Raw genomic sequence first — 57,671 nt, forward strand, 5'->3', positions numbered from 1 at the left:
GCCCACAGATCGACCGGGGTCGGCTGGATGGGCACGATCACGAAATCGGCGGCATCGATCGCCGGTTTGGCGTCGCTGTCGGTCTTGGGCGGCGTATCGATGATGACGTAGCCATGCGACTTGGAGAGCGCACGGGCCTCGCGCCGGGCACCCCAGCCGGAGGCGGTGCGAAATTCAAGGCCCGTTCCCTCCTCGCCCAGACTGTCTTCGCGCGCTTCGAACCAGGTGCCGAGCGAGCCCTGGGGGTCCACATCGAGGATCGCCACCGGTTCGCCGGAATGTTTGGCCAAGGCAACGGCAAGGTGGGCCGCCAGGGTGGTTTTACCTGACCCGCCTTTTTGCTGTGCAACAGTCAATATCCGTCCGGACATGCCAAACCTCCAGAAAATCACCAATATATTGTGCTTCTATTTTTTGCAACGCAACAAATCTCTGACTTTTCCAGATGAAATTCCGGCGTAATGTGCGAATTATGGCTATGATCAACAGTGATAGTTTTTAGAAAGTTGCCGTTGAGGGAGGCAGTGCTGAGGGAATTGCAAGAGCGGAGCTGGGCATTGCGCTGGCGCAATCCTGCGTTCTGCAAACGCCTTTTATACAGTGCTCTGAAACAGTCTCCCTGCATCGCAGCCGGCGGCCGGCCGCTGCAATTCAACCTGGCATGGCTGGAACGCTGGGCCGGGCATTTCGATGCTGCTGCCCGGCTCGCAGACGAAGCATTCCGGATGATGGACCCGAAGTCCGATCCGGAAGGCTGGTCGGAACTGCTCGTCATCAAATCCGTCTGTGTCTACAGCCTCGGCGAGCTTAGCCTTGCGGACGAAATCCTGGGGGAGAGCCTGGAGATCCTGGGCCCGGCCGCGCACAGCAGGGCCGGGATCGAGCCGCTGACGGTGCTCGCCAACATGTGCGCCTATTACCACGACTACGACAAGGCGCGGTCCAAGCTGGACGAGGCGATGGCGATTGCCGACAAGCTGGGGCTGGTCTTCGAGCACTCGCATATCCTACAGACCCTGTCGCGGACAGAACTGCGCTGCGGATCGCTAGACGCTGCCGTCACCGCTGCCCGATCCTGCCTGGAAGACGCACTGAAGCATCGCAACGCCGTCAACCTGCCCTATGCCTATGAAGTGCTCGGCGCTGCGCTGGTCGAGACCGGTGAATTGAAGCAGGCGCGTGACTGCGCCCGGCAGGGCCTCAAGTCAGCTCAATTCAGCCAGGATCACCGCGTTGCCTGCCATCTCTACTACGTTCTCGGTCTCGGCCTTTTTCAGGAGCAGCGTTACGACGAAGCCCGCAAGGAACTGGAGCACGGGCTGTTGAACGCGACCGCTGCTGATTATCACCACTGGACGCGCAACTTCTTCTACAAGCTGTCCCAGACCCATGAAGCTCTCGAAGAGCACCGCAGCGCCCTCGGTTACCTGAAGGCCTATGTGGAACTGCAGAAAAAGATGTTCACCGAGGAAACCGAGCGCCAGAGCAACGATTTCCGCAACCGGCTCGAATTCCGCCTCGCCCGCAGCAAAGCCGCGCACGAAAGGCAAGTCCGGACGAAAACCGAAAGGCTCAACAAGGATCTGAGCGAGGCCAACAGCGCGTTGCGGGACCTCAATGCCCAGATTGAACACAACGCCTTGCACGATGCGCTGACGGGCGTCGGCAACCGGCGCATGATGGCGCGTTTCTTCGAGGACGCCAGAAACGTTTTTCAAGCCGAAACGGAAGTCGCCGCGGTGCTGATCGATCTGGACCGGTTCAAGAGTGTCAATGACCACCTTGGCCATGCGGCCGGCGACCATGTCATCCAGACGGTTGCCAACCGGCTATCCGTTCTGCTGGAAGAGGGCGAAATGCTCATCCGGATGGGCGGCGATGAATTTCTAATCCTGTCGACAGTACGCACGGGCCAGCAAACCCTCTCGGCCCTCGCCGAGAGGATCATCCGCGACATCAACCTGCCCATGGCCATCCTCGACGGTCAGACCAGATCAGTCGGCGCCAGTGTCGGCGCGGCGGTTCGCACCGCAGGGCCGGGCCTCGAAAACGACTTGCTGCGTGCCGCCGACGAGGCCATGTACCGGGCCAAGCATACGGGGCGCAACAAAAGCTGCATGGCTGCGGGCGAGACCGAAGCGCCTGCAAGGGATGTGTCTTAGCCGTCAATCCGGCAAAGACCTCGCCCGTCGGCCTATTTACCGCCAAGAGCCGTATAGACATTCCAGGACGGCCGCCCGGTGACGGGCAGCCCGTATTTTGCTTCCGCCTGGCGGATGCCTTCCCGGGTTGCCGGACCGACCTTGCCGTCCGGTTCGCCGACATTGAAGCCGTTCCGGTTGAGCAATTTCTGCAGTTCCAGCCGCTGGGCGCGCGACAGACCGGGATTATCCGTCGGCCAGGGCGTCTTGAAGGGTTCGCCGCCCGAAACCAGCTCCGACAGAAGCGCGATGGCAAGGCCATAGGACGTGGAGGCGTTGTAAGACCGGAGCGCCTTGAAATTGTGGGTCACCAGGAAGGACGGTCCGCCAGCACCCGCCGGCTGCAACAGCGCGACATCCAGGTTTCCGGAAAGCCCGCCGCCATTGATCTGCGTGAAGCCCCGTTTGGCCCAGGTGGACATGGAGGCATAGCTTTTCAGCCCCGACGGGCCGGTGTAGCCATCCGGCGCTTTCACCTCGTAGCCCCAGGGGCGGCTGTTCTTCCAGCCGGCATTCTTCAGGAAATTCGCAGTCGAGGCGAGAGCATCCGGAACGGAATTGACCAGATCCTTGCGGCCATCGCCGTCGTAATCGACGGCAAGGCTGACAAAGGTGCTCGGCATGAACTGGGTCTGACCGAAGGCACCGGCCCAGGAGCCGACGAAATCCGAGGCCGGTACATCACCGCGCGAGGCGATCTGCAGCGTCTTCATCAATTCGCCCTGGAAGTATTTCTGCCGCCGCTTGCCGGCACAGACGAGGTTTGCCAAGGCGTGCGGCGTATAGAAGTCACCCTTGAATTCGCCGAAATCGCTCTCAATGCCCCAGACCGCGAGGACAACGTGCCTGTCGACACCGTAACGTTTTTCGATCGACGACAGCGTGCTGCCGTATTTTTTCAGATTGGCCTTGCCGTCCTGGATCCGTTCCGCATCGACCAGAAACGCCATGTAGTCCCAGATATCGGTCTTGTATTCGGGCTGCGAGGTGGAAAACCGGATGACCTTTTCGTCATAGGCCGCGCCGGACAGCATGCGCTCGGCAACTTCAGGCTTAACACCTGCCCCGATCGCCTGCTTTTTCAGCGAGGCGACACAGCTTTCGATGGCGAGCGCCGATCCGCTCATCGCCGCCAAAGCCAAACCGGTTCCGGTCACAATGCTCGTCAAATAATTCCGCATGCCTAATCGCACAGCCCCCTCCGCAGCTTCGAAGCACCTGATTCAGGTTGACACGCTAGCGCGACGGAAATGCGGCAGGAAGTGGGTGACGAGACTTATCAAGAAGAACCCGGCACCGTTTCCGGGCCGGGTCTTTCCGATTATGGGGCGATTGGCCTATTTGCCTTCGATCAGCTTGCGGCGCAGCCAGCTCGAGGCCTGGTCCATCGCGATCACCACGACAATCGTCAGGATGATGATGTAGCTGGTGTTTTCCCAATCGCGCGAGGTTTTCATGGTTTCAACCAGCAGAAGCCCGATCCCCCCTGCCCCGAGCGCACCGATGACGGTCGCCGAGCGCGTGTTTGATTCCAGGTAATAAAGCACCTGGGACACGAATACGGGCAGGATCTGCGGGATGACGCCGAAGCGGTAGCGCTGGATCTGGCTGGCACCGGTGGCGCGCACGCCTTCGACCTGACGGTTATCGATGTTTTCGAGCGCCTCGGAGAAGAGTTTGCCGAGCGAGCCCGTGTCGGTGAAAGCGATCGCCAGAGCACCGGTGAGCGGGCCGAGGCCAAAGGCCCGGATGAAGATCAGCGACCAGATCAGCATGTCGATGCCGCGCAGGAAATCGAAGACACGCCGCGTGCCGAACCGCAGCAGGCTGGACGGGGTAAAGTTCCGCGCTGCGAGGAACGCAAGCGGCAGACCGACAAGCGCCGCCGTCAATGTTCCAAGGACCGCCATCATGATGGTCTCGAAGAGGGCGACGAACACATCACCATGCTGCCAGTCCGGGTTGTCCAGGAACTCGTCGATGATGAACCAGAGATTGGTCGTCTCAGGATCCACGCGATCGGCGCTCAGTGCCAGCGCATAGAGTTCGCTGAAGGACATGCCCCAGAGCGGCGAGCGGAACGGGAACCAGAAATTCTCCCAGCCGCCGAAGTAATTATGCACCTCGATCTTGGTCTTGGTGATCTGAAGACGCCGGTCAAGCGTCGGGCGGACGTCAAGCTTGCGTGGATCTATCTTGACCCATTCAGGCGCATCGCCGCCGAGCAGCACCGTTTCGACACCGGTCTCCGTTGCCGTGCCCTTGACCACGCCATAGCCGGGAATGGTGAAGAGGGCCGTGCGGCCGTCGATTTCCACGGTATAGCCGTCCCCGAGGTCAACAAGACCGTTTTCACCGTCAAGCTGAACCCAGTCCGGAACCTTGGCATTGTCGTAGGTGGCAGTCCGCTCGCCTTCGATGGCGACTTCGAATTCGTTGTTCCGGAAACTCTTGGCAACATGGACCTTGTAGGCAACGGAGTCGGTCGCCAGAATGACTGCCCGGTCAGGCTGGGCCTTTGCCAGCAGACCCGGCACCCCGAAGGCGAACCACGTATAGACAAGGTAGGTCAGGATCGCCAGCGGGACGGCGACGGTCAGGAAGGCGCGATGACGTACCTTGTTCCAGACCAGCTCCCGGGTCACGACCGGTTCGAAAACAGCATCAGTCATGGTCGATTCCTCAATGCGCCCGGCCGGAGCCGACAAGCTTGCCGCGCAGATACGACGACAGCTGATCGATGACCATGATGGTTGCGAACAGAAGCACGAAGATCGCTGCGGTCTCGTCCCCTGCACCCTGGCCCCAGCCGATTGTACGGCGCAGCTCCTGGCCGATACCGCCGGCGCCGACGAAGCCGAGGATGGCGGATGCGCGGACGTTGATTTCAAGCCGGAGCAGGAAATAGCTGAGGTAGTTCGGTGCGACCTGCGGCATCACGGCAAAGCGGATCCGCTGCAGCCAGCTTGCCCCACAGGCCGACAACCCTTCGATAGGTTTGCGGTCGATGTTCTCGTTCACTTCCGAAAACAGCTTGCCCAGCGCCCCGGCGGTGTGGAAGGCGACGGCGATCATGGCCGGCACCGGGCTGGAGCCGAGGACGAAGATCAGGAAGAGCGCGATGATCAGCTCCGGAAATGCGCGCATGATGTCCATCATACGGCGCACCAGTGGAATGAGCGGGCCGTAGCTGTCGACATTGCGGGTCGAAGCCATTGCCAGAACGACCGCCATCGCGCCTCCGATGAGAGTTGCAACGGCAGCAATGTTCAGCGTTTCCAGCATGGCCGGAACATATTGCAGGACCAGTGCGAAAAAGCCGGGACCGGCGGCAAAGGCCTCGGCGACGATTTCACCCGGATAATCGAAGAACTTGGACAGGCCCTGCAGAAATCCGCCGGAATTCATCGCATTCGATTTCGAATATCCGGAGACCAGCACCGCGACAACCAGCAGCAGCCCCATCAGCGAATAGAGCTGTCGGCGCTTGCGCATGGACAGGATTTCCTGCTCGAGAGCAGCAACGGCCATTTCATGTTTCCTTGGAAGGATAATTAAGGAAAACGCGGGCCGGAGGCCGGCCCGCGCATCACACAAGAAGGAGAAATTACTCGTTCACGGACTTGCGTGCTTCGATGATCGAATTGTAGGCGTCGTGGGTGATCGGCTCGAAGCCGCGTGCCTCACCGGCCATCACGCCGTAGCCGCATTCCTTGTCTTCCTGGACGAGGTTGGCCATCAGGGCGGTCATCTTTTCCTTGACGTCAGCCGGCAGCTTCTTGGAAAGAACAACCGGGCCTTCCGGGATCACCGGCGAGCGCCAGATTTCCTTGATCTCGGTCATGTCGACGAGACCGGCATCGGTTGCCTTGCGCAGGGCGCCGGAATTGTAACCGTCTTCCCACTCGCCAAGACCGTCGGCCCAGGTCACGCCACCGGCGATGTCGCCATTGAAGACCGCGACGATGGTCTGCTCATGGCCGCCGGTGAAGACGACGTCGGAGAAGTACTCGCCCGGCTTCATGGAATAGCCGAGTTTCGGGATCTCGATCGACGGGATCAGGTAGCCGGAAGTGGAGTTCGGGTCGCCGAAGCCGAAGGTCTTGCCCTTCATGTCGTCGAGATTGTTGATTTCGCTGTCAACGCGCGCAAAACCGATGGAATAGTAGCCGTAGCTGCCGTCGTTGTTGACCTTGACCAGAACCGGCTCAACGGCTTCCGGGTCGGTCAGGAAAACCTTGGCATAGCCGGATGCGCCCAGCCAGGCCATGTCGAGATTGCCGCCGAGCAGACCTTCGATAACGCCGTTATAATCGGCCGGAGCGAAGAGTTTGGTCGGGACACCGAGCGCAGCTTCGGTCATTTCACGCAGGCATTCGTTGGAACGCAGACGGTCGGAGGCGTTCTCACCGCCAAGGATGCCAATGCGGAATTCGGTAATTTCCTGGGCGCCGGCGACGGACGCATTCAGGGCGATCATGCTGACGGCAGCAAGCGCAGCAACTTTAGCAACGATTTTCATTTGGGACACTCCCCGAGAGTTCTCAGTCGTGATGACGGTATGACGTGCGCAGCCGGGTCAGCCCGCTGCTGCCGCCGGGGTCATCGCACCGGCGGATTCTCTTGCGCCGGCACGGCCGGCATCGATAGCGGTGGATGTCGCCGCCTCGTTGAAGCTTTCGTCCGCGCCGTAGATTTCACGGGCGGCCTCGGTCGTCAGTTCCTCGGGCGCGCCGTCGAACACCAGATAGCCGTCGCGCATGCCGATGACGCGGTCGCAGTAGCCGCGAGCCGTATCGAGGGTGTGCAGATTGCAAAGGACGATCTTGTTGTCGCGCTCATGGATTTCGCGCAGGGCGTCCATGACGATCTTGGCGTTCATCGGATCGAGCGAGGCAATCGGCTCGTCCGCCAGGATCATGTGCGGATCCTGCATCAGGGCGCGGGCAATCGCGACGCGCTGCTGCTGGCCGCCGGACAGTTCCTCGGCGCGCTTTACCGCCTCCTGGGCGATGCCCAGGCGATCGAGCGCGGCCAGGGCAGAATTGACGTCGTCCGGGCTGAAGATGTTGAAGAGGCTTTTCAAGGTGCCATGGCCATTGAGGCGGCCAAGCATCACGTTGGTGACCACATCCAGGCGCGGCACGAGATTGAATTGCTGGAACACCATGGCGCAGTCGCGCTGCCAACGGCGCATCATGCCTCCCTTGAGGCTGAGGATGTCCCGGCCCTCGAACAGGATCGCGCCCGACGACGCCGGCGTCAGCCGGTTGATCATGCGCAGGAGCGTCGACTTGCCCGCTCCAGAACGGCCGATGACGCCGATCATCTGCGGTTTGTCGATATTAAAACTGACCTTGTTGACCGCGGTCCGAGACCCGAAGGTCTTGGTGACTTCCTGAAACTGAATCACGCGCCAGCCCTGTTCGTGTTGTTCGTGGTGCTGGGCGACAAGAGCCACCGGACGATTACATTTGGATGACAGTCTCTTGACTGCAACGTCAAAGATTTATGACAAATCAATGACATACGCCTTCGAATACCCCGAGGAACCAAAGGACCTGAAGCAATTTCCGCAGCGTGCTCATAAGCTTCTTTGAACCGCTGAAAGTCAGGGTTGCTCAACCGGCCTGTTTGCACCAGGCCAGGCGTGATCGGAAAAAAGTTCAGGCGGCGCGACTTTTTCAGCCGGCAAAGATCTGAAAAGAATTGAATACAGTCATCAGACCGTCATCAATCCGTCACCGGGCAAGGTGTCGCTCCCTATAGAAGCACGGCTGAGACCACCGACCGGAACTACACAATCGACAGACCATTGATGTCTGCCCGGAGTGCCTTTCGTCGAAACCATGGAGCCTTTATGTCTGCCCCGCACCAGAAGCCCGTCCTGACCGAAGCCCCGAACATTCATCCCGACGCCAGGGTGCTGGACTGCGAGCTCGGCATCTGGACGGAAGTGGGTGCACGCACCGAAATGCGCGAAAGCCGGATGGACGACTATTCCTATATCGTGCAGGACGGCGATGTCGTCTGGTCGACGATCGGCAAGTTCTGTTCCATTGCCCGGCGCGTCCGCATCAATCCGGGCAACCACGCCACCTGGCGGGCCTCGCAGCACCACTTCACCTACCGCGCCGCAGCCTATGACCTGGGCGACGACGATGCCGGCTTCTTCCAGTGGCGCAAGGACGACTGGGTCACCATCGGTCATGACGTCTGGATCGGTCACAATGTGACCGTTCTGGCAGGTGTCACCATCGGCACCGGTGCGATCATTGCTGCCGGTGCCGTCGTTTCCAAGGACGTCGCCCCCTATACGGTTGTCGGCGGCGTTGCCGCGAAGGAGATCAAGCGGCGCTTCACGATTGCGCAGGAACAGGCGCTCATGGACATATCCTGGTGGGACTGGAACCACGCAGAGCTGAAAGAACGCCTGCCGGACTTTCGAAATCTCTCAATCGATGAGTTTATCGAGAAATACCGTTAGGCTTGCTCCGGCAGAGATCTTGCGCCAACAGGTCAAGCTCTACTCGCCTTTTCCGGTGCCAAGGTACAAAGGAAAGGCTAGACTGACCTCATGTCCAAGGAAACCGCCGTCCTACAGACCAGTCTTGGCCCGTCCCTGCGCCGGTGGCGGGTGCTGAACCGCGTCAAGCAGGAGTCTCTTGCGCGGGAATTCGGTGTGTCGCAGACACGGATCTCCCGCTGGGAAAGCGGTGTTACGCAGCCAGACGAGGCAAATAGGCAGAAGATCACACGGCTGTTGCGGGCGTGGCCGGACTGCGCGGCCGACCGGGCATTGCTGGAACTGGTTTCCGGTTCTGCGGTGGCCGTTCATCTCGTCTGCGACCTGACCCACCGCTTGCTCGCCATGTCTCGCCCAAGGGCATCGGAATGGCGTGCACCCGTGAGCGATTTCCTAAACCGTCCACTCTGGCGCTTCGCATCCGAGGGGATCCGGGAAACGGAACGCAGGCTTGAGGAGTTCGGCTGGTTCGAAGTGGATGCGCCGGACATTGTCTACCGGACGGAACGGGCGGACTATCCCGAGATGACGATCCCGGACAGCATGATCCGCATAACGCGTTTGCCACTATCGGACGGGCGCTTTGTCCGTCTCGTGCGCGAGGAGGCGAGAACAGCCGCATAATTTATGCGCCGCATGGTTGGAACTTGCATCGGAGACTAGTTTCTCCACCATGACCGATGCGCGCCCTCTTCCAGACCTCCCCGCCATGGACCCTGGCCGATTGTCCGGCATTCTGTCCTTTCTGCAGGCTTCCGAGCTTCTTAAGGACACGCTGCGGTCAGGTGCCACACGCTCCGGTCGTCCGGAAAGTACTGCCGAACACAGCTGGCGGCTTGCGTTGATGGTCCTCCTATTCGAGAAGGAACTGGAGGACATCAATTTGCCGATGCTTTTGAAGCTGTGCCTCGTGCACGATCTCGGCGAAGCGATTTCAGGTGATGTGCCTGCGCCGTTGCAGACACCGGGAGACGATCGTCAGGACCGCGAGCGGCGGGATTTCCGCACCCTCTGCGCCCCCCTGCCCCGTGACCTATCCGATGAGCTGCTGGCGCTTTGGGACGAATATGCTGCAGCCGCGACACCTGAAGCCCAGATTGCCAAGGCCTTCGACAAGCTGGAGACCATGCTTCAACACGTGCTGATGCCGAAGCAGGATGCTGACTTCTATGCCTTCAATCTTGGTTACGGGAGGGAGAGAACCGAGGTGAGTGCCCTCACCCGGCAAATCAGGGACATCGTCGATAGCTGGACCCGGGACCACATGACGGGCTCCTAGTGGTTCGATTCTGACATTTGCATCCCCCTGCCGCTAGCGCTGGAGCAAATGTCAAATTCGCTCCACTAGGCCAAGTCAGCCTGAACGGAAAGCCCCAGAACCAGCATGCTGCCCGCCTGTACGCACTAACCCTCAAGGAGCAACCTTTGCTTGCTCAACGAGGAAACGTGGGCCTACGATCCTTTTGGTTGCAGATCAGCCGGAGGAGCCTTCATGTACATGATCCTGCCCCGCAGCCGGGGCGCCGTCCTCGGTGTCGAGATTTCCGGGAAAATCGACATCACCCAGGAAAAGGAACTGATCGCAAAGGCGGAAGAGCTGATCGAGGCGCACGGCAAGATCAACGTTCTGGCCGTGCTTGGCAATCATGCCGGCGTTTCGTTCGAGGCCGCCGCCGCTGACATCAAATGGGTGCTCGCCAACATGCAGCACTTAAACAGGATCGCGATCGTCACCGACAGCAAACTTCTGGCGGCGCTGATCGCGGTCGACGCAAAGTTCGCCAAGATGGTCGGCATCGACGAGAAGCATTTCGACAGGAACGAGATCGAGACCGCCTGGCACTGGATCGAGAGTTGAGAGCACCCGGTCAACCAGCCAAGTTCCTCTGGATGAAGAATTACAAACAGAATTGCCTGTATTCAGGCATCTTTCCGCTAACTCACTCAGCAGCCAATTGCTCTTCGCTGTGAAAGGCGACCTGAGTCACCTTGCCGGCCTTCACTTCGATCATCTGGCCCTGCGGCACCTCCATCCAGCAATTGCGAGCCTCGTCGAGAGGCTCGGAGACCACCATCACGCCGTCGTCGTAGACACGGTAGTAAAGCGTTGGAGCCAGATTGTCGGAAGCATAGCGTGCGGCATAAAGCGTCTCGCCGTCGGACCATCCCGCGGCAAAGCGCATATGCGGTGTCGTGCCTGCATACCGGGACAGGGCTTCGGCCTCGAATACCGCCCGGGCCATGGCAGCCCGCGGATGCTGCTTCAGGCCATAGGCCATCGCCACCAGGAACAGGCTCTCGCTGTCGGTGCCGCCTATGCGGCCGCGGTAGAGATCGTCCGGGATCATGTTGTCGAGCCGCCGGCGCACCTTGTCGTAGCCGCCGACCTGGCCGTTATGCATGAAGGTCCAGCGCTCGAAGGTGAAGGGGTGGCAATTGTCGCGGGTCGTCGCCGTCCCGGTAGAGGCACGCACATGCGCAAGGAAATGACCGGAGCGGATATGGGTTGCGATCTGAAGAAGGTTCGGATCCGACCAGGCCGGGCGGACATCCTTGTAGACGCAGGGCGTTTCCCGGTCGCCATACCAGGCCACACCGAAGCCGTCCGCGTTGACGGAGGTCTTGCAGGACAGCGCGTTACGGCTCTGGTCGATCAGCGAATGCGCGGGATCGCAGATGACCTCTTCCAGATATTTCGGAGCCCCGCTCCAGGCAGCCCAGCGGCACATTGGTCGATCGTTTCCTTCAAGCAGCGTTCTGCATGGCCTTGAACCGGGCCGTGGTCTCGTCGCAGGCGTAAATGTCGGCGGCCGGATAAGGATGCAGTGCCAAGTCTTCGACGGCGGCAATGATCTTTTCCGCCTTGTCCTCAGTCATGAGCACCGAAAAATTGAGCCGTGTCCAGCCAGGTTTCTTCAGTTCTTCACCGGAAAGAATGCCCTGCCGCAATGCATCGGACCGGTCCCTGTCAATGCCAAGGAGCCGGTGCGCATAGGGCCCAGCGCAGGCGCAGCCGCCGCGAGCCTGAATGCCGTAGAGATCGGACAGCATGCGCGTCACCAGTTGCTGGTGGATATAACCACCTCTTTCCAGGTCACGCACCCGGAAGGAGAAGACCGGCAGCACATGCCGTGCCCTGGTGTTGCCCAAGATCTCGATGGAGGGAACGGCCTTCCAGATCGCCAGAGCCCTCTCGCGCCAGTCGGCATTGCGCTCGTTCATCACATCCTGGCCGATGGCTTCCTTGACCAGAAACGCGAGGGAAGCACGGATGTCGCCGATGACGTTCGGTGTCCCCGCCTCTTCGCGGGCGGCCAGATTGGCCGTGTAGTCGTGGCCCCAGGGCGAGACAAAACGCACCGTGCCACCACCCGGAAAGACGGGCGTATTCTTCTGGACGGCGTCCTTGCGCAGGATCATGACGCCGGAGGCCGCCGGACCGCCGATGAACTTGTGGGGCGAGACGACGACAGCGTCCTTCTGCAGTGCCGTTCCCGCCTTCACATCGATCGGCAGGTAGGGTCCGGATCCGGCGCAATCCCAGACGCTGAGAGCTCCATGCCGTTTCAGCAACCCGGTCACCGCATCCTCATCCGTCACGATTCCGGTGACGTTGGACATCATCGAGAAGGCACCGACGATCAGCCGTCCGCCTCCCGCCGCCTGCAGCACCCGTGCCAGTTCGCTGAGGTCGGGGCCACCCTCCTCTGCTTCGCCGATCTCGATCACCTCCGCTCCGCTCTCGCGCCAGGGAAGGATGTCGGAATGGTGCTCGTAGGGGCCGAGGATGACGAGCGGGTTCTCACCGCGCTCTGCCGCACCGGAGACGCCCAGAAGATGAACCAGCCGGTTGAGGCCGGCGGTGGCGCCGGAGCCGCAGAAAATGGTGGCGTAATGCTCATCCGCGCCGCAGATCCGGGCGATCTCGCCGCGGGCGGCTTCACGCATGCGGGTCATGGCGCTGCCGCAATAGGAGGCTTCGGTGTGACTGTTGGCGTAGACGGGCAGAATTTCTTCCAGAACAAAGTCCTCGATCTGGCGGAGCGCCCGGCCGGAGGCGACATAATCGGCATAGATCAGCTCACGCTCACCGAAAGGACCGGAAATGGTGGCGCCTTCGCCGATCAAACCGGCACGCAGCCGTTCGATCAGCCTGGGCCCCTCGAGACTGTCGATGAAATGATCGAGGGCCGTGCCGGTTCTATGGGTCATATCCGCTCCGAATCTTGCTTTTCCGGATCATACGACCACTCTGCAGGTGCTTTCCTCACTTCTTTCAATTGTGAAGGAGCTAATTTTGTGTCATTTGATCTGAAATGGACAAGAAATTCGATCAAATCGACCGCGCACTCCTGCGTGCCCTGCAACGGGATGCGCGGTTGTCGCAGCGGGATCTCGCCGAAAAAGTCGGCTTGTCGCAGAATGCCTGCTGGCGGCGGCTGAAGGCGCTGTACGACAGCGGGCTGATCGAGGGGCATACGATCCGGCTCGATCCGGCAAACCTCGGGCTCAATCTCACGGTCTTTGTAATGATCCGCACCCGCCACCATTCCAAGGACTGGCTGGAGCGGTTCCGTGGCGAGGTTGTGGCCATACCGAACGTGATCGATTTCTACCGCATTGCGGGCGATTACGATTACATGCTGAAGGTGGTGGCCGAAGACATGAATGCCTTCGACCGGGTCTATCAACGCCTGATCGAGAAGGTCGATCTGGACACGGTCACCTCCTACATGACCATGGAGGCAATTGCCGACGCCCGCGACCTGCCGATCTGATATCGCCCAAAATAACCTCGTCCCGAGGAGGACCGGAAGGTCCGTCCCGAAGGATGGGCGGCATACTCTGGAACAAGCGGCCCCTCCTTCGAGACAGCGCTCCGCGCTTCCTCAGGATGAGGTGCAATTGTAGCCCACGCCCTTAGAGTTTCTCGCCAAGAGCACCCGCTTATCGCTTCAGTTTCAACGACCGCTTACCGACGCCGGCCACCGCCGCCCCTGCGTGCGCCGCCACCCCCGCCACCACGCCGCTGCGGACTCGCCTGGGGACGAGAACGCTGCACGTTGCGCTGCCGGTTGACCTGCCGGTTGCCGGCATTGCGTGCCTGCCGATCCCGGTTCAGGTGTGCCGGTGCCTGCGGTCGCTGCGCGGGACGCTGCACACTTGGTCTTTGTGGTGCGGCTGGGCGCTGGACATTCGGCCGTTGAACTTCAGGACGTTGTGCGGGCCTTTGCACGTTCGGCCTCTGCCCGGCAGGCAGATTGGCCGGACGCTGCACGTTCGGCCGGTTGCCGGCATTGGGGAGGTTCTGGATCCTGTCACCGGCCGGCCGGTTGGCAAGTGCCGCTCCCGCCCCTGCGCCAAGCGCTCCACCGGCAAGTCCGGCGCCGATCTCACCCATCCGGTCCTGGATCGCATCGCGGGAAGGCGCGGCGACATCACCCCAGCGACCACCTTCGAATTTCTGCCAATTCTCGCCGTCCCGGCGGTAAACCGCGCCATCTCGTCCGGCAAAGACATCGCCGCGCCGGTCGAGATTGGCCACCCGGCCAAGATCTCCATCCTGCTTCCATCGGTTGACGGCACCAGCCTGGAGGTCTCTTGCACGGGACCATTCGGGCCCGGTCACGACCTTGCCGCCCCAGGAGCCATAGATGCCACGGGCCCCTCCGACAATGACGCGATTGCCGGTACGCGGGTTGTAGGCGGAGATAAAGCCGGCACTGCCGCGCGGGCCGCTGATGGCAGCTCCGCGGATGTAACCGCCGGTACGCGGATTGTAGATACCGCCGGCAGCGATTCCGCGCATTGGCCCATAGGCATAGCCGTAACGTCCGTAGGTGCCGCGTATCGGATTGTAGAAGGCGCCAATGCCATAGGAGACCGGCCGAGGATAATAGATTGGTAGCAGGCCTGGCCTGTACCACGGCCGGTAATAATAGCCGGTGCCGTATACGAAAACGCCCCAGGCGAGGAAGCCGGTGAGATAGCCCATCGTATAGCCGTACCAGACAGCATCCGGTTCGCTGTCATAGATGCGCACATAGGTGGTGTTGTAGACCGGTGAGGACGGCGGGATGGTGTAGATCTCCTCGGGCACAGAGGTTGCAACCTGGAAAGGACCTTCCGGGCTGTCGCCGACGAACCAGACTCCATCCTGCAGCACATAGTACTTCGCGCCGACCTGGATGACCTGATCATTGGTGTTGACCGCGTAGGACATCGACGTACCGTCGATCTTTTCGAACTCCGGGTCGCCCGCATAGGAGACCTCGGCGCTGACGGAGCCGACTTCCACGCGAGCGGTTGTCGGAATGCTGGCCTTCAGCCGGGCCTGCTCGGCCTCGGAAGTGCCGGGAATGGACGAGCGGACCGAATAATAGGGTGCGTCTTCCGGAATGTTGAGGAAGTCGGACGGCATGTCCGGGGTGGTGAAGGTCCAGGGCCCATCCAGCGAGGCCGACTTGAACCAGCGGCCGGACACCAGGACGTACCAGGTAGACGTGGATTTCAGGAAGAATACATCGCTGTCGGTATTCGACGCCCATTCCAGATCGGTCCCTTCGACCGGCTCCAGCGCCGGCTCACCGTCAAAGACAATCATTTCGGCCGGCTTGTCCGAATAGATAACCTTGGGCGGGGCATTGTCCGGGAACGCCTCGCCCGGGATCGCCTCGCGGGTTTCCTTCCAGTTGTCGTCGTCCGGCAGAGAGGTAATCAGGCCTGGAAGCTGGGTTACCGGCTGCCAGCCGGTCGCGACGTCCTTGGTGGTCATCCAGGATTTTTCATCACGCAGATAAAGCTCGCCGCTGTCGTCGATCTTCAATACGTCCCAGTTGGTATTGACCACGAATGAGAGACCCTGTTCGCCCTTTACCGGAGCAAAAATCGGCGCACCATCCGTCTGCACGAGAATCGCAGGTTCGTTTGAAACGTAGATCGGCGGCGCATCCGAACCGAGGCCCTGGACGTCGTCCATGCGCTGGTATTCGGCGAGACCGGCCGTAATGCGGTCTTCCTTCACCGTGATGGTGCCGGTCGGCATGATCTTGCCGACCTGTAGGGAAAGATCCGTCAGAGAGGTTCTGTCGAGCGCAGAAAAATCGAGCTGGGTCACCTGGATCTCGCTGACATCGACCTCGCCCTTGTCGGGATCGGCAATCGTCGTGCCGCTGACGCCGATAACGCCGAAGACGGGCTTGGCGTCCTTGTCCTTGACATATTCAGCTGCAACCAGGGCCTTCAGGGTCTTGAAGTTGTCCCATTCGGTGAATTGCGGCTGATATAGTACCAGCGTCGCACCGGCGTCGGTCTGGAAAGAGCGCGGCCAGCCGGTTGTCTGTTCCGGTTCTGTCAGTTGGAGATACTGACCGCTGACGAATCCGTTCTGACCGTTATAACTGACGGAGCACCAGGCACCGGAATCGTCGCAGTTTTCAAGTTCGACCTGGGCACCGTTCGGGACGGTGCCAAAGGAGCCGTAACCGGTGCCCGGCCCCTGGCGAAAATTGACATTCGCGGTCGTTATCGCCGGGGCTGCAAGCACACCATTGACGAGCACCGTCTGCAAAACGAGGGATGAAGAAAGGAGTAATGACAAGGACTTACGCATGGGAGCCTCCGGGAAACGAAACCGGGCCGTGCCGGACCTTCGCTCGATGCACAGGGGCGGTTGCCGCCAAAACCGGCAGCAACCTGAACATCACACCTAGATCCTGCACACGGGCCTGCCGAAATGTCCAGCACATCACAACAGGACTTGCTATCCTTACGTAATTTTACATTCTGACTGCAACATGACACCCAGCGGCATCCGCCCTTGCTTATGGAGATTTTTAAGATGGTTCTCTTGCGCCGGTTCCTGGTGCTCTTTTTTGCTGCCGCGTCGATCTGCGGTTTCCTACCCGGCCTTTCGATTGGAGAGGCCCGCGCCGAAATCTTCTATTGCGAGAGCACGCGTACGCCAAACGGAAGCCAGCCGTTTTGCAATTTCCTTCTGTTCGACAATGCCTTTACGCGGCACACACAGGTGATTGTCGCGCAAGGAGCAAGGCGGGAATTTTCAGTCGACGGCCGCTACGATCTGTTTTGCGTGCTCGTTCAGAACCACAAAGGCGTTCCCGACAACTTCGCCTACCGCAAACAGCAGTGCATAAAGTCGGATACCGGACGCGAATACAAAGTGAAGATCCGCGCCCTGAACATGCGCCGCGGCCGGGACGGCTTCAGCTCCGACACGGTCAATGGCCTGCTACCCAAGGAACGCTGGTGAACAACCACCCGCTTTGCGATCCATGAAGGCTTCGGTGAAAAGCCGCTTGGCCATTCAGGGAAGCACCCGGTGCTGTCAATGGGCCGGTTTTCCCGCATTCTTCAAACGGCACATTCGATTTGGGGCCCATATGACCAAATCCGAGAGGCAGACAGGAAACATTTCTCCAGCAGAAACGGAGGAAACAACCATGTCTCGCCGGATCGACTGGCATTGCCCCAAAACTCGGACAAAGGCCGGTAGCAAACCTGAAGTGGCTCGCCCAAAACTCAAAACGGAAAACCGCAATTGAAACTCAATCGCTTTTCAAAACGGGCTTTGAGAACCTTCAGGCTTTCTTAAAAACTCCGTGAGTTTCATATCTCCACCTTTATGGCAGCCCAAGATCTGGCGGAATTCCGAGGTGCGTCGAGTGAGACTTTTTCTGATCCTTTGCTTTTGTCTGCCACTCGCCTTCGGTGCGCGCGCCGAGCCCCTGACAATCGTCACCGAACAGCTCCCCCCGTTCAACTATCTGGAAGATGGGGAAGCCAAAGGGATGTCAACCGAGGTTCTTCAGGCAACGATGAAGGTGGCTGGCGAGAATGCGGAGATCGATTTTCTGCCATGGGCGCGAAGCTACCAGCTCTCTCTCAGCCGGCCGAACACCTTGATCTATTCCATCATTCGGACGCCGGATCGCGAGGACCAATTCGCATGGGTCGGAGAAATCGCACCCTATGGCGTTTCTCTTTACAAGCGATCCGATAATTCCACGATCAACCTCAAGAGCCTGTCTGACGCCAAGGAGTTGACCGTCGGGGTCTATCTGGGAGACGCAAAGGCAGAAGTTCTTCAGAAACATGGCATAGAGAAGCTTGATGCGGTCGAGGACGACCGCCTGAACTTGCGTAAACTGCTGCTCGGCAGGATCGACCTGATGGTGATCGACGACACGGTGATTAGCCAGCTTCTAAAAGACGAAGGCGTTGACCCGTCGCGGGTAAAACGTGCCCTGCCCATCCAGGAACTCAGCGGCTATTGTTATATGGCTTTCCAGAAAGACAGCGACCCTGCACTCGTCAAGACGTTCCAGAAGGCTTTGGCAGAGATAAAGTCGGACGGCACATATAACGACATCATCGCCAAGTATGTCCTGATCAATTGACCCTCGTGGTCGGCGCAAGCCTGCCGGCAACTTCAAGAGGCTTTGACAAAAACCGGCGCGACGAGGTCGCGCCGGCGAGGTCTGCGGTGGAAAGGTCGTTTCCAAAGCGTGTCGCGTTCATTTGAATTCACATGACCCGCTTTCTCTCCTTTTTGACGCCCGTCTTTTTGCGAAGAACCGGATCCCACTTTTTCGCGACGTGCTCTAACAGGCGACTGAGGAAAGCGCCTGCGCCCTCAAAGAGACGGCCTGACCGGTCCTGGCAGAGAGCTGGGCTGCCAGTCCCATTTCCACGGCCCGGCGGCCGTCTTCCAGCGTGACGTCCGGCAATGCCTTCTCGCCGCGCACGACGGCGACAAAACCCTCGTGTTGGTAGAAGGTCGAGCCGTTGTGATCACCGGCATCGAGGATGGCGGGATCGACTGGAATGTCGATCTGCCGTGGGCCTTTGGGCATGCGCGGCGAGACAACGAGTTGCGGCACCGGCGGCTCGCCCAGGTCCTTCGGCCAGAATCGGCCCGGGCCGGGCACATAGGCTTCGATCTTGCCGTCCGGGCCGACTGCGGAAACCTCTTCCTGGTACCGGGAGCCTTCTGCAAACATGCAGAGTTCCAGCATGGCACGGGCGCCGTTTTCGAAATCGACGATCACATAACCGTTGTCGAGGATGTCCGGCTGCTCGCCGTCATACATCTCGTCCTTGTGGTTGGCGTCCTGGCCGGCAGACGCCATGACCCGCACCGGTTCGCACTTCATGATCAGGCGCATCAGATCGAAGAAGTGGCAGCATTTTTCCACGAACGTACCGCCGGAGTAGCGGTTGAAGCGGTTCCAGGCGCCGACCTTGTCGAGGAACGGAAACCGGTGTTCGCGGATGGTCAGCATCTTGATGCCGCCGGTGGCTTCTTCGGCCTGCTCGATCAGGGCGGCGATCGGCGGCATGTAGCGGTATTCCATCGCCACCCACACAGGCGCCGGATAGGACGCCTTGAAGGCTTCCAGTTCGGCAAGGTCCTTCGGATCGGTGAAAAGCGGCTTTTCGACCAGCAGCGGCAGCGGACGCTTGCGGCGGATTTCCTCCATCTGCGGCACATGGCAGTGATTGGGGCTGGCGATCAGGATGCAGTCCAGCGCCTCGACTTCCAGCAGACCCGCAACGGACCCGACGAATTGCGCCTGTGGCGCAAATTCGGCGGCGGCCCTTGCCATGCCGGCATCCGGCTCGAAGATCACCGTCACTTCGGTGTCTGGCAAAAGGGCGATGTTGCGCAGGTGCTCCTGCCCCATCATGCCGCAGCCAATGACACCGTATCTTACCTTTGCAGGCATCTAGTCCTCCATATGAAGCGGGGCCTTGCCATCCGCCTATTTCAGTCGCTGAACGTAATGCGCCCTGTCCGTGTCGAACCAGGTGCGCGAAAATTCGACGGGCTTGGGCCGGTCGGCCCAGCTGAACCGTTCGATATAGCCAGTGACGATGCCGGGAGACTTCTGGAAGACGGAAGGTGTCCAGTCCGGCAAGGTGCCGATCGTTACCCGGTCCTCGGCCCGCACGATCCAGAAGCCGAGTTGCTTCTGGTAATAGCGGTATAGCGAATCGGACAGGAGGTCGCGGCGAACGGCGCCGGCATCCCCGTCGAGCCAGATTTCTTCGACCGCGATCATCACGTCATTGAGATATCTGAGGCGCCGGATGCGGGTGCCCTCGGCACTGGTGCCGAAGAGCGGCATGCCGTCGGGCTTTGCCATGCGGGTGACGTCCAGAATGTCGGCCCGTGGCAGCCCGCCGCCGGTCAGAAGCTCCAGGCGGAACATGGCATAGACGCTTTCCTGCGTTCCACCCTGGCGTATGTAGTTTCCCGACCCCTGGATCCGCTCCAGTAAGCCCTTTTGCGTAAGGTCCGCGAGCGCCTTGCGCAGCGTGCCGATGGAGATGCCGAGTTCCTCGGCCATGTCCCGTTCCGGCGGCAGGCGCTCGCCCTCGATAAGCCGTCCCGCGGCAATATCCCTGATCAAAAGCTCGCTGATCTGCACATAAAGAGGCAGCGCGGTAGAGGTTTGCGAAGCGGTCGGCATGGCGTTTCTATTGTGCGTCCGGCAAAATTGATACACTATTGATTTACATCAAAACGGGTGATATGCAAGAGGAAATCGAAGGCAAAATGAAGCCAATCGAAAACAAACGAAAATAGCGAAACCCAAACGAGCCCTGAGGGCACGTTTCAGCTTTCGCATTCAAGAAGAGGCCCGAGGGAGGCAATTCATGACCGTAGTCCCAGTCACGTCGCCGGATCTCGACGCGGCGGAGGTATCCTGGTTCGCTGCGCTGTGCTCCGACGACTACCAGTTTCTGGGCGTTCCCGAAGGCCATCTGCGTTCCAGCTGGGAGCATTGCTCCTCTATCGTGAAGACCGCCGAGGAGCAGGGCTTCCGCAACATCCTTTGCCCGTCGTCCTATCAGGTCGGCCAGGACACCCTGTCCTTCGTCGCCGGCTGCGCTCCGATTACCGAGAAGATCAACATGCTGGCCGCGGTTCGCTGCGGCGAGATGCAGCCGATCATGCTGGCGCGCACGATTGCCACCCTCGACCACATGCTGAAGGGCCGCCTCACGGTCAACATCATCTCTTCCGACTTCCCGGGCGAACAGGCCGACAGCGGCTACCGCTACCGCCGATCCCGCGAAGTGGTCGAGATCCTGAAACAGGCCTGGACACAGGACGAGATCAATTACGAAGGCGAGGTCTACACCTTCAAGGGCCTCACCACCGACCCGGCCCGTCCCTACCAGACCGGCGGCCCCCTGCTCTATTTCGGCGGCTATTCACCGGACGCCTTGGACCTCTGCGGCCAGCACTGCGATGTCTACCTGATGTGGCCCGAAAAGATCGAGGAACTGGAAGGCCGCATGAAGGCCGTCAATGCGGTTGCCGAAAAATACGACCGCACGCTCGATTATGGCCTGCGCGTCCACATGATCGTGCGCGACACCGAAAAGGAAGCGCAGGAATATGCCGATTTCATCGTCTCCAAGCTCGATGAAGCCCAGGGCACCGCAATCCGTGAGCGGGCGCTCGATGCGAAGTCGCTCGGCGTCAGCCACCAGGCCAAGAACCGCGAGATTGCCGACGCGTTCGGCTATATCGAGCCCAACCTGTGGACCGGCGTCGGCCGGGCCCGTTCCGGTTGCGGTGCGGCTCTTGTCGGCTCGACCGATCAGGTCATGTCGAAGATCGAGGGCTACCAGAAGATGGGCATCCGCGCCTTCATCTTCTCCGGCTATCCGCACATGCAAGAAGCAAGGCATTTCGGCACACGTGTTTTGCCGAACCTGAAGACCTGCTCCCTGCCGCACGCTTATGGCCGCGTTCCCGCATCCACCCCCGCCACCCCTCTCGGCAACGGAGAGCGCCGCTGATGAACCGCGTCAAGATTTCCGACACTCTGGAATTTTCCCGCCTGATCTACGGCATGTGGCGCCTCGGTGACGATACCGACACCTCGCCGGCCCATGTGGAGCGCAAGATCCAGGCCTGTCTCGACCAGGGCATCACGACCTTCGACCAGGCCGATATCTATGGCGGCTATGCGGCCGAGGCGGTCCTGGGCGGGGCTCTGAAAGCCAACCCGTCCCTGCGCTCGAAAATGGAAATCGTCACCAAATGCGACATCGTCGCACCAGCCGGGCGTTATTCGAGCGCGAAGGTGAAGCATTACGACACGTCCCGCGCTCATATCGAGAAGTCAGTCGACATCTCGCTGACGGAGATGGGCATCGAGACCATCGATCTCCTGCTGATCCACCGTCCGGACCCGCTCATGGATCACCATGAGACCGGTGCCGCGCTCGACGGTCTGGTGAAGAGCGGCAAAGTCAAGGCCGTCGGTGTCTCCAACTTCCGCCCCTGGGACTGGGAGCTGCTGCAGTCGGCCATGACGACAGGGCTGGTGACCAACCAGATCGAGATTTCCCTGAAGGAAATCAGTCCCTTCACCAATGGCGATCTTGCCTTCCACCAGCGTCTCGGAACGAAGCTGATGGCCTGGTCTCCCCTTGGCGGCGGCTCACTGATTTCCGATAGCGGCAAGCTCGGCGTGGTGATGGACGAACTGGCCGCAGAGGCCGGTGTCGACCGCTCCGCCGTTGCGGTTGCATTCCTGCTCGCTCATCCGGCCGGACTGTTGCCGGTGATGGGCACCAACAATATCGACCGGATCTCCAAGATCTCCGATGCCCTGAAAGTCAACCTGGATCGCGAAACCTGGTACCGCCTTTACGAAGCGGCACTTGGAACAGAGGTGCCCTGATGACCATGCAGAACGCCAATCATACTGTGACCTTCGAGCCGGATTCCGACAATACCCGCTTGCTGCGGGACGCGTTCGGCCGTTTTGCCACGGGCGTCACGGTCGTGACCACCGGTTCCAAGGACGGACCCGTCGGCATTACCGCCAACAGCTTCTCCTCCGTTTCGCTCGAACCGGCGCTGGTTCTTTGGATGCCGGACAAGGGCTCGCGCCGGTTCCAGTATTTTGAAGACGCGGAGCACTACGCCATCCATGTGCTCAGCCACGAACAGGCGGCTGTCTGCAACGGCTTCGTGCGCAATGCCCATGCTTTCGATCAGTTGCCCTACCGTATCGACGACAACGGCGTGCCCCTTATCGAAAACTGCCTCGCCCGCTTCGAATGCAAACGCTATGCGGCCTATGAAGGCGGTGACCACCTGATCGTGCTCGGTCAGGTGCTGCAGGCTGAAATGCGCACGGGAGATGCGCTGACGTTTTTCGCAGGCAGGCTCGGACAGATCGCGCCGGAATAAGGCGGAAGACCGGGCAGATTGCCTGGTCGGAGGAGAGTTTTAGGGAGGAGCCCGAATGGGCATATTGCTGGCGGTCCTGAAACCGCTCGACTTCGTCAACTCGCATTTATTGCGCGTGGGGCGCTGGATCGGCATCGTTTCGGTGGCGCTGATGGTCGTCGCCATTCTTGTGCAGGTCGTGTTCCGCTACGTGCTGAACAATGCCCTGCCCTGGCCGGATGAAGCCGCGCGGTTCTGCATGCTCTGGATGACCGGGCTGATGGCACCGACCGCCTTCCGGCGCGGCGGGTTCGTCGCCATCGACATGTTCACCGTCGCCCTGCCCCGCGTCCTCGGCACCCTGATCTCTCTCCTGCTGCTGCTGATCTCGCTGACGGTGCTCTTCGTTGCCTTGCGGATCGGATATGCGGAAGTCACCGGCTTCGGCGGCAAGTTCGCGACCGCCTCGCTTTATGTCCCGGGCGACCTGACGCTTTCCACCTGGATCCGCGTCCCGCGCAGCTGGATGATGGCGTCTATGCTGGTGGGCGTCGCGCTGCTGCTGCTCGTCAATATCGAACTCATCCTGCGCAATGTGATCGCCGCCCTCGGCGGCAAGGACGATCTTCCGGAGATCCCGGATGCAGACATGGCGGGAGCCGACTGATGCTGATCTGGTTCCTTCCCGTCTTCCTGGTGTTCCTGCTGATCGGCCTGCCGGTCTTCTTCGGGCTCCTCGCCGCTCCCGGGCTTCTGCTCTGGCTGAACGGCCAGGACAAGGACATCGTGCTGCTCTACCGTAACGTCTACAACGGCATGGACAGCTTTCCTCTGATGGCGATTCCGTTCTTCATGCTTGCGGGCGAACTGATGAACAAGGGCGGTATCACCCATCGCCTGGTGGAATTCAGCCAGGCGCTGATGGGCCATCTGCGCGGCGGCCTTGCGCATGTGAACATCCTCTCCTCGATGTTGTTCGCCGGTCTTTCCGGCTCCGCGGTCGCCGACACCTCCGCTCTCGGCTCCATGCTGATCCCGGCGATGGAAAAGCAAGGCTACACCCGCCGCTTCGCCGCGGCGATCACGGCGGCAAGTTCCGTCATCGGCCCGATCATCCCGCCCTCCGGCATCATGATCATCTATGCCTATGTGATGGGCGAGAGCGTCGCGGCGCTGTTCCTGGCAGGCATCGTTCCCGGTGTGATGGTGGGCATCGGGCTGATGATCATGGTGAAAGCCATGGCCAACAGATATGACCTGCCGAAAGCCCAGCGGATCGTCAATCCGGGGCAAACCGTTGCGCCGGTGGAATTCTGGTTCTCGTTCGCGCTTCTGCGCATCAACCTTGCCGGTCTCTTCACCTTCATCGTTCTGACGGTTGCAAGCGCGATCGGTCTGGAAAATCTTTCCGGAACGGTTTCCCTAATCGTTTTCGCCGTGTTGCTGGTTCTGTCGCACGTTCTGCTGATCAGCCTCAGGAGCGTCGTCTCCAGTGATTTCCGCGTGGTCTGCAAGAAGGCCGTTGTGCCGCTGCAGACGCCGATCATCATTCTCGGCGGCATCCTGATCGGCGTCTTCACGCCGACGGAAGCAGCCGCGGTTGCGGTCGCCTATGCACTCCTCATCGGCTTCTTTGTCCTGCACACCATCAAGGTGTCGGAAATCCCGGGCGTGCTCAACCGGGCCGGTATCACCTCGGCCGTGGTGCTGCTGCTGGTCGGCGCCGCCATGGCCTTCAAGACCGTGGTCAGCCTCAGCCATGCACCGGAAATCATGGCTGAGTTCGTACTGACCTTGTCAGACAACCCGCTGATCCTGCTGTTCCTGATCAACCTGCTGCTGTTCGTGGTGGGCATGTTCCTGGATGCAGGACCGGCGATCATCATTCTTGGCCCGATCCTCGGCCCGATCTTCGTGAACATGGGCGTCGACCCCATCCACTTCGCCATGATCATGAGCGTCAACCTGACCATCGGTCTGGCGACGCCGCCCATGGGTCTGGTGCTCTTCGTCGCGGCCTCGGTTTCACGGGAAAAGGTTGAAACCATTGCCAAGGCAATTCTGCCGTTTCTAGCGGTGGAGATCGCTGTGATCTTCCTGATCACCTACATACCGGCACTTTCCATGACGATCCCGCGTCTGACCGGATTTGCCAACTGATTTGAGCTTACCCAGGGAGGAACCTCATGCTCAAAACTGCCCTCAAAACGCTCACCGTCGCGGCAATGCTCGCCGGCTCGAGCTTAAGTGCGATTGCCGCGGACTATTCGCTGCGCGCAACAGCCAACTCCAACGAGAACGACGAGGACTATCACGGCCTTGTCGTCTTCAAGAACTATGTCGAGGCCGCTTCCAACGGTGCCATCGAAGTGGAACTCTTCATCGGCACGCAGCTCTGCTCCAACGGCGCCGAGTGCCTGCAGGGCGTCGCTGACGGCGCGATCGACATCTATATCTCCACCTCCGGCGGCGCTGCGGGCATCTTCCCGTATGTCCAGGTCCTCGACCTGCCCTACATGATGAGCGACGATCGCATCGCGGAACACGTTCTGTCGGGCAACTTCACCCGCACCATGCGCGACATGGCGCTTGAGGATTCCGGCGGTGCCATCCGCCTGATGACCATCGGCAACACCGGCGGCTGGCGGAATTTTGCCAACACCAAACACCGCGTCGCAAATCCGTCCGACCTGGAAGGCCTCAAGATCCGTACCGTCGTTGCCGATCTGCCGCAGGAACTGGTCCGGGCTCTGGGCGCTTCGCCGACCCCGATTCCGTGGCCGGAACTGTTCACCTCGCTGCAGACCGGCGTCGTCGAGGGCACCAAGAACGGCATCACCGACATCATGGGCATGAAGTTTCCGGATGCGGGCCTCAAATACGTGACGCTTGACGGCCATGCCTACATGGGCGCGCTGTGGTGGATGAACAACGAGAAGTTCACCTCCATGCCGGAAGACATGCGCCGCGTCGTTGTCGACGGGTTCTATGCCCTGCAGCAGGCGACCTTCGCTTCGCCGAAGCGTGAATCCATCAAGGCCTATGAGGCATTCGTTGCCGACGGCGGCGATCTTTACGTACCGACGCCGGAAGAAAAGGCCGCCTTCAAGGAAGCCGCAGCGCCGGTTTATGACTGGTTCAAGGAGAATGTCGGCCGCGGTGGGGAAATCTTCGGTGCACTTGAAACCGCAGTCGCGGAAGCCGAAGAAGCCGTCAATGCGGACCGCGCCGCGGATCTCAACTGACGCAGAATATGGCAGGGGGCCCGGTAACCGGGCCCTCTTCTACTCCTGCCCAAACACCTTTATCTCGTGGGCAGGTTTCGATCCCGCGAATTGGACAGTTAAGGTCGTTTAGAGGATACCCTTTCAAGCACTCTCTCTGATACCAATTGCCAGAATTCCGGTATTCCTCAGATACCGCAGGGGCCCTGCCCCTCACACGCCCCCGGCATATCCAGGACACGCGCCTGTTCTCCGCATGCCGGCCTGCGGCGTTTGCTGCAAAACAAGGACCTGAAATGGTTGCACCATTGAAAGACCGGGCCAACCGGCTGTTCCCGGGCATCGTGATTGCCGGACTTGTGGCAATAGCCGCGCAGTTCCTGAATGAACATTATGGAGCGCCGACCATGCTGATGGCGATCTTGCTCGGCATGCCACTCAATTTTCTGTCCGACGAACCCCGCACCGGCGAAGGCATCGCCTTTGCCGCACGCACGTTGCTCAGGATCGGCGTTGCCCTGCTTGGCGTCCGCATCAGCGTGGAGATGGTACAGCAGTTGGGCTTTCCTTTCCTCCTGCTGGTGATCCTCGGCGTGCTGGTGACGATCGGCTTTTCCCTGCTGATCGGCGGATTGTTCGGCCGGGACCGGCTGTTCTCGTTCCTCTCCGGCGGTGCCGTCGCGATCTGCGGCGCGTCGGCCGCCATGGCTATCGGTTCGATCCTGCCGAAACGCGAGCATGCCGAGCGCGATCTCGCCTTCACGGTGATCACCGTGACGGTGCTCTCCACCCTGGCGATGATCTTCTACCCCATCCTGACCAGTGCGCTGGGTCTTTCCAGGGACGCAACCGGCGTCTTTCTCGGCGGTACCATCCACGACGTCGCTCAGGTGGTCGGTGCCGGGTTCTCGATCTCCGAGGAGACCGGCGATCTCTCCACCCTTGTCAAGCTCATCCGCGTGACGATGCTGGCCCCGATCGTGCTGGTGGCCGCGCTGATCCTGCGCAAGGGCGTGGAACCGGGGGGCACCCGTCCACCCCTCATCCCCGGTTTCGTGATCGCCTTCCTGGTGCTGGCCGCGATGAACTCGTTCGGCCTGATCCCGGATTTCGCCAAGGAGGCAGCCGGTCATGTTTCCCGCTGGGCGCTGCTGGCAGCGATTGCCGCGGTCGGCATGAAAACGTCGATCCCGAAACTGCTGGAAGTTGGCGGCCCGGCCATCTGGATGGTTTTTACCCAGACGGCATTCCTCGCCCTCTTCGTGCTCGGGGGGATCTGGCTGATCGGCTGATATTTGCCGATAGCCTTCAACACCCCATATATCCCCTTAGAACCCCGGCCCTTTTCAAGCGCCGGGGCTTTTCTTGTGCCAGCGAGTGTGAAATATAGCTCGCACCCCTTTTGGCGGACCGGCAGGCCTGCCGGCCTTAAGTCGGATCCGACTTATCTTCGCCCGGACAATTCGAAAGCGTTTGGATGAAAAGCTACATCACCACCCCGATCTATTACGTCAACGGTTCTCCGCATATCGGCCATGCCTTCACCTCCGTGATGGCCGATATCCTGAAGCGCAACCGCCAGGCACTGGGGTATGAGCTGATGCTGTCCACCGGCGTCGACGAACATGGCCAGAAGAACCAGGAAGCCGCCGCCGCGCTCGACATGCCGGTGGAGGAATTCCTCAACATGCGCTGCGAGGAATTCCGAGGCGTCTTCGATCGCCTGGACGTTGCCTACGACTATTTCGTGCGCACCAGCCGCGAGGGCCACAAGCAGGCCGTTGCCGGCATGGAGCAGTCGATCTTCGACAAGGACCTGATCGTCAAGAAGAACTACACCGGCACCTATTGCAAGGGCTGCGAGGAGTTCAAGAAGGAGACGGACCTCACCGAGGAAGGCCAGTGCCCGCTGCACCCGACGATGAAGGTGGAGCAGACGGAAGAGACCAACTACTTCCTGAAGATGGAGCCCTACCGCGAGCGCCTGCTCAAGCACATTGCCGACAATCCGGACTGGATCCAGCCGGAAGCGTTCAAGAACGAGCTGAAGCAGATGCTGTCCGAGCCGCTGGAGGATCTTTGCATCTCCCGGCCCAAGACCCGCGTGACGCTTGGCGTCGAGCTGCCCTTCGATACCGACTTCGTCACCTATGTCTGGTTCGACGCGCTTGCCAACTACCTCACCAACGTCAACTGGCCGGATGCCGGCTATGCGACCTGGTGGGCCGAGTGCGAACACCTGATCGGCAAGGACATCCTGAAGCCGCATGGCGTCTACTGGCCGATCATGCTGATGGCGGCCGGCCTGCCTCTGCCGAAGAAACTGTCCGTGCACAGCCACTGGGTCGGAGCCGGCGGAGTGAAGATGTCGAAATCCATCGGCAACGTCGTGGATCCGATCGAGGTGATCGAGAAACTCGGCGTCGATGCCCTGCGCTGGTATCTTGCCCGGCACATGCGTGCCGACAGCGACAGCCAGATCTCCGTCGAGTTCATCACCCAGGCCTACAACACGGAACTCGGCAACAAGATCGGCAATCTGCTGTCGCGCGCCGCAAAGTTCTCAAACGCCCGCTTCGACGGCAAGCTGCCCGCTCCGGGTCCGCTCAGCGCAGAGGACGAGGCGATCCGCAAGGCCGTGCTTGAAGCGACCAAGGGCATGGGAGAGTGGGTGAACCTGGCGGATATCCCGCACCGGATGCAGGCGATCATCACCGTTGCCGACGAGATGAACAACTATTTCGCCGAGCAGGCTCCCTGGGATCTCATCAAGCAGGAAGAGACCAAGGAGCGCTGCCAGACGGTGATCTATGTGACACTGGACTGTCTGCGCGTCGTCATGGAAGCCCTCACCCAGGTGATCCCGGCCTCCGCAGGCAAGGCGCTTGCCATGCTGAATGCCCCGGAGATAGCCTGTCCGTGGAAGCCGGAACTCGACCGGCTTCAGGGCGGCGGTGCGCTTGGCGAGATCGAGAACCTTTATCCGCGCGTTCAGTAACCGAGATTGCCCGAAAATACGGACGTCTCTTCAGTCCTTCACAAAGGCTCCGCGGTTGCGCGGAGCCTTTGTCGTATTCGAACTCTTCAAATAACAACTAAAAGCTGCTTTTTAATCAAATACAAATTTACCTAGACTTTCCTGCCCGACCTTGTTTTCATAAACCTATCGGTTGTGGAACCCCAAACCACACCGATGCTCGACTTGCATTCGTTTCAGCCCGTCCTGATTTCGGCCATTCAGCCCGGGAAATTGTATATGTCATTGGTTCGAAACAAATTTTTTGATCTTTCCGTTCCTGACGACTGGATCGACAGATCCGTCCTGGTCTGGTCCGCTCCACCGGGCAGCGGAACGATGCCACCCAATGTTGCCGTCGCCTTCGACACCATGCAGCCGGGGGAACCTCTTGTCGTCTATGTGAACCGCCAGGTCGACAGCCTGAAGGCATCACTTGCGGACTGGCAGCTTGTCACCCAGACGCAGACGGACCTGAAGGGGCGCGAGGCCTACGAGGTGGTGTTCACCTGGAACACGCCGCCCGGAAAGATGCGCCAGCGCCAGATCTATTGCCCGCTCGGCAGCCAGCAGATCGCCAATATCGCCTACACGGCCTCCGACAAGGAATTCGCCGAATTCGACGGCGCCTATTTTCAGAAAGTTTTGCGGTCCTTCGTCTTCAGGGGATAGGACATGTCAGGACACAAGCCCGCCGCGCGGCTTATGGACCAGATTTCCCACACGAGTGCCCTGTCCGGTTTTCTGGGCGGCGCGCTTCTTGGGCTGGCTGCGGGCGTTGCCATTGTGGCGGTCACGGTCGCGACAGGCGGTGCGGCCCTCGCCGTGGTGGCGGCCGCCGGTGCGGCTGCGGCCACGACCGGTGGCGGGGCCCTGGTCGGCGCGGCACTTGGCGCGACCTTCTCCTCGCCCTGCGGCACCATCGCGCCCATTTGCTCGCTCAACGTTCTGATCAACAACCGCCCGGCAGCCCGTGCGATTGTCGATGGCGCCCTCTGCTCCATGCATGCGCCCGGACCGCCAAAGCCCATTGCCACGGGCGTCGAGCACATCCTCATCAATAACTTTCCGGCGGCCCGCGTCGACGAGAAGATCGTCTGCGGGGCCTTCATCTCATCCGGATCGGAGAATGTGAAATATGGCGGCCCCTCCGGCCAGTATCTGGCCGTCGCCTCGGAAGTGCCGGATTGGATGCTGACCACCGCCAAGGTCCTTGCCATCGGCGGAACCATCGTCGCCGTCGGCGCGGGCGCCGCCGCTGCGTATGTCGCGGGCGGGACCTGCGCACTTCTGGGCTTTGGTGCGGAAACCATCGGTGCCTTTGCCTTCGGATATGTCGGTGGGGAAATTGGCGGTTATGTCGGCGAAGCGATTGGCGGCGAGCGCGGCCGGATCATCGGCTCGACCCTCGGCGCCCTCGTCGGCGGGCTCTTCGGCGCGAAGCTGGGCGGCCGTATGGTTCGAGGCCACCCGGTCGACATGGCAACCGGAGAAGTCTTCGCCCAGGAAACGGATTTCGAGCTGCCGGGTCCGATCCCGCTTGCCATGACGCGCACCTGGATGTCCAGTTCAAGCGAAACCGGCGCGACAGGCGGGCTGGGCGCCAAGTGGCATCACAGCCTGGCAATCCGCCTCTGCCGCTGGCGGGAGGGCAATTGCTTTGCGCTGAGGCTGGGCGACGGGCGTCTCGCGCTTTTCTCCCCGCCCCGGCCGGGCAAGCCGTCGCTGAACGCGGTCGAGCGTCTGCTGCTGGAGACCGACGGCCGGAACTACCGAATCCGGGACTATGACGGCCAGTGCTGGTATTTTCAGGCGGCCGCCCGCACTCCGGACACCTGGCTGATTTCCTCAATCATGGACGCCAACGGCCACGCCGTGCGCTTTGCCTACGGAACCGGGGACCAGCTTGCCGGCGTCATCGACAGCGGCGGGCGTGAGCTCACCATTCATTCGGACGACCTGGGACGTCTTTTGCGGATCGACGGACCGCATCCGACCGATTCCACCGCCACTATGCCGCTGGTTACCTACGGCTACTCGGGCGGGGATCTCACGAGCGTCACCGATGCCCGCGGCAACGTCCTGCGCTACCGCTACCAGAACCACCTGATGGTCGAAGAGCGGCGGCGCGCCGGCCTGACCTTCACCTTCGAATGGGACGACCCGGCGCTCGGCGTCGAAGCCAGGTGCACGCGGACCTGGGGCACCTCCGAAAGCGGAGCGGTGACGGGGCTGCATTATGTCGAGATGCGCTACCGGCCGGAATCCTTCGAGACCTTGGCCCGCGACCGGCAGGGCAATGTCACGATCTACCAGAACGACGGCCGCGGTCACATTCTGAAGAAGACCGATGCGGACGGACTGGTCTCGAAGTTCACTTACGACCAGGCGGGCAATCCAACGCTCAAGCAGGACGGGTTCGGCCGCAAGACGTCCGGGTCCTGGGACCAGTTTGGCCGCCAGACCGCAGAGCTGGAAGAAGACGGCACGACAACCCGGTTCAGCTACGCTACGGATTCGGTCTCCGACCCCCGCTTCGGCAAGGCGGCGGTCATTGCAAGGAGCGACGCAGGCGAGCACCGGTTCTCCTTCGATGCCCGCGGCAATGTCCAGATCTACCGGGATGCACTGGGGATCGAGCACAGATATCTGCGCGACGAACGCGGCTACCCGCTTGCCGTCATCGATCCGGAGGGAACCTCCTGGCGCTGGCAATGGTCGCCTGAGGGAAATCTCACCGCGGAAGGCCCGGACGACCTGCGCGCCTCCTACGTTCACGACCGGTTGGGCCGGCTCATTCGCGTGCGCGAGCCCAATGGCCGCGAGGTCGTCATCACGCGGGACCCGAACGGCAATGCGGCGCGGCTGCAATTTGCCGGCGGTGGCTCCGTCTCGATGGACTATGACCCGGACAACAAGATCGTCCGCCATACCGACGAGGCCGGACAGACCGTCGAGTGGACCTATGACGGCCTGCGTTCTCCCCTTAGCCGGACAGAGACCGACGGCTCCAGGACACGGTTCGGCTATGACGACGAAATACGCCCGGCGCTTATCGTCAATGCTTCCGGCGAGGAACACCGCCTTGTCTATGACAGACACGGCAGGTTGAGCCGGGAAACCGGGTTCGACAAGCGCCTGACGGAATTCACCTACGATCCGGCAAGCGGTAACCTTGCCGGGGTGCGAAACGGCGGCGAGCTGACATCGTACAAGCACGACCAATATGGCCGGATCCTGGAAAAGCATTTTGCGGACGGCACAAAACACACGTTCGCCTGGTCATCGAACAACCGCGTGACAAGCGCGAAGACGCCGGATTGTGAGCTGGCCTTTGCCTACGACGCTGCCCAGCGGATCGTTTCGGAAAGCCAGAACGGCACGGAAATCCGCCACAGCTACGATCCGCGCGGCCGCCTCAGCGTCACCACCCTGCCCGACGGCCGCAAGATCAGACACACCTACAACCGGACGGACGACTGCAAGCGGATCGACTTTGACGGCCGGGAAATCGCAACCTATCTGCACGACCATCTGGGTCGGACCATTTCCCGCAAATCGGGCGGTATCGCCTGCGAATTCGAGTTTGATCCGGAAGGACGCCTCGCCCGGCAATCGGCCTATGCGCGCACCCCGGGCGCGGACGAGGAGATCGTCCGCCGGTCCTACGAGTGGCGCAAGGACAACAAGCTGGTGTCGGTGAAAGACAGCCGGCGCGGCGAACGGCAATACAAGTACGACGCCTGCAACCGGTTGACGTCGGCTGAGGGCTGGACGCCTGAAGCGTTCATCTATGATCTGACCGACAATCTTGTCGCCGCGACCCGGAGCGGCCCGCGCACCTCTGCGCAGCCGCCAGGCCAGGCTCCCGGCAACCGGCTGACCGTCTTCGGCGACAAGCATTTCACCTATGATGCCAGGGGCAACATCGTCCGCGAAATCTCAGGTGCCGGCGGCCATACGGAAACGGACTATATCTACGGCGCCAACGGCATGCTGCGCGAAGTGCGCCGGTCGGGCCGCCGCGGCGAAACATTGACCCGCTACGCCTACGATGCCTTCAACCGGCGCGTTTCCAAGACTGTCACGACGGACCTTTATGCCGCCAACAGCCCGGATGACGATCCGTCAGCCATCGAAACCCGGTACCTTTGGAACGGCGATGTGCTGCTGGCGGAATCGGCCAATCCGAAAGACCCGCTCGAAACGGTCTATCTCTTTGAACCGCGCAGCTTCACTCCGCTTGCCATGGTCAGCCGCCATCCGCAGCGCAGCGGTCTCTTCATCTACAACACCGACCATCTCGGCGTGCCGCATGAGCTGATCGCCGAGAATGGAACGGTCGCCTGGGCGGCGACATATCTCGCCTTCGGCGGCGTGCGGGTGGTCACCGGTGGCGACTTTTATCAACCACTTCGCCTGCCCGGACAATATTTCGACGAAGAAAGCGGACTGCACTACAACCGTAATCGCTACTACGATCCGGCCATCGGCCGCTTCACCCAGCCGGACCCGATCTCCCTGCTGGGGGGCCTGAATGCCTATGCCTATGCACAGGACCCGAACGGGTTCATCGATCCCTTTGGGCTCACCCCTCTCGACGCGACCGGATACTCGCTCTATCACATCGTCAACAACAAGACGGGGGAAGTCGTCTATGTCGGCATCACCAACGACGCTGCCACGCGGACTACCGGGCATCAGGGAACCGGCCGGCTCGGGCGCGGTTACTCGCTGAAGGTTCAGAAGACGGACCTGTCCTATGCGCAGGCGCGTGGGTACGAGCAGGCCGATATCAAGCAATACGGTACGCGGGACACCAGCAGGATCGGCCAACCGTTCAAGAAGGGTGAACCGAACAGGGTCTGGTCCTATGATCCTGCCCGGACGGATGACAGGGCCAAGGCCTTCAACGAACATTATGAAGAGCGCATGAAAGCGCATGGAGGGTGTGGGTGAGTATCAAACTAACGATTGAACCGGGCCGCTATTTCATCGCACCGCTTCTGGGTGGCGGCTACGCCTACGGGTATTTCACCTATTTCGACAAGAGCCTGATGGCACTCTGCAATGTCCACGATCTGATCGGCTGGGACGCGGAAGTGCCGGGAGATATCGATAGCCATCCGCTGATCCTCAAGGATCTGCGCATCGGCACGTCCGAATTCAGGTTGAAGCCGAAGGAAGCGGAAGAATATGGCGAGAAATGGCTGTTATCGGCCCGTACGATTGACGGTGCCGCACAGCCGGAGAGCCGGCTTTTCCTGATGGGACCGGACAACGCACCTGATGTCTTCGACATCTACCGGGAAATACCGCAACGGCCGGCAACGCCGGACGAAAAGAAGACGTTGCAGCCGGTCGGCTTCATGTTCCCGCCGACGACGACCAATGCCATCGAAGTCGCCATCCGCCGCATCGACATCGATCCGGACGATTTCTACCCGGAAGATTTTCCAAGGAACTAGACGTCCTGAAGAGGAAAAACGAACGGCCCGGAAATTTCCGGGCCGTTTTTTTGTGACACCTTTTCAGTGCGTCCTCCCGGCCAAGCGAAGCGCGAGCCGGGACCGAGGAGGCACAGAGTTTTAGCGTGTCAGTTCCTCTCACCGCTCGGCATTGGCTCACCGGTCCCGGATCTTCGCTCTGCTCCTCTGGGAAGACGATGGAGAGGTGAATTACCTTGAACGGCCCTCCCCAAAGGCCAACCGCCCGGTGGTGGGGCCGGGCGGTTGCGGCCGTCGGGAGGGGCATCCCGTCCGGCCGGGCGGGCCGCTCGCAGAATGCGGCCCGGTGGGGATTGGTGAGGTTAAGAGGTCTTCGGAGCGCGGTAGTCGTCGGAGGCGCTCGTGCCGGCCTTTTCGTGGGTCCAGTCGGCCTTGCGGTAGGTGAAGGACCACTTGTCGACATCGCCGCGTGAGGCATTGGCTTCGTCGTTGACGTCCGGCAGGATCGTCTTGCCTTCCACCAGCACCGCATCGGTGAACTTGATGGTGAAGTAGTGTTCCTGGACGCCCGAGGTGGCGGTGCGCCAGAAGTGAACTTCGATTTCCAGGCTCTCACCGGTGGCCAGGGCCTGCCACAGCAGCGGGGTGGCCTTGTCGACCGGCTTCATGAAGGTGGTCGGCATGTGGCGGCGGGTGGCGATGATGGAGCCGGACTGCGGGTCGCGGGGGACAACGGCGTTCTGCTCGAAGGCATAGACCAGGGATTCGGCCTCATGGCCTTCCTGCCACAGGTTGCCGACACTGTCGGCGGTGGTTGCGTCGGAGGTGATGTCGCCCTGGGTTGCGCCCTTGACGGTGATGTATGCGATGTTGGACATGGTCTTAACTCCTGGTGACTGTGACTTGACGGACTGTCGTCGTTTCGATTTCCGGGGCACCCGGGTTTGGTCCGGTGCCGATGCTGAGGAAATTGCAACGGCCGTGCCAACTTGGCCTGAACAGGTCAAGATATTGAAAACGCAGCGTTTAAACTTGTTTCCAGGCAAAGGTTAAAATGTGGCACTGTGCAGAAATCTGCACAGTCCACCCGAAGATGCGAACAGACCTGCGCAACACACGTGTGACGAACATCACAAAATGACGATCGGGAGGGTTTGCCAGGGGGACAGAGCCGGTGCGGAAAAGCTGGCTGGAGCCTCGGAAGCAAGCCACAAGGCATGAATCGACCCTTCCCCCGACCTCATCCTGAGGAGGGCTGATAAGCCCGTCTCGAAGGATGGGCGGCAGGCTCCCGAACAAGCGGCCCATCCTTCGAGACGCGCGCAAGCGCGCTCCTCAGGATGAGGTGGGAAGTTGAAGAGGCAGTAGGAAGACCGGGCCCGGGAGACAGGCTGCCCCTAGATCAGCCCGGCGAATTCCATGGCTTCGTCGAGTGCCCGTCTTGTGGCCTCGGTGACGGGCGTCAGCGGCAGGCGGACGTCTTCCTGGCACAGCCCAAGCCGCGACAGGGCGTATTTGGCACAGGCTGCGGGCGGTTCGAAAAACAGGGCCGAGTGTAGCGGCAGCAGCCTGTCCTGGTAGTTGCGGGCAAGCTCCATGTCCTCAGCGAGAGACGCCCTTTGAAACTCGGCGCAAAGTCGAGGTGCCACATTGGCTGTCACGGATATGCAGCCGCGGCCGCCATGTGCGTTGAACCCGAGCGCGGCGGCATCCTCGGCGCTGAATTGCAGGAAGTCGCGGCCGCAGAGCGCGCGCTGCTTGCTGACACGTTCCATGCTGCCGGTCGCATCCTTGACGCCGATGATGCGCGGCCAGCGCGCCATCTGGGCCATGGTCTCCGGCAGGATGTCGATCACGCAGCGGCCCGGAATGTTGTAGAGGATGATGGGGATCGAGCTGCTGTCATGCAGCACCTGATAGTGGCACAGAAGCCCGGCCTGGTTCGGCTTGTTGTAATAGGGCGTCACAACCAGCGCCGCATCCGCGCCGACCTTTTCCGCATGCTGCAGCATGTCGAGCGACTGGGCTGTCGCGTTGGAGCCGGTTCCGGCAATGACAGGGATGCGGCCGGCGGCAAGGTCCACCACCCTTTTGATGACGTCCTTGTGCTCGTCCTTGGATACCGTCGGACTTTCGCCGGTGGTGCCGACGGCAACGAGCGCGTCGCTGCCCTCGGCAATATGCCATTCGACGAGACGCTCCAGCGCCTCGATATCCACGCGGCCGTCCTTGAAGGGGGTGACCAGGGCGGGAATCGATCCCTTGATATCGAGCATGCGGCGTCCTCCGAGAGCTTCGCCGCTTTCTTGCGCCGCTCTGTGTCGAATGTTTGTCTACCACAACCGGTGTGCCATCAATCCATGCCGACTTGCAACCGCACCCGCCTTCGTCTCCCGTCGCCGGGAGGCTTCAGGCAGCCAGAAACGTCAACCGGTCGTCCAATCTTGCGGGCGTGACCTCAAGGATTTCTGCCGTCACCACGCCTTCGGCAACGAACGGATCCGCCGCAACAAAGTTTTCGACAGCATCGCGGTCCGCACCGTGAGCGAAAATGCAGCCGCCACGATTAGGCTGCAGACTACCGACCATCAGGAAGAGGCCCTTTTCAAAGCCCTCGGCAATCCAGGCCTTGTGACCGGCCATGAACTGCCCTGCCCGGTCCCTGTTTTCGGCAAAAGTCAGCGTCACGATGAACATCTATTTCTCCTGTTTCGTCTGATGAAAATCGAAGCAAGCAGGTTCAGGCCTGGCAGGCTTCAGACCCGCCTTGCCTTTGCGTCTCCGGCAACGCTTCCAAGCCATTCAAGAATGTCTTCGACCTCGCGCCGGACATAGGCTTCGTCCTTGAAGGCCTGGGCGAGCGTCGCCACACCCTGGCTCCAGCAGAGAACACGCAGCGCGTGGTCTTCCGACCTGTCGCCGCAGCCGAGCTCTTCGAACTGGCGGATCAGCCAGTCGCGGAAGAGCGCCATGATCCGGTTGGCCTTGTCCTTCGAGGCATGGTCCAGTTTGGCGAGTTCGCTCGTCAGCGTGCCGACCGGACAGCCATAGGCCATGATCTTCGCCTGGTTGACGATGACGATCCGGATGAAACAGGCAATGCGCCTAGCCGGGTCCGCAGCCGTTTCATCCCAGCGGGCCAATAGCTCTTCGCGATCGGCAAGGCGTTTGTCGATGACCGCATCGAGGATCTCGTCCTTGGTCCTGAAATGATAGTAGAAATTACCGCGCGAAATCTTCACCGCAGCGGCAATGTCGGCAAAGGACGTCTGTCCAAAGCCCTGGCCATAAAAGAGCGCATCCGCCGCCTCGACGATCTGCTGGCGCGTTTCCTTCGCTGACATCCTCTTTCCCCCGGACCCTGCATGGCGCTGCAACCGACACCTGATTGCGGCTGGCTGTCATCGCATTCAATCTGATTAGGACATTTGACCTATCTCAGCAAATAGGACAAATGTCCAAATACGTCAAGCCGTCGATGCTGAAGGAGTGACTGGACCCGCCCTGAGAGCTTTGGAGGGAATACCTTCGTTCCGAAATTGGCTGCCAGCTTCTGCTCACGTGGATGTGAAGAGGCGACCTGATCAATCCTGACAGCCAGCTGTCAGGAGGAGTTTTCTAAGGTCCCGGGCGAATGCCGGTTAAAGCCACACGGCTGGCCGGCGCAAATAGGTATTTCAGGTCAATGACTTGTTGACTTAAAACACACAAATCCGCCAATTGGGAATTAAATAAACCAATGTTTCTTTTATTCAACAAACTCCGTTCGACGTCTGATCCGGTGCAACCTTGCACGGGACCGGTGCATTTACCGGCATTGGAAACCGGCGATTGCCACCTACGTTCACACTGCCTGGCGGCAAAGACACGACCGGCTGGAGGCAGGAAGGCCGGGTTCCGCGTGGAGGGTTCGAGATGACATTGTTGGACGGGCGGACAGTTTCACTAAAGGGTTCCGCCGTTTCAGACCTGTTCGACCGGGTACGGGCACAATCGCTCGCCCCGGTCGCCCCGCTTGACGACGAGGATATGGGACTGCAGTCCATGGAGGATGCCAGTCCGCCGAAATGGCATCTGGCACACACCACCTGGTTCTTCGAGGAATTTATCCTGAAGCCGTCCCTTCCGGACTACCGGCCGCGGGATGAGCGCTTCGCTGTGCTTTTCAATTCCTATTATGTGCAGGCGGGCCCGCGGCACACCCGCTCCAAACGCGGGCTTCTCTCAAGGCCTGGCGTTGCGGACGTCCTCACGTACCGCTCCCAGGTCGAGGACGCCCTGCGCGAGGGACTGGCGACTGGCGCCTTCATGCTCGATCAGGACAAGCTCGAGGCGCTGATCACGCTCGGATGTCACCATGAGATGCAGCATCAGGAGCTGCTGGTAACCGATCTCCTCAACGCCTTTTCCTTCAATCCCCTGCTGCCCGCCTATGTCGAGCCGAGAACAGCCTTTGCCCCCTCGCCTATCAGTGCGGTCCGGGAAAGCGGCTGGACCCGTCATGACGGCGGCCTTCTGGAAATCGGCCATCGAGGCGATGGCTTTGCCTATGATTGCGAGGGTCCGCGGCACAAGGTCTGGCTGGAGCCTTACCGTCTCTCCGACAGCCTCGTCACCAACGGCGACTGGATCGCCTTCATGGAAGATGGCGGCTACGAGACCCAGACGCTGTGGCTGATGGAAGGCTGGGCTGTCCGGGAAAAGAACGGCTGGGACACGCCGCTTTACTGGTGGCGGCAGGACGGCGCCTGGTGGACGTTTACTCTGCAAGGCCCGCGACCGGTCGACCTGGCGGCTCCGGTCGTTCATGTCAGCTATTACGAGGCCGATGCCTTTGCCCGCTGGTCCGGCCACCGGCTGCCGACGGAAGCCGAATGGGAAGCGGCGGCAGAGCCGACACCGGTTGAGGGCAATTTCCTGGAAAGCGGTGCTTTCCTGCCGCTTGGCCGGAACCACAGCCTCTGGGGCGATGTCTGGCAATGGACCTCGAGTGCCTTCTCCCCCTACCCCGGCTTCAGGCCTCCTGAGGGCGCCATCGGCGAATACAACGGCAAGTTCATGGTGAACCAGATGGTGCTGCGCGGCGGGTCCTGCGCGACGCCAAGGGACCAGATGCGCGCCTCCTACCGCACCTTCTTCTATCCGCACCAGCGCTGGCAGATGCTGGGCCTCAGACTGGCGGCAGACCAATGACCAAACATGTTTCAGAAAACGATCAGGCGAACGCCTTTCGCGACAGCATTCTTGCCGGTCTGACCGCGGAGCGGAAGACCATCAGCAGCAAGTGGCTCTACGACGATGTCGGCTCGCACCTCTTCGAGGCGATCACGGAACTCGACGCCTATTATCCGACGCGCACGGAGATCTCCATCCTGGAGAAACACGCGAAATCCTACCGGCGGCTGCCGGGAGCGCGCGGTGCAATGGTGGAACTCGGCAGCGGGTCCAGTCGCAAGACCGACCTGCTGCTGTCGGCTTTTCCGGATCTCTCGGTCTATATGCCGATCGACATTTCGGCGAACCATCTGAAAGCGGCGGCCGAACGGGTGCGCCGGGCCTATCCCTCGCTCGCGGTCATTCCGGTCGCCGCCGATTTCACCCAGCCCTTCGGCCAGTTGCCGCTTTTGCCCGAATTGCCCGTGCTGGTGTTCTTCCCCGGATCGACCATCGGCAATTTCGAACGGTCCGAGGCATCAGCCCTGCTTGCCAATATCCGGGCCGCGATGCCGGAGGCGACGATGATTGTCGGCGTCGACCAGCCGAAGAATGAGGCGGTCTTGCGGGAGGCATACGACGATCCGGCCGGCATCACGGCAGCCTTCAACCAGAACCTGCTGCAACGGATCAACCGCGAACTGGGGGCGGAGTTCGACCTTGCCTCCTTCGCGCATCGCGCCGTCTGGAACAGTGGCGAAAGCCGTATCGAGATGCACCTGGAAAGCCTGCGCGCTCAAACGGTCGACATTGCCGGCACGGCAATCCCGTTCCGGGAAGGCGAGACGATCCACACGGAGAATTCGCACAAATACGACGAGGCGGCGTTCGAGGTGATCGCGGGCGAAGGCGGCTGGCGCGTTCTGGATCGCAACAGCGACGAGAACGGCTGGTTCTCGGTCTATACGCTTGAGGCGATCCGGAACTAAGCCTTAGGCCAACCAAACCAAGTCCTTCCTTCGTCATCCCGGGCGAAGCGCAGCGAAGACCCGGGATCGGGAAACCTCAAGAGCATGAGGCTGTTTAAGATTTTTGCGAACAGGGCGGCACATCCACGCCGCCCAAACGGGCCTGACTTATTTCCTTGCCTTTCCGTAGTCATCCCAGCCAAGCGAAGCGCGAGCCGGGGCCGGAGAGCCACGAAGCTTGATCTTTTTTGCCCAAATTTCCCATGCTCTTGGCTCCCCGGTCCCGGGTCTTCGCTTCGCTACGCCCGGGATGACGATGGAAAGTTAGGACAATCCCCCCCTCCAGCCCTACTCAATCTGCGCAATGAACCCGGCAAGAACGTCGTTGAACCGGTCCGGATATTCCCAGAACATCATGTGGCCGCCGAAGGCATCCACCTGGCTGTTCGGTGTGTGGGCCGCAAGATAGGCCTTGGCCGTTTCCGACCAGTGCTCGGCGACGACAAAGGCCGACGGCAGCCTGGCGTCGACTTCCTTTGCCGTATCCAGATAGTTGCTGAAGTTTCCGGCCGCGAGATAGGCGGCGGCGACGAAGGGCGGCGATTGAGTGGACTGATCGACGATCCAGCTCGACAGTTCCGGTGTGTAGTCCTGTTCGATCATCAGCTCGTCCGCATACCAGTTGATGACGTCGCGGTGGCCTTGGGCCGACTGGACTCCACGATAGAGCTCGGCGATTTCGGCGACGGAACCTTCCTGCCAGTCGCCGTCCTTGCCGGTCAGCGGTGTCGGCGAGAGGTCGATGCACATGTGGGCTGCGGCGGCATCGACCGACTGGGTCTTCACGAATTCCCACGTCGTCAGGCAACCGAAGGACCAACCGACGAGCACGGGCTTTTCAACGCCCAGATGATCGAGCAACTTCACAAGATCCGCACCCTGGGTGACATAATTGTTGCCCTCCAGCGTCAGCGTGGAGCGGCCGTGGCTGCGCGGATCGAAGGTGATGACCCGGTGCGTACCGGCAAAAGCCCGGACCTGGTGCACGAACACCTCGGTGGTGAAGGTCCAGCCCGGCACAAAAACGATCGCCTGCCCCGCGCCGTGATCCTCGAAATAGAGGTCGACACCGGGTTCCACGGCGAAATAGTCGCCCGCGAGGGCGGTGCCGCCCAGGCATATCGACGAAAGCAGCGACACAGCCAGAGCTCCGGTACGGCGGAGCGGGTCTTTCGAATGATTGGTATTCATGGTTCCCTCCTTTCCCTGTTTTTCGGGAAAAAGCGCAATGCCCCCAAGGGATTATAGCATAAACAAAACCTTAAGATGTATAGTAAAATTCATAATCAATTTTTACGTGTAATTTTTGTCAAGGCGGTTCATCCTTTGGCAGTTTCGGCGCACCGCGTGGCAGTCGCGCACGTCACCGGCATTGTGAGGCCGTTGCTGTGAGACCGGCCGGTCCGCGCGGCAGCCGGACGGTCACAGCGATTGCCTGACGCGGCCTAACCCGTCAAAATGGCTGCGGTGATGCGCAAAGTACGAAACGAGGGAAGCCTGGTAGAATGTCGATGAAACAGAGACTTGCGGGCGCCCTTGCAGCCGCCCTGATCGCCGTGACGGGTCCCGCGGCGGCCGAGCAGTTCATCACCATCGGAACAGGCGGCGTGACGGGCGTCTACTATCCGGCCGGCGGAGCGATTTGCCGTCTTTTGAACAGGGGACACAAGACACACGGCATCCGCTGCTCCGTCGAATCCACCGGCGGCTCCGTCTACAACATCGAAAGCCTGCGCAGCGGCGAGCTGGATTTCGGCATCGCCCAGTCCGACTGGCAGTATCACGCCTTCACCGGAACATCGCTCTTTGAGGACAAAGGCCCGTTCGACAATCTGCGCGCTGTCTTTTCCGTCCACCCGGAACCTTTCACGGTGGTTGCTCGTGCGGGCTCAGGGATCGAAAGCTTCGAGGACCTGAAGGGCAAGCGGGTCAATATCGGCAATGAGGGCTCCGGACAGCGGGGCACCATGGAAGTCCTGATGAAGGCAATGGGCTGGACCAACGCGGATTTCGCGGAAGTCTCGGAACTGAAGTCGGCCGACCAGTCCTCGGCCCTTTGCGACAACAAGATCGACGCCATCGTCTATACGGTCGGCCATCCGTCCAATTCCATCGAGGAAGCAACGACCAGCTGCGAATCGAAACTGGTCAATGTGGACGGCCCGGTGGTCGATGCCCTGATCGCAGACAACAGTTATTACCGCAAGACGACCATTCCCGGCGGCATGTATCGCGGCAATGCGGAGGACGTCACCACATTCGGTGTCGGCGCGACGGTCATCACCACCTCCGGCATGGACGAAGAAGTCGTCTATACCCTGGTGAAGTCCGTGTTTGAGAATTTCGACACGTTCCGCAAACTGCATCCCGCCTTTGCCAACCTGAGCCCGGAAGAAATGGTGTCGGACGGGCTCTCCGCCCCGCTTCACCGGGGCGCGGTGCGTTATTACAAGGAACGGGGCTGGATCAAGTAAGCCGGTCCTAAGACAAGCCTTTCTCCAGCAGCATGGACTTCATCCGCTCCGCCTCCTTTGATAGCGGGCGGATCGCGGGCCAGGCTATATAGTACCCCTTTCCGGTTGCGAAGGTTGCGCTGTCGAGCGGCACGAGCCGTCCGGCGGCAAGCTCCTCAAACAGCAACGGCAAAGCGCCGAGTGCAAGCCCCTGCCCGTTCAGTGCCCGGCCGATGGACTGGTTGTAGGTGGCACAGACCTGAACCGGATAGCCGCGAAATTCTTCCCGCCCCGTCTGCTGGATCCATCCCGGCCAGTCCACCCAATTCGGAGCCAGCCGGGGATAATTGAGCAGCGGCAACCGGCCTCCGTCCACACCGTCCTGCAGCGCCTTGATCACGCCAGGCGCACCAACCGGCACCAGGATTTCCCGAAACAGCAGCTCGGACATCCAGCCCGGCAGACGGCCGTCGCCGTGAACAACCACCAGATCATGTTCCGCTTTCAGAAGATCGCCCGGGTCGTCGGCGGTCATCAGGTTGAAGAGGCAGGCATCCTCCGACAGTGCAAACTCCTTCAGCTTCGGCTGGAGCCAGAAGGCGGCAAGTGCCGTCACAGAGGCGATCCGGACGACGGGCTGTTGCGGAACTTTCAACGTGCGCAGCGCCTGGTCGAGAAAATCCAGCGTCATGCCTGCCTTGTCGGCGAGGAACACACCCGCCTCAGTCGGCTGCAGGCGCCGCCCGGCCCGCTCGAAAAGATCAACGCCCAGCCAATCCTCGAGCTGCCGGACGCGTTTGGAAACCGCCGCCTGGGTCACGAACAGTTCGTCGGCTGCCTCGGTGAAGTTCAGATGCCGCATGGCAGCTTCGAAAAAAACCAGCGTGTCGAGAGGCGGCAGCGATTTTCGGTATCTTTGCATTCCTTCAGGTTATCAAGAAGGGCGAATTTTTCCAGCCTTTCTCCGCGGAAGGGAACCGTCATTATTCCCTGGAGGAAAAACCGAGGAAACTGGAATGGCCGAATTTGACTGGCACGCGGAACGCAGCGATCTCGACGGACTGGCACAGCTTGACCGGGAGCCTGCATCAAGTGGCATCGATCTTGTGGCGGTGCGGACCTACCGGCAGCAGCGCGTACGGCAGAAGATGGCCGAATACGGCGTCGACGCGGTCATTCTCTCCGACCCCGTCAACATCCGTTATGCGACCGGCACGCGGAACATGCAGGTCTTTTCCATGCGCAACGCACCGTCGCGTTATCTGCTCCTGACCCAGACCCGCTCCATCCTTTTTGAATTCACCGGTTGTCTCCACCTCGGCGAAGGTTATGAGACCGTCGATGAAATCCGGCCGTCGAAGACCGCCAGCTTCGTTGCCGCCGGACCTCATATCGCGGCGCGCGAACGGGCCTGGGCAATAGAGATGGCGGACACGATCCGCGAACTGACCGGCTTGAAGAATGCCACTGTCGGCCTTGAACGCCTCAATGCCGGCACGGCAATCGCCTTGCAGGATGCGGGTCTGAGGATCGTGGACGCCCAGCAGGCGGTGGAAATGGCGCGCGCGATCAAGTCACCGGAAGAAATGAAATGCGTGATCGCGTCCCTGCGCGCGACAGAGATCGGTGTCGGCAAGCTGCGCGAGGCGATCCGGTCCGGCCTCACCGAGGCCGGGCTCTGGTCGGTGCTGCACCAGTCCATTATCGCGCAGAACGGGGACTATGTGGAGACGCGTCTGCTCAATGCCGGCACGCGGACCAATCCCTGGTTCCAGGAGACCTCGGACAATGTCATCGGCGCCAACGAACTGATCGCACTCGATACGGACGTAGTCGGCTGCCACGGCTATTACGCGGATTTCTCGCGTACGTTTCACTCCGGCCCGGACCGGCCGAGCGACAGTCAGCGCGAGCTTTACAAGGTCGCCCACGAACAGGTGCACCACAATATGGGCATCTTGAAGCCCGGCATGAGCTTTCGCGACTATGCCGACCAGGCCTGGAACATCCCGGAGAAATACTACGCCAACCGCTATTACCTGTCGGCCCATGGTTGCGGCATGACCGGCGAATATCCTTATCTCTACCACCATGGCGACTTTCCGGATGCGGGCTACGACGGCGTGATCGAGCCGGGCATGACCCTTTGCGTGGAAAGTTATATCGGCGAAGAAGGCGCCAGGGAGGGCGTCAAGCTGGAACAGCAGGTGCTCGTGACCGAAACCGGCATCGAGCTTTTGTCCGAGTTCCCGTTCGAAGAGAGCCTTTTGGCCTGATCGGTATAAATTCGGAGTGTTTTCGGGTCTCCCCCTACACAAGCCGGAAAGGCGACCCTATTTGATCGTAAGATTGCGATGGATTATACCGCTGCGACGCGCACAATCCATCGCGGCCTGATCAACGCCTTCCAGCTCCGGAGACCCTGCCTCATGAGTGACCCCACCTATACCCCGCCCAAAGTCTGGACCTGGGAACAGCCGAGCGGCGGCCAGTTCGCCAACATCAACCGGCCGATATCCGGCGCAACGCATGAAAAGGATCTGCCGGTCGGCAAACATCCGCTGCAGCTCTATTCCCTTGCGACACCCAACGGCGTCAAGGTGACGGTAATGCTTGAGGAGCTGCTTGCCCTTGGCCACACCGGCGCGGAATACGATGCCTGGCTCATCAAGATCGGTGACGGCGATCAGTTCTCCAGCGGATTCGTCGGCGCCAATCCGAATTCGAAGATCCCGGCCCTGGTCGACCATTCGACACCGGCCCCGACCCGGGTGTTCGAATCCGGCTCCATCCTGCTTTATCTTGCGGAAAAATTCGGCGAATTCCTGCCCAAGGATCCGGCCAAGCGCACCGAGACGCTTAACTGGCTGTTCTGGCAGATGGGCTCTGCGCCCTATCTCGGCGGTGGCTTCGGCCATTTCTATGCCTACGCACCCGAAAAGTACCAGTACCCGATCGACCGCTTCGCCATGGAGGCCAAGCGCCAGCTCGACGTTCTCGACAAGGCGCTCGCCGAGCGGCCCTTTATCGCAGGCGAAGAATACACCATCGCCGACATGGCGATTTTCCCCTGGTATGGCGGCATGGTGCTTGGCCGCGCCTATAATGCGGCGGAGTTCCTCTCCGTGCACGAATACAAGAACCTCAAGGCCTGGGCCGAAAAGATCGATGCCCGTCCGGCGGTCGTGCGTGGGCGCAAGGTCAACCGGACCTGGGGCGAAGAGCACGAGCAGGTGCCGGAGCGGCACGATGCCGCAGATCTTGACGCGAAGGCGGCTCTGGAACCGGCCGCCGAATAAATTTAGATGGTTGCGATCCGGCTCGCGCCGGATCGCTGCCCGCAATTTGCACGAGCCCTCTTTTTATTCAAACCAGTCGGATATTTGTCCGCCTCCGGGCAAAATATACTAAAACCAGCCTCTTTTTGAGTATTCCGATCAAGGATTTTCCGCCAGACCAGTTTCCGGCCCCCCTATTTTGTTAAGCTCGTGAAATTTATATCGGCCTGCTCTCAGGGTGCAGTGCAAAAAAGCCTCCAAAAACCATCCCGACACACCTTGTCATAAGTAATATTTTCGTTTCTAAATTCGCTGCACGTTTATGAGGGACCGGACGGCGCGGGGGGAATTCGTTCGCCAAACCGGCCAGGCTTCCCTTGTTTCCTCGACACTTGCTGGAGAGACGAATGCCAGAAGCCCTGAAGATCGGCACACCAAAGGAATCCTTCCCGGGGGAAAACCGTGTGGCAATGACCCCGGATTCCGCCAGACAGCTGCAAAAGCTCGGTTATAGCTGCCTCGTTCAGAGCGGCGCCGGAACCGCGGCGGGATTTTCCGACCAGGCCTATGAGGAGGCAGGTGTCGAGATCGTCAAGACCGCGGCCAGCCTCTGGAAGAAAGCCGACATCATCACGAAGGTGCGCCCGCCGGAAGACAAGGAACTGGGCTACCTTGCCAAGGGCAAGACCCTGATTTCCTTCTTCAACCCGGGCGGCAACGCGGACGGCCTTGAAAAGGCCAAGGCGTCCGGTGCCAACGTCATCGCCATGGAAATGGTGCCGCGTATTTCCCGCGCCCAGAAGATGGATGCGCTGTCGTCCATGGCCAACATCGCCGGCTATCGTGCCGTGATCGAGGCAGGCAACAATTTCGGCCGCTTCTTCACCGGCCAGATCACGGCCGCCGGCAAGGTTCCGCCGGCGAAGGTGCTGGTCGTCGGCGCCGGTGTCGCCGGTCTTGCCGCCATCGGCACCTCCACCTCCCTCGGCGCCATCACCTATGCCTTCGACGTGCGCCCGGAAGTGGCCGAGCAGGTCGAATCCATGGGCGCCGAATTCGTCTATCTGGATTTTGAGGAAGAACAGCAGGATGGCGCCGCCACCGGCGGCTATGCCAGCGTTTCCTCGCCGGAATTCCGCGAAGCGCAGCTCGCCAAGTTCCGCGAACTCGCGCCCGAGATGGACATCGTCATCACCACAGCCCTGATCCCGAACCGGGATGCACCGAAGCTGTGGCTGGAAGACATGGTCAAGGCGATGAAGCCGGGATCGGTGATCGTCGACCTTGCCGCCGAGCGCGGCGGCAACGCGGACGGTACGGTCAAGGACGAGAAGATCGTCACGGAAAACGGCGTCACCATCGTCGGCTATACCGACTTCCCGTCGCGCATGGCCTCCCAGGCCTCCACGCTTTACGCCACCAACATCCGCCACATGTTGACCGACCTGACGCCCGAGAAGGACGGCCAGATCAACCACAACATGGAAGACGACGTCATCCGCGGCGCAACCGTGACGCATGAGGGCGAGATCACCTTCCCGCCTCCACCACCCAAGGTGCAGGCGATCGCGGCAAAGTCCAAGGAGAAACCGAAGGAACTGACGCCGGAGGAAAAGCGCGCAAAGGAAGTTGCCGCGTTCAAGGCGCAGACCAAGCAGCAGGTCTCACTGCTTGCCATCGGCGGCCTCGTCATGCTGCTGGTGGGCCTCGTCGCTCCGGCCAGCTTCATGCAGCATTTCATCGTCTTCGTGCTGGCGGTCTTTGTCGGCTTCCAGGTGATCTGGAATGTCAGCCACTCGCTGCACACCCCTCTGATGGCCGTCACCAACGCAATTTCGTCGATCATCATCCTCGGCGCCCTGATGCAGATCGGATCCGGGTCGTTCCTGGTGATCCTGCTTGCAGGGCTCTCCGTCTTCATGGCCGGGATCAACATCTTCGGCGGTTTCCTCGTTACCCGGCGCATGCTCGCCATGTTCCAGAAATCCTAAGGGAGGCCGAGAGATGGAATTCGGTTTCACGACTGCCGTCTATGTTGTTGCGGCTGTTCTCTTCATCCTGTCGCTCGGCGGCCTGTCGGGCCAGGAGAGCGCCAAGCGCGCCATCTGGTACGGCATCACCGGCATGGGCCTGGCGGTTGTCGCCACGCTCATCGGGCCTGGCTCGGGCCTCTGGCTCCTGTCCCTTATCCTGATCGCCGCCGGCGGCATCATCGGCTATTTCGTGGCGCAGCGCGTCCAGATGACCGAAATGCCGCAGCTTGTCGCCGCCATGCACTCGCTGGTGGGCCTGGCCGCCGTCTTCGTCGGCTTCAACGCCTATATCGAGCTTGGCAACGTACTGGCCATGAGCGAGGAAGAGCGCCATGCGCTTGAAGGCTTTGCCGCGATCCTGGCGCACAAGACCCCGATCGAGCAGTCGATCCTGAAGGTCGAAGTGTTCCTCGGCGTCTTCATCGGGGCAGTCACCTTCACCGGCTCGGTCGTCGCCTTCGGCAAGCTTGCCGGCAAACTGACGTCCAAGGCGGAAAAACTGCCGGGCGGACACATGCTGAACGCGGGCGCTGCCGCCCTCAGCATCATCTTGCTCCTCCTGTTCGTGAACGATGCGGGTATCTGGACCCTGATCCTGATGACGCTTCTGGCCTTCTTCATCGGCTATCACCTGATCATGGGCATCGGCGGCGCCGACATGCCGGTGGTGGTGTCGATGCTGAACTCCTATTCGGGCTGGGCCGCGGCCGCCATCGGCTTCTCGCTCGGCAACGATCTCCTGATCGTCGTCGGCGCGCTCGTCGGCTCGTCGGGTGCGATCCTCTCCTACATCATGTGCAAGGCGATGAACCGCTCGTTCATTTCCGTCATCCTCGGCGGCTTCGGCAACACGACCGGGCCGGCGATGGAAGTGGAAGGCGAACAGATCGCCATCGACAGCGACGGTGTCATTGCCGCCCTTGAAGATGCCGACAGCGTCATCATCGTTCCGGGTTATGGCATGGCGGTCGCCCAGGCACAGCAGAACGTCGCCGAACTGACACGGCGCCTGCGGGCCAAGGGCAAGGAAGTACGCTTCGCGATCCACCCAGTCGCCGGCCGCCTGCCCGGCCACATGAACGTGCTGCTCGCCGAAGCCAAGGTGCCCTACGACATTGTTCTGGAAATGGACGAGATCAACGAGGACTTCCCGTCAACGGACGTCGTCATCGTCATCGGCTCCAACGACATCGTCAATCCGGCCGCCCAGGAAGACCCGAACTCGCCGATCGCCGGCATGCCGGTTCTGGAAGTCTGGAAGGCCAAGCAGGTCTTTGTCTCCAAGCGCGGCCAGGGCACCGGCTATTCCGGTATCGAGAACCCGCTGTTCTACAAGGAGAACACGCGCATGTTCTACGGCGACGCCAAGGCCAGCCTCGACAAGCTGCTGACGCAGATCAGCTGAGGTTGATTGCAGTGAAGATAAAGCCGCCCCGGGAGACCGGGGCGGCTTTTTTCATGGTTCACTAGGACCTGTCCAGCGTCATCCCGTACGGAACGCAGCGGAGATCCGGGACCGGTGAGCCGAGGCATTGAAGCATGGTGTCAAGCTAAACCCGAAGCACTCGTGGCTCCCCGGTCCCGGCTCGCGCTACGCTTGGCCGGGAAGACGACGGAAAACCATTGCGCCGGGTCTCACCCCCGCAGACGCGCGCCGTCCTTATCAAAATAGAACGACTTTCCGTCGGAAATGCCGAAGCTCAGGTCGCTGCCGGGTTTGACGGCGTGCTGGCCGAAGAGGCGGGCGGTGATCTGGTGGTCCTTGACCATGGCAATCACGTTCGTGTCGCCGCCAAGCTGCTCCACATGCTGGACGGATGCCTTCAGCGGACCGGCGTCGGACAGGAACAGATCTTCCGGACGCACACCCAGCGTGCGGCTGTCGCCCTCGCTGACAAGGCCTGCCGGCAGGAAGTTCATGGCTGGGGACCCCAGGAAGCCGGCGACGAACTTGTTGGCCGGGTTGTTGTAGAGCTCCATCGGGCTGCCGACCTGCTCGATCCGCCCTGCCCTCAGCACCACGATCTTGTCGGCCAAGGTCATTGCCTCCGATTGGTCGTGGGTGACGTAGATCATCGAGGTTTTCAGCTGGCGGTGCAGGTTGGCGATTTCCAGGCGCGTGTTCATGCGCAGGGCCGCGTCGAGGTTCGACAGCGGTTCGTCGAACAGGAACAGTTTCGGATGGCGCACGATGGCGCGGCCGATGGCGACACGCTGGCGCTGACCGCCGGACAGCTCGGACGGATAGCGGTCGAGATAGTCCTCAAGGTTCAGCATGCGGGTGGCTTCCGCAACACGCTGCTCGATGACTTCCTTGCTCTGCTTTTCCTGCTTCAGCGCCAGGGTCATGTTGTTGCGCACGTTCAGGTGCGGATAGAGAGCGTAGCTCTGGAACACCATTGCAATGCCACGCTTCGACGGCGGCGTCAGGTTGACGATCTCGCCGCCGATACGGACATCACCGGAAGAGACATCCTCCAGGCCCGCGATCACGCGCAAAAGCGTGGACTTGCCGCAGCCGGACGGGCCGACAAAGACGACGAACTCACCGTCCTCGACTTCCAGATCGATGTCCTTCAGGACATGGACGGTGCCGAAAGACTTGTTGACGTTGGACAGGGTTAGCGCCGTCATGGCGTTAGCTCCTCTAGCAGGACAGATAGGCCGCTACGGATGCTTTCGTCGGCCGCAAGGCAGATTGCCAGCGACTTGACGGCATCCTGCATGTGCCGGGAAAGATCGATATTCTCGGTGATCGCGCGCAGCATATAGGCCTGCTCCGCGTCGCAAAGTTCCTGGTGGCCGGGCTCGTCCGGCAGGTCGATGCGCTGGTCGCCGACCGGCCGGTGAACAAGCAGCCCGCCGACCCTGGTGTGACCGTCGACATTCGCGGATGCGCCCTTGTCGTCCTCGACGATGGAGACCGAGCCCTTCGGCGAGACGACATCCTTCACGAAGAAGGCGGTTTCCGACATCATCGGCCCCCAGCCGGCCTCGTACCAGCCGACGGACCCGTCGTCGAAGAAGACCTGGAACTGACCGTAATTGTACATGTCCGGTGCGATTTCATCCGAAAGCCGCAGGCCCATGCCGTTGACCCGCACCGGTCTGGCATCGGTGATCTGGCACCAGACGTCGACATAGTGAACGCCGCAATCGACGATCGGGGCCGTGGTCTGCATGAGTGCCTTGTGGGTCTCCCACTCCGCACCCGTGCTTTGCTGGTTGAGGTTCATGCGGAAGACATAAGGTCCGCCGAGCTTCCGCGCTTCCTCAATCAGCCGCACCCAGGACGGATGGTGGCGCAGGATGTAGCCGACCACCAGCTTACGGCCGGTTTCCCTGGCACAGTCGACGACCCGCTGCGCCTCGGCAACCGTCGTCGCGAGCGGCTTCTCGACAAAGACATGCGCACCCGAGCGCATCGCTGCGACTGCGTAATCGGCATGGCTGTCGGAGTATGTGGCGATGACGACGAGATCCGGACGGGTTTCGGCGAGTGCTGCCGCGTAATCCGTGAAGACCTCATACCCGGCGAGATCGGGATGACTGACCGTGCCCGAGCGGTTCACCAGCCCGACGATCTGTGCATCGGAATGCTTGTGATGCGCCAGGGCATGGGAGAGCCCCATGTTGCCGAGACCTGCAATCAGAACACGGGTCACTTGACTGCTCCGGAGGTGATGCCGCGGATCAGCTGGCGCGAGAAGATCACATAGAGGATGAGCACCGGCAGGATCGCCATCGAGAGCGCCGACAGAACCGCATTCCAGTCGGTCACGAACTGGCCGATGAAGACCTGGCTGCCAAGGGTCAGCGTCTTGGTTTCCTCGGAGGGCGCCAGGATCAGCGGGAACCAGAGATCGTTCCAGATCGGGATCATGTTGAAGACGGCAACCGTCGCCATGGCCGGGCGGACCAGCGGCAGGACCAGGCGGAAGAAGATCGTGTATTCCGATAGGCCGTCGATGCGCCCGGCGTTCTTCAAGTCGTCGGAGACCTGGCGCATGAACTCGCTCAGGATGAAGACAGCCAGAGGCAGGCCCTGCGCCGTATAGACCAGGATCAGGGCCGTCAACGTGTTGACGAGACCGGAGGCCACCATCAGTTCCAGAATGGCGACGGTGCCGATGCGGATCGGGATCATGATGCCGAGCGCCAGGTAAAGCCCCATCAGCGTGTTGCCCTTGAAGCGGTATTCGCTGAGGGCGAAGGCGGCCATCGCACCGAAGAGCAGGATGAGGGTCAGCGACACCACGGTGACGATCATCGAATTCTGGAAATAGAGGAAAAAATCCCCCTGCTTCATGACCGTCTGGTAGCCGATCATCGAGAAGCTTTCGGCATCCGGCAGCGCCAGCGGTTCGCGGAAGATCGCCTTGCGGGACTTGAAGCTGTTGATCAGGATCACGAAGACCGGGAAGAGCGCGATCAGCGTGTAGAGGATCAGCGCGCCGTGGGCGGCAATCGTGTTGAGCGGATTGGTCCGGGCCTTGTTCATGTGCCGATCCCCCTCAGAGCTGATATCTGCGCATCCGGGTCTGGATGCCGAAAAGGTAGAGACAGACACCAATGAGGATGATCGCGAACATGGCGCTGGCGATCGCCGAACCCATGTGAGGATCGCCCAGCTGCAGCTGGAACCCGAAGAAGGTGCGGTACATGAAGGTGCCGAGGATATCGGTCGAGAAGTCCGGGCCGGCGAGCGCCCCTTGCGCCGTATAAATCAGGTCGAAGGCGTTGAAATTGCCGACGAAAGTCAGGATCGAGATGATGCCGATGGACGGCAGGATCAGGGGCAGCTTGATTTTCCAGAAGGCGGACATTCCGGTGATGCCGTCGATTTCTCCGGCTTCCAGCACCTCTTCCGGAATGGAGAGGAGCGCTGCATAGATCAGCATCATCGGGATGCCGACAAACTGCCAGACGGAAATGAGCGACAGTGCGGTCAGAGCGTATTCTTCCTTGCCGAGCCAGGGGGCGAACAGGAATTTCAGACCGACCGCATCGAGCATGGAGGGCGCGATGCCCCAGATGGGTGACAGGATCAGCTTCCAGGCAAAGCCGACGATCACGAAGGAGAGGATCGTCGGTATGAAGATTGCCGAACGGTAGAACGCGGCAAAGCGCAGGCGCGGATGGCTGAGGATGGCGGCCAGAGCGATACCGATGGGGTTCTGCACCAGCATGTGGATCATGAAGAACCAGAAATTGTTGCCGAGCGCATTCCAGAACTGGTCAGACCACAGCGGATCGCCAAGAAGCCGGGTAAAATTGTCGAGCCCCACAAAGACGCGCTCCTGATCGATCTTGCTGTAGAGGGCAAGCCGCAGCGTGTTGAAGAGGGGAAAGATCATCACGGCCGTATAAACGAGGACCGCCGGGGTCAAAAACACGACGATGTGCCAGCGGAAGCGAGGCCTGCTCATGGGAAGCTCCGGTCAAGTTCTTCCGGGCAGGCCGGGGCCTGTCCGGAAAAATTACCCCGGACAGGCTGCGCCTGCCCGGGAGAGTTTGCTCAGCTTACAGATTATTTCTGCGGCTCGTACCAGGTTGCAAGACCGTCCTGCAGCTTCGCACCGAGCGCCTCGGGCGTTTCGGTGCCCTTGATGGCGGCAACGGAAGCACCCCAGGTCTCGTTTTCGAGGTTCGGCGTGCCGCGAGACAGGATCTGGTAGGTGGAGCGGATCGAGGTTTCGCACTCGCCGCGCCAGCTGATGAATTCCTTCGCAAGCGGATCTTCCATCTCGACCGGGTTCTTGGAGAGCGGGAAGAAGCCCGGCAATGCGTTGCCGAAGATCGCCGCAAATTCCGGCGAGGCCACCCAGGTCAGGAATTCCTTGGCTTCTGCCGGGTGAGCGGTCTTGGCGTTCATGCCGATGCCGATATCCGTGTGGTCGGAGATATAGCAGGTGTCGCCCGCGTTCCTGACCGGCGGCTTGAAGGCGCCCATTTCGAAATCGGCCTGAGCGTTGAAGCCGGTAATTTCCCAGCTGCCTGCGGGATAGATTGCGGCACGGCCGAGCGTGAAGAGGTTCTGGCTGTCCGGATAGGTCTGTGCTTCGTAACCGTCACCGAGATAGGGAGCCCACTTTGCCAGGGTCGCATAAGGTGCAACCCACTGCTCGTCGGTCAGCTTCTGGGTGCCTTCGATGAGGGCCAGACGGCCTTCCTCGCCCTTCCAGTAGTTCGGGCCGATGTTCTGATAGCCCATCGTGGCCGCTTCCCACTGGTCGTTGGTGCCCATGGACATCGGGATATAGGTGCCGTCTTCCTTGATCTTGTCGAGGACCGCGAAGAACTCGTCTTCCGTCGTCGGCACTTCCAGGCCAAGTTCGGTGAAGGCATCCTTGTTGTAGATGAAGCCGTGGATCACCGAGGCCATCGGAACGCAGAAGCTGGCCGAACCGTCGTCGGTCTGCCAGGCAGCCTTGGCGACGTTGAAGAAGTTGGTCATCGCGGGCATGTCGGAAAGGTCCGACAGGTGACCGGCCTCATATAGCGCCAGGGAGGCGTCGAACGGGCGGCAGGTGATCAGATCGCCTGCGGAACCGGCTTCGAGCTTGGAGTTCAAAGCTGCATTGTATTCGGTCGGCGCGGACGGGGTGAACTTCACCTTGATGCCCGGATGGGAGGCTTCAAAAGCCGGAATGATCTTTTCCTGCCACAGGGCCAGGTCGTCGTTACGCCAGCTTTCGATGGTCAGGGTAACGTCTTCCGCAAAGGCGGAAGATGTGAAGAGAGCAGTACTGGCCATCGCCAGGGCGAGAATATTGCGTTTCATATGACACCTCCGAAAAGTTCCATCCGATACGGATGTTCAAATTGTTCCTTACGGTTCTGGTGCCGTCCCGCCTTTGAGCCCGGCAGCCTTCTGAGGCTTGCCGAAGCCGTCCGCGTTTTTGTTTTACCATCCGTGCAGAACAACCGTGCCGGAGAGCGGCAGCGCCCTCCTGCTCCCTCCATATAATACCTATTTGATACCACTTGTCGACCTATTAGTTTAGAATTGTGAAAATCATTTTTCGAGCGCCGTTTCGGCCTGTTACTCCACATATTGGTATTGTATTGGAATTGTTTTTTCCTCTTTTCAGGCTCAAAGGTATTAAAGACCGGCGCTTCCTGCCGAAAAAAATCGTGGCAAATATCGCCTTCCGCCAAGTTCATGAAAAAGCCTGGCACCTCCACCGACCGCATCCCAACTCCACTGATGCTGTAGACACGCTCGCCAGACCAGCGCTCCCGGAGGTTGCAAACCCTGCTCCCGTGCTGCCTAGATCAAGCGAACTGCCGCCTGGCCCGTTATGCGTGCCGCAAGCAGACCGAGAAAAAGCCTGCGATCGATTCCAGGCCAGAAAAGGAAGAGACATGACGCCAAGACTTGCCAGAACCCTTTGCCTCTTTCTCAGCCTCGACCTTGCGATTGCACTCACTCCCGCAAGCCCGGAAGCCTGGGGCAAGGATGGCGGCGGTCATGGGGGAGATCACGGGGGAGATCACGGGGGCGGACACGACGGAGGCAATGGTGGCGGCCGCGATGGTGGCGGCCAGGGAGGCGATCACGGAGGTGGCCACGACGGCGGTGGGCACTCCGGGACCGGCGTGAACGGCCACGGGGGCAATTCCGGCATCGGCTCCAGCGGGCAAGCCTCAGGACTGGATGCCAACGGACCGGCTGGACGGATCAGCGGCCGTTTCCAGGCAAAGGACGCGCGGACGGGTGAGACACTCAGCTTCGATCTGGGCAGTCATACCCTTGCCTCGCTTCGGCCGGGAGACGAGGTATCGATCAATGGTGCCAAACACACTCTTGCCGGCCTGGAATCGCGTTCGGGCGACATCGGCAATGAGGCCAAGGGCCGCTCGCTGACGATGTCATTCCACCGGAAATCGGCCACGGCTGAAAAAGGAAAACCCGGCGAGGAGCATTCCCTGCTGATCAACGACCGGATCCTTGAATATATCCTCAAGAGCCTTTGAAGACGGACTGAAGACCCTCGCCCCGCCCTACTCGATGTCGAACAGGAAATAGTCCGGCCACAGATCCTGGAACATGCCGATATCGATCTGCAGCTTGTTGAGATGATTGTGCATGCAGGCAACCGCCTCATCGGCATTTCCGCGCTCCATAGCCTCCAGCACGCGGGCATGTTCATCGACGACCAGTTGCATCCTGCCTTGCTGCGGCAGGGTCAGCCGGCGATAGCGCTCCACCTGAAGCCTGATCTTCTCGATCATGCTCCAGATGCCCGGATAGCCGCTGGCCGCGGCGATGCCGGCATGAAAGGCATTGTCTGCCTCGTGGAAAGCGTCTTCGTCGCCGCTTTCCGCCAGCTCCCGTTCGCGCTGGATCACGGCCTTCAATTCCATCAACTGGCTCTTGGTCGCACGCAAGGTAGCCTCGCGCACGCAGACCTCTTCCAGCGCCTTGCGGGCAACAATGGCTTCCCGCAGTTCCGCCACAGGGATACGGGCGACGAAGGTGCCAGATTTCGGAAAGACGTCGACCAGCTTCTCTTCCGCCAGTCGCAGGATCGCCTCGCGAACCGGCGTGCGGCTGATGCCGTATTTTTCGGTGATTTCCTTTTCCGACAGGGGCGTTCCCGGAGGCAGGGCGATGTTTATGATGGCCTCGCGCAGATCCCGGTAGACGATTTCGGAGTTACGGGCCGCCTGGCGGGCAAAGCGCGCCGTCGTGCCGCGAGGCGGCGCGTTCTTCGCCCTGGGCTTGCGGGTCTTGATCCCGGCTGAGGGCTTTTCGTTCAGATTTACGGCCATTTCTATCCCGAAACCGCTTTTGTCTTGTCTCCCGGGACTGTGTCCTTCTGTCCCGATTATACGCGGTTTCTCCCCTTCGTTTCCGTTTACCTAGCAATCCACCCGAGGGAAGGCCAGTCGAATTCATTTGCATTCGACCTTTAGGTCATATACCAAAAATAACTTGTATACTAGTTATACAAGATAGGCCGAATGAGTGGAGGAGCTCGACCCGGCCGACGGGAGGAAAGACATGATTGGAAAAACGATGAAGCGCGGTCTCCTGGCCGCCGCGATGACGATTGCCCTTGCCGGACAGGCCTGGGCGGCAGA

51 protein-coding genes (2 of these 51 running past the window's edge) are annotated in these 57,671 nt (G+C 60.7%); 28 read left to right on the forward strand and 23 right to left on the reverse strand.

The genetic code is table 11. The features are described from left to right. Positions 1-371, reverse strand: the 5' portion of a protein-coding gene (gene parA, locus ACX3M4_RS07305) for a ParA family partition ATPase (RefSeq protein ID WP_459357922.1). Its footprint begins 271 nt before the window's first position; the window shows 371 of its 642 coding nt (coding positions 1-371); the start codon lies at positions 369-371; the stop codon falls past the left edge of the window. A gap of 186 nt (positions 372-557) precedes the next feature. Between parA and ACX3M4_RS07310 the strand changes: the two genes are divergently transcribed. Then, the gene (locus tag ACX3M4_RS07310; RefSeq protein ID WP_459357923.1) at positions 558-2,162 is read left to right on the forward strand and encodes a diguanylate cyclase domain-containing protein; all 1,605 of its coding nucleotides are present in this window, start codon (positions 558-560) and stop codon (positions 2,160-2,162) included. 32 nt (positions 2,163-2,194) lie between these two features. On the opposite strand, the gene ACX3M4_RS07315 is transcribed toward ACX3M4_RS07310, so the two are convergent. The 5 genes from ACX3M4_RS07315 to phnC form a co-directional block, all read right to left on the reverse strand. Beyond that, a complete protein-coding gene (locus ACX3M4_RS07315; protein WP_459357924.1) occupies positions 2,195-3,382 on the reverse strand; it encodes a lytic murein transglycosylase in 1,188 nt (395 codons plus the stop codon). A 156-nt stretch (positions 3,383-3,538) separates the two neighbouring features. After that, a complete protein-coding gene (phnE, locus tag ACX3M4_RS07320; protein WP_459357925.1) occupies positions 3,539-4,873 on the reverse strand; it encodes a phosphonate ABC transporter, permease protein PhnE in 1,335 nt (444 codons plus the stop codon). A gap of 10 nt (positions 4,874-4,883) precedes the next feature. Further along, entirely contained in the window at positions 4,884-5,732 is an 849-nt protein-coding gene (gene phnE, locus ACX3M4_RS07325) for a phosphonate ABC transporter, permease protein PhnE (RefSeq protein ID WP_459357926.1), read from the reverse strand. A 76-nt stretch (positions 5,733-5,808) separates the two neighbouring features. Then, entirely contained in the window at positions 5,809-6,723 is a 915-nt protein-coding gene (gene phnD, locus ACX3M4_RS07330; RefSeq protein WP_459357927.1) for a phosphonate ABC transporter substrate-binding protein, read from the reverse strand. 57 nt (positions 6,724-6,780) lie between these two features. Then, positions 6,781-7,614 carry a phosphonate ABC transporter ATP-binding protein gene (gene phnC / locus ACX3M4_RS07335; RefSeq protein ID WP_459357928.1) on the reverse strand — a complete coding sequence of 278 codons (834 nt, stop codon included), beginning with the start codon at positions 7,612-7,614 and terminating at the stop codon, positions 6,781-6,783. Positions 7,615-8,061: 447 nt separating this feature from the next. Here phnC and ACX3M4_RS07340 point away from each other — a divergent pair, with 447 nt between their 5' ends. The 4 genes from ACX3M4_RS07340 (at position 8,062) to ACX3M4_RS07355 (ending at position 10,585) form a co-directional block, all read left to right on the forward strand. Further along, positions 8,062-8,688, forward strand: a complete 627-nt coding sequence (locus tag ACX3M4_RS07340) for a DapH/DapD/GlmU-related protein (protein WP_459357929.1) — start codon at positions 8,062-8,064, stop codon at positions 8,686-8,688. Between the two features lie 90 nt (positions 8,689-8,778). After that, positions 8,779-9,351 carry a helix-turn-helix domain-containing protein gene (locus tag ACX3M4_RS07345; RefSeq protein WP_459357930.1) on the forward strand — a complete coding sequence of 191 codons (573 nt, stop codon included), beginning with the start codon at positions 8,779-8,781 and terminating at the stop codon, positions 9,349-9,351. A 49-nt stretch (positions 9,352-9,400) separates the two neighbouring features. Next, positions 9,401-10,006 (forward strand): HD domain-containing protein, encoded by a 606-nt coding sequence (locus ACX3M4_RS07350; protein WP_459357931.1) that lies wholly within the window; start codon positions 9,401-9,403, stop codon positions 10,004-10,006. Between the two features lie 213 nt (positions 10,007-10,219). Continuing rightward, positions 10,220-10,585, forward strand: coding sequence for a SpoIIAA family protein (locus tag ACX3M4_RS07355; RefSeq protein WP_459357932.1), 366 nt, complete (start codon positions 10,220-10,222; stop codon positions 10,583-10,585). An 82-nt stretch (positions 10,586-10,667) separates the two neighbouring features. On the opposite strand, the gene ACX3M4_RS07360 is transcribed toward ACX3M4_RS07355, so the two are convergent. Together ACX3M4_RS07360 and ACX3M4_RS07365 are read right to left on the reverse strand one after the other, a co-directional pair. After that, the gene (locus tag ACX3M4_RS07360; RefSeq protein WP_459357933.1) at positions 10,668-11,456 is read right to left on the reverse strand and encodes a class II glutamine amidotransferase; all 789 of its coding nucleotides are present in this window, start codon (positions 11,454-11,456) and stop codon (positions 10,668-10,670) included. Between the two features lie 16 nt (positions 11,457-11,472). Further along, on the reverse strand, positions 11,473-12,939 hold the full coding sequence (locus ACX3M4_RS07365; protein ID WP_459357934.1) for an aminotransferase class V-fold PLP-dependent enzyme: 1,467 nt from the start codon (positions 12,937-12,939) through the stop codon (positions 11,473-11,475). A 104-nt stretch (positions 12,940-13,043) separates the two neighbouring features. Here ACX3M4_RS07365 and ACX3M4_RS07370 point away from each other — a divergent pair, with 104 nt between their 5' ends. Further along, on the forward strand, positions 13,044-13,505 hold the full coding sequence (locus tag ACX3M4_RS07370) for an Lrp/AsnC family transcriptional regulator (RefSeq protein WP_459357935.1): 462 nt from the start codon (positions 13,044-13,046) through the stop codon (positions 13,503-13,505). Positions 13,506-13,699: 194 nt separating this feature from the next. Here the strand turns inward: ACX3M4_RS07370 and ACX3M4_RS07375 are convergent, their stop codons facing one another. Next, positions 13,700-16,339: an SH3 domain-containing protein gene (locus ACX3M4_RS07375; RefSeq protein WP_459357936.1), complete on the reverse strand. Its 2,640-nt coding sequence runs from the start codon at positions 16,337-16,339 to the stop codon at positions 13,700-13,702. 228 nt (positions 16,340-16,567) lie between these two features. Between ACX3M4_RS07375 and ACX3M4_RS07380 the strand changes: the two genes are divergently transcribed. Continuing rightward, entirely contained in the window at positions 16,568-16,999 is a 432-nt protein-coding gene (locus ACX3M4_RS07380; protein WP_459357937.1) for a hypothetical protein, read from the forward strand. Positions 17,000-17,411: 412 nt separating this feature from the next. Beyond that, positions 17,412-18,146, forward strand: coding sequence for a substrate-binding periplasmic protein (locus tag ACX3M4_RS07385; protein ID WP_459357938.1), 735 nt, complete (start codon positions 17,412-17,414; stop codon positions 18,144-18,146). Positions 18,147-18,350: 204 nt separating this feature from the next. Here the strand turns inward: ACX3M4_RS07385 and ACX3M4_RS07390 are convergent, their stop codons facing one another. Further along, positions 18,351-19,475, reverse strand: a complete 1,125-nt coding sequence (locus ACX3M4_RS07390; RefSeq protein WP_459357939.1) for a Gfo/Idh/MocA family protein — start codon at positions 19,473-19,475, stop codon at positions 18,351-18,353. A 36-nt stretch (positions 19,476-19,511) separates the two neighbouring features. After that, complete coding sequence (locus ACX3M4_RS07395) at positions 19,512-20,222, reverse strand: GntR family transcriptional regulator (protein WP_459357940.1); 711 nt, start codon at positions 20,220-20,222, stop codon at positions 19,512-19,514. A gap of 187 nt (positions 20,223-20,409) precedes the next feature. Between ACX3M4_RS07395 and ACX3M4_RS07400 the strand changes: the two genes are divergently transcribed. The 11 genes from ACX3M4_RS07400 to ACX3M4_RS07450 all read left to right on the forward strand — a co-directional run bounded on the left by ACX3M4_RS07400 (position 20,410) and on the right by ACX3M4_RS07450 (position 34,656). After that, complete coding sequence (locus ACX3M4_RS07400) at positions 20,410-21,564, forward strand: LLM class flavin-dependent oxidoreductase (protein ID WP_459357941.1); 1,155 nt, start codon at positions 20,410-20,412, stop codon at positions 21,562-21,564. Beyond that, entirely contained in the window at positions 21,564-22,454 is an 891-nt protein-coding gene (locus tag ACX3M4_RS07405; RefSeq protein ID WP_459357942.1) for an aldo/keto reductase, read from the forward strand. Before ACX3M4_RS07400 ends, ACX3M4_RS07405 begins: the two co-directional genes overlap by 1 nt. After that, positions 22,454-22,969 (forward strand): flavin reductase family protein, encoded by a 516-nt coding sequence (locus tag ACX3M4_RS07410; protein ID WP_459357943.1) that lies wholly within the window; start codon positions 22,454-22,456, stop codon positions 22,967-22,969. The genes ACX3M4_RS07405 and ACX3M4_RS07410 overlap by 1 nt, the downstream gene beginning before the upstream one ends. Positions 22,970-23,024: 55 nt before the next feature. Next, on the forward strand, positions 23,025-23,615 hold the full coding sequence (locus tag ACX3M4_RS07415) for a TRAP transporter small permease (protein ID WP_459357944.1): 591 nt from the start codon (positions 23,025-23,027) through the stop codon (positions 23,613-23,615). After that, positions 23,615-25,108, forward strand: coding sequence for a TRAP transporter large permease (locus ACX3M4_RS07420; RefSeq protein WP_459357945.1), 1,494 nt, complete (start codon positions 23,615-23,617; stop codon positions 25,106-25,108). The genes ACX3M4_RS07415 and ACX3M4_RS07420 overlap by 1 nt, the downstream gene beginning before the upstream one ends. Before the next feature lie 26 nt (positions 25,109-25,134). After that, positions 25,135-26,193 (forward strand): TRAP transporter substrate-binding protein, encoded by a 1,059-nt coding sequence (locus tag ACX3M4_RS07425; protein ID WP_459357946.1) that lies wholly within the window; start codon positions 25,135-25,137, stop codon positions 26,191-26,193. A 275-nt stretch (positions 26,194-26,468) separates the two neighbouring features. After that, complete coding sequence (locus ACX3M4_RS07430) at positions 26,469-27,464, forward strand: YeiH family protein (protein WP_459357947.1); 996 nt, start codon at positions 26,469-26,471, stop codon at positions 27,462-27,464. A 185-nt stretch (positions 27,465-27,649) separates the two neighbouring features. Next, positions 27,650-29,170, forward strand: a complete 1,521-nt coding sequence (metG, locus tag ACX3M4_RS07435; RefSeq protein ID WP_459357948.1) for a methionine--tRNA ligase — start codon at positions 27,650-27,652, stop codon at positions 29,168-29,170. A gap of 258 nt (positions 29,171-29,428) precedes the next feature. Next, positions 29,429-29,860 (forward strand): DcrB-related protein, encoded by a 432-nt coding sequence (locus tag ACX3M4_RS07440; protein WP_459357949.1) that lies wholly within the window; start codon positions 29,429-29,431, stop codon positions 29,858-29,860. Positions 29,861-29,863: 3 nt separating this feature from the next. Further along, positions 29,864-34,147, forward strand: coding sequence for an RHS repeat-associated core domain-containing protein (locus ACX3M4_RS07445; protein ID WP_459357950.1), 4,284 nt, complete (start codon positions 29,864-29,866; stop codon positions 34,145-34,147). Further along, positions 34,144-34,656 (forward strand): hypothetical protein, encoded by a 513-nt coding sequence (locus ACX3M4_RS07450; protein WP_459357951.1) that lies wholly within the window; start codon positions 34,144-34,146, stop codon positions 34,654-34,656. Before ACX3M4_RS07445 ends, ACX3M4_RS07450 begins: the two co-directional genes overlap by 4 nt. 341 nt (positions 34,657-34,997) lie before the next feature. Here ACX3M4_RS07450 and ACX3M4_RS07455 read toward each other — a convergent pair whose 3' ends face one another. From ACX3M4_RS07455 to ACX3M4_RS07470, 4 genes are all read right to left on the reverse strand, one after another. Next, positions 34,998-35,513 (reverse strand): Hcp family type VI secretion system effector, encoded by a 516-nt coding sequence (locus ACX3M4_RS07455; RefSeq protein WP_459353923.1) that lies wholly within the window; start codon positions 35,511-35,513, stop codon positions 34,998-35,000. A gap of 519 nt (positions 35,514-36,032) precedes the next feature. Continuing rightward, the gene (gene dapA / locus ACX3M4_RS07460) at positions 36,033-36,911 is read right to left on the reverse strand and encodes a 4-hydroxy-tetrahydrodipicolinate synthase (RefSeq protein WP_459357952.1); all 879 of its coding nucleotides are present in this window, start codon (positions 36,909-36,911) and stop codon (positions 36,033-36,035) included. A gap of 133 nt (positions 36,912-37,044) precedes the next feature. Next, positions 37,045-37,332 (reverse strand): YciI family protein, encoded by a 288-nt coding sequence (locus tag ACX3M4_RS07465; protein ID WP_459357953.1) that lies wholly within the window; start codon positions 37,330-37,332, stop codon positions 37,045-37,047. Between the two features lie 59 nt (positions 37,333-37,391). Next, positions 37,392-37,979 carry a TetR/AcrR family transcriptional regulator gene (locus ACX3M4_RS07470; protein ID WP_459357954.1) on the reverse strand — a complete coding sequence of 196 codons (588 nt, stop codon included), beginning with the start codon at positions 37,977-37,979 and terminating at the stop codon, positions 37,392-37,394. 571 nt (positions 37,980-38,550) lie between these two features. Here ACX3M4_RS07470 and egtB point away from each other — a divergent pair. Continuing rightward, positions 38,551-39,828 carry an ergothioneine biosynthesis protein EgtB gene (gene egtB / locus ACX3M4_RS07475; RefSeq protein ID WP_459357955.1) on the forward strand — a complete coding sequence of 426 codons (1,278 nt, stop codon included), beginning with the start codon at positions 38,551-38,553 and terminating at the stop codon, positions 39,826-39,828. Then, positions 39,825-40,778, forward strand: a complete 954-nt coding sequence (gene egtD / locus ACX3M4_RS07480; RefSeq protein WP_459357956.1) for an L-histidine N(alpha)-methyltransferase — start codon at positions 39,825-39,827, stop codon at positions 40,776-40,778. The genes egtB and egtD overlap by 4 nt, the downstream gene beginning before the upstream one ends. Positions 40,779-41,105: 327 nt before the next feature. On the opposite strand, the gene ACX3M4_RS07485 is transcribed toward egtD, so the two are convergent. Further along, positions 41,106-42,008: an alpha/beta fold hydrolase gene (locus ACX3M4_RS07485; RefSeq protein WP_459357957.1), complete on the reverse strand. Its 903-nt coding sequence runs from the start codon at positions 42,006-42,008 to the stop codon at positions 41,106-41,108. A 314-nt stretch (positions 42,009-42,322) separates the two neighbouring features. Here ACX3M4_RS07485 and ACX3M4_RS07490 point away from each other — a divergent pair, with 314 nt between their 5' ends. Continuing rightward, complete coding sequence (locus ACX3M4_RS07490; RefSeq protein ID WP_459357958.1) at positions 42,323-43,291, forward strand: TAXI family TRAP transporter solute-binding subunit; 969 nt, start codon at positions 42,323-42,325, stop codon at positions 43,289-43,291. A 7-nt stretch (positions 43,292-43,298) separates the two neighbouring features. Here the strand turns inward: ACX3M4_RS07490 and ACX3M4_RS07495 are convergent, their stop codons facing one another. Continuing rightward, positions 43,299-44,192, reverse strand: a complete 894-nt coding sequence (locus ACX3M4_RS07495; RefSeq protein ID WP_459357959.1) for a LysR family transcriptional regulator — start codon at positions 44,190-44,192, stop codon at positions 43,299-43,301. 94 nt (positions 44,193-44,286) lie between these two features. On the opposite strand from ACX3M4_RS07495, the gene ACX3M4_RS07500 reads away from it, so the two are divergent. From ACX3M4_RS07500 to ACX3M4_RS07515, 4 genes are all read left to right on the forward strand, one after another. Beyond that, entirely contained in the window at positions 44,287-45,546 is a 1,260-nt protein-coding gene (locus tag ACX3M4_RS07500; protein WP_459357960.1) for a M24 family metallopeptidase, read from the forward strand. Positions 45,547-45,699: 153 nt separating this feature from the next. After that, positions 45,700-46,569: a glutathione-dependent disulfide-bond oxidoreductase gene (gene yghU, locus ACX3M4_RS07505; RefSeq protein ID WP_459357961.1), complete on the forward strand. Its 870-nt coding sequence runs from the start codon at positions 45,700-45,702 to the stop codon at positions 46,567-46,569. 398 nt (positions 46,570-46,967) lie between these two features. Next, on the forward strand, positions 46,968-48,539 hold the full coding sequence (locus tag ACX3M4_RS07510; protein WP_459359388.1) for a Re/Si-specific NAD(P)(+) transhydrogenase subunit alpha: 1,572 nt from the start codon (positions 46,968-46,970) through the stop codon (positions 48,537-48,539). Positions 48,540-48,552: 13 nt separating this feature from the next. Beyond that, positions 48,553-49,986: an NAD(P)(+) transhydrogenase (Re/Si-specific) subunit beta gene (locus ACX3M4_RS07515; protein WP_459357962.1), complete on the forward strand. Its 1,434-nt coding sequence runs from the start codon at positions 48,553-48,555 to the stop codon at positions 49,984-49,986. Between the two features lie 230 nt (positions 49,987-50,216). Here ACX3M4_RS07515 and ACX3M4_RS07520 read toward each other — a convergent pair whose 3' ends face one another. From ACX3M4_RS07520 to ACX3M4_RS07540, 5 genes are all read right to left on the reverse strand, one after another. Beyond that, on the reverse strand, positions 50,217-51,215 hold the full coding sequence (locus ACX3M4_RS07520; RefSeq protein WP_459357963.1) for an ABC transporter ATP-binding protein: 999 nt from the start codon (positions 51,213-51,215) through the stop codon (positions 50,217-50,219). Next, positions 51,212-52,213: a Gfo/Idh/MocA family protein gene (locus ACX3M4_RS07525; RefSeq protein ID WP_459359389.1), complete on the reverse strand. Its 1,002-nt coding sequence runs from the start codon at positions 52,211-52,213 to the stop codon at positions 51,212-51,214. Before ACX3M4_RS07525 ends, ACX3M4_RS07520 begins: the two co-directional genes overlap by 4 nt. A gap of 29 nt (positions 52,214-52,242) precedes the next feature. Beyond that, positions 52,243-53,082: a carbohydrate ABC transporter permease gene (locus ACX3M4_RS07530; protein WP_459357964.1), complete on the reverse strand. Its 840-nt coding sequence runs from the start codon at positions 53,080-53,082 to the stop codon at positions 52,243-52,245. A 13-nt stretch (positions 53,083-53,095) separates the two neighbouring features. Further along, positions 53,096-54,010 (reverse strand): carbohydrate ABC transporter permease, encoded by a 915-nt coding sequence (locus ACX3M4_RS07535; protein WP_459357965.1) that lies wholly within the window; start codon positions 54,008-54,010, stop codon positions 53,096-53,098. A 101-nt stretch (positions 54,011-54,111) separates the two neighbouring features. Then, complete coding sequence (locus ACX3M4_RS07540; RefSeq protein WP_459357966.1) at positions 54,112-55,365, reverse strand: ABC transporter substrate-binding protein; 1,254 nt, start codon at positions 55,363-55,365, stop codon at positions 54,112-54,114. Between the two features lie 584 nt (positions 55,366-55,949). On the opposite strand from ACX3M4_RS07540, the gene ACX3M4_RS07545 reads away from it, so the two are divergent. Continuing rightward, entirely contained in the window at positions 55,950-56,561 is a 612-nt protein-coding gene (locus tag ACX3M4_RS07545; protein WP_459357967.1) for a hypothetical protein, read from the forward strand. Positions 56,562-56,588: 27 nt separating this feature from the next. Here the strand turns inward: ACX3M4_RS07545 and ACX3M4_RS07550 are convergent, their stop codons facing one another. Then, positions 56,589-57,359 (reverse strand): GntR family transcriptional regulator, encoded by a 771-nt coding sequence (locus tag ACX3M4_RS07550; protein WP_459357968.1) that lies wholly within the window; start codon positions 57,357-57,359, stop codon positions 56,589-56,591. Positions 57,360-57,591: 232 nt separating this feature from the next. Here ACX3M4_RS07550 and ACX3M4_RS07555 point away from each other — a divergent pair, with 232 nt between their 5' ends. Then, positions 57,592-57,671: the 5' portion of a sialic acid TRAP transporter substrate-binding protein SiaP gene (locus ACX3M4_RS07555; protein WP_459357969.1), read on the forward strand. The gene runs 898 nt beyond the window's last position; only the first 80 of its 978 coding nucleotides appear in the window; the start codon lies at positions 57,592-57,594; its stop codon lies beyond the right edge, outside the window.

This window comes from Roseibium sp. M-1, assembly GCF_054515675.1.

Coding starts and splice junctions, on each gene's coding strand:
- ACX3M4_RS07315 (WP_459357924.1), bottom strand. CDS start 3,382: ATGCGGAATTATTTGACGAGCATTGTGACCGGAACCGGTTTGGCTTTG.
- phnE (WP_459357925.1), bottom strand. CDS start 4,873: ATGACTGATGCTGTTTTCGAACCGGTCGTGACCCGGGAGCTGGTCTGG.
- phnE (WP_459357926.1), bottom strand. CDS start 5,732: ATGGCCGTTGCTGCTCTCGAGCAGGAAATCCTGTCCATGCGCAAGCGC.
- phnD (WP_459357927.1), bottom strand. CDS start 6,723: ATGAAAATCGTTGCTAAAGTTGCTGCGCTTGCTGCCGTCAGCATGATC.
- ACX3M4_RS07340 (WP_459357929.1), top strand. CDS start 8,062: ATGTCTGCCCCGCACCAGAAGCCCGTCCTGACCGAAGCCCCGAACATT.
- ACX3M4_RS07345 (WP_459357930.1), top strand. CDS start 8,779: ATGTCCAAGGAAACCGCCGTCCTACAGACCAGTCTTGGCCCGTCCCTG.
- ACX3M4_RS07350 (WP_459357931.1), top strand. CDS start 9,401: ATGACCGATGCGCGCCCTCTTCCAGACCTCCCCGCCATGGACCCTGGC.
- ACX3M4_RS07355 (WP_459357932.1), top strand. CDS start 10,220: ATGTACATGATCCTGCCCCGCAGCCGGGGCGCCGTCCTCGGTGTCGAG.
- ACX3M4_RS07360 (WP_459357933.1), bottom strand. CDS start 11,456: ATGTGCCGCTGGGCTGCCTGGAGCGGGGCTCCGAAATATCTGGAAGAG.
- ACX3M4_RS07365 (WP_459357934.1), bottom strand. CDS start 12,939: ATGACCCATAGAACCGGCACGGCCCTCGATCATTTCATCGACAGTCTC.
- ACX3M4_RS07370 (WP_459357935.1), top strand. CDS start 13,044: ATGGACAAGAAATTCGATCAAATCGACCGCGCACTCCTGCGTGCCCTG.
- ACX3M4_RS07375 (WP_459357936.1), bottom strand. CDS start 16,339: ATGCGTAAGTCCTTGTCATTACTCCTTTCTTCATCCCTCGTTTTGCAG.
- ACX3M4_RS07380 (WP_459357937.1), top strand. CDS start 16,568: ATGGTTCTCTTGCGCCGGTTCCTGGTGCTCTTTTTTGCTGCCGCGTCG.
- ACX3M4_RS07390 (WP_459357939.1), bottom strand. CDS start 19,475: ATGCCTGCAAAGGTAAGATACGGTGTCATTGGCTGCGGCATGATGGGG.
- ACX3M4_RS07395 (WP_459357940.1), bottom strand. CDS start 20,222: ATGCCGACCGCTTCGCAAACCTCTACCGCGCTGCCTCTTTATGTGCAG.
- ACX3M4_RS07400 (WP_459357941.1), top strand. CDS start 20,410: ATGACCGTAGTCCCAGTCACGTCGCCGGATCTCGACGCGGCGGAGGTA.
- ACX3M4_RS07405 (WP_459357942.1), top strand. CDS start 21,564: ATGAACCGCGTCAAGATTTCCGACACTCTGGAATTTTCCCGCCTGATC.
- ACX3M4_RS07410 (WP_459357943.1), top strand. CDS start 22,454: ATGACCATGCAGAACGCCAATCATACTGTGACCTTCGAGCCGGATTCC.
- ACX3M4_RS07415 (WP_459357944.1), top strand. CDS start 23,025: ATGGGCATATTGCTGGCGGTCCTGAAACCGCTCGACTTCGTCAACTCG.
- ACX3M4_RS07420 (WP_459357945.1), top strand. CDS start 23,615: ATGCTGATCTGGTTCCTTCCCGTCTTCCTGGTGTTCCTGCTGATCGGC.
- ACX3M4_RS07425 (WP_459357946.1), top strand. CDS start 25,135: ATGCTCAAAACTGCCCTCAAAACGCTCACCGTCGCGGCAATGCTCGCC.
- ACX3M4_RS07430 (WP_459357947.1), top strand. CDS start 26,469: ATGGTTGCACCATTGAAAGACCGGGCCAACCGGCTGTTCCCGGGCATC.
- metG (WP_459357948.1), top strand. CDS start 27,650: ATGAAAAGCTACATCACCACCCCGATCTATTACGTCAACGGTTCTCCG.
- ACX3M4_RS07440 (WP_459357949.1), top strand. CDS start 29,429: ATGTCATTGGTTCGAAACAAATTTTTTGATCTTTCCGTTCCTGACGAC.
- ACX3M4_RS07445 (WP_459357950.1), top strand. CDS start 29,864: ATGTCAGGACACAAGCCCGCCGCGCGGCTTATGGACCAGATTTCCCAC.
- ACX3M4_RS07455 (WP_459353923.1), bottom strand. CDS start 35,513: ATGTCCAACATCGCATACATCACCGTCAAGGGCGCAACCCAGGGCGAC.
- dapA (WP_459357952.1), bottom strand. CDS start 36,911: ATGCTCGATATCAAGGGATCGATTCCCGCCCTGGTCACCCCCTTCAAG.
- ACX3M4_RS07465 (WP_459357953.1), bottom strand. CDS start 37,332: ATGTTCATCGTGACGCTGACTTTTGCCGAAAACAGGGACCGGGCAGGG.
- ACX3M4_RS07470 (WP_459357954.1), bottom strand. CDS start 37,979: ATGTCAGCGAAGGAAACGCGCCAGCAGATCGTCGAGGCGGCGGATGCG.
- egtB (WP_459357955.1), top strand. CDS start 38,551: ATGACATTGTTGGACGGGCGGACAGTTTCACTAAAGGGTTCCGCCGTT.
- egtD (WP_459357956.1), top strand. CDS start 39,825: ATGACCAAACATGTTTCAGAAAACGATCAGGCGAACGCCTTTCGCGAC.
- ACX3M4_RS07485 (WP_459357957.1), bottom strand. CDS start 42,008: ATGAATACCAATCATTCGAAAGACCCGCTCCGCCGTACCGGAGCTCTG.
- ACX3M4_RS07490 (WP_459357958.1), top strand. CDS start 42,323: ATGTCGATGAAACAGAGACTTGCGGGCGCCCTTGCAGCCGCCCTGATC.
- ACX3M4_RS07495 (WP_459357959.1), bottom strand. CDS start 44,192: ATGCAAAGATACCGAAAATCGCTGCCGCCTCTCGACACGCTGGTTTTT.
- ACX3M4_RS07500 (WP_459357960.1), top strand. CDS start 44,287: ATGGCCGAATTTGACTGGCACGCGGAACGCAGCGATCTCGACGGACTG.
- yghU (WP_459357961.1), top strand. CDS start 45,700: ATGAGTGACCCCACCTATACCCCGCCCAAAGTCTGGACCTGGGAACAG.
- ACX3M4_RS07515 (WP_459357962.1), top strand. CDS start 48,553: ATGGAATTCGGTTTCACGACTGCCGTCTATGTTGTTGCGGCTGTTCTC.
- ACX3M4_RS07520 (WP_459357963.1), bottom strand. CDS start 51,215: ATGACGGCGCTAACCCTGTCCAACGTCAACAAGTCTTTCGGCACCGTC.
- ACX3M4_RS07525 (WP_459359389.1), bottom strand. CDS start 52,213: ATGGGGCTCTCCCATGCCCTGGCGCATCACAAGCATTCCGATGCACAG.
- ACX3M4_RS07530 (WP_459357964.1), bottom strand. CDS start 53,082: ATGAACAAGGCCCGGACCAATCCGCTCAACACGATTGCCGCCCACGGC.
- ACX3M4_RS07535 (WP_459357965.1), bottom strand. CDS start 54,010: ATGAGCAGGCCTCGCTTCCGCTGGCACATCGTCGTGTTTTTGACCCCG.
- ACX3M4_RS07540 (WP_459357966.1), bottom strand. CDS start 55,365: ATGAAACGCAATATTCTCGCCCTGGCGATGGCCAGTACTGCTCTCTTC.
- ACX3M4_RS07545 (WP_459357967.1), top strand. CDS start 55,950: ATGACGCCAAGACTTGCCAGAACCCTTTGCCTCTTTCTCAGCCTCGAC.
- ACX3M4_RS07550 (WP_459357968.1), bottom strand. CDS start 57,359: ATGGCCGTAAATCTGAACGAAAAGCCCTCAGCCGGGATCAAGACCCGC.